Raw genomic sequence first — 55,407 nt, 5'->3', positions numbered from 1 at the left:
CGGGGGCAGGACGTGCAAAGTGGCGTGCCGTTCGTCCATGGCTGCCTCCTCCCCCTGGGCATGCGTCACGGTAGACGCGTCACAGGGGTAGGTCCCGCCCGCTCAAGTGGGTTCCGATCCGGCTCCGATCACGTCTCGCGTCCGGCCTGCCGAACGCGTTCGCCGGTCCACGGCACCGCTACAGGACCGATCGAGAATCGCATGACGGGTGCTGGAGTTGGTTCGGGTGGTCGGCCGATGGGCAGTCACCGGGTGCTTGAATGACGGCAGTCGGCACGCCTTTACGACCCAGGGAGCGAGCGCCGCGATGCGGAAGTCGTACTACGCAGCACACGTCTACATGATCGTGGGAGTGATTTCCGGGCTGTTCTACCGGGAATTCACCAAGGCCAACGACTTCACGGGGGACACCCAGCTGGCCCTGATGCACACCCATCTGCTGGCTCTGGGCATGCTGGGCTTCCTGATCGTGCTGGCCCTGGACAAGCAGTTCCAGCTGTCCGGGACGCGGTTGTTCAACTCGTTCTTCTGGTTCTACAACGTGGGCATCGCCATCTCCACGGCCATGATGGGCGTCCACGGCTGCCTGACCGTGCTCGGCGACCATGTCCCGGAGGCCGTGCCGCTGATCGCGGGGCTCGGGCACATCCTGCTCACCGTCGGGCTGATCCTGCTGTTCGTGCTGCTGGGCAAGCGGCTGAACGAGTCGGTGGCCAAGCCGCCGTCCGGGGAGCCCGAGCCGGCCAAGACCTCGGTCTGAGCCGAACGGACCTACCGAACGGACCTGCCGAACGAACCTGCCCAACGGGCCTATTGAGCGAGCCTGCCCAACGGCCTGCCAGCCCGCCGAGTTCAGGCGAGCTGTGCGGCGGGCCCGGTCAGCACCTCGGCCAGGACGGCCAGCCGCTCGGGTGTGGCCTCCGGGCCGAGCCGGCCGCCGTGGGTGAGCGTGGCCAGACCGTGCCAGGCACTCCAGACGACCTCCGCCAGGACGTGGGAGTCGCGGTCGCCGGCGAGGGGCCGGACCGCCTCCTCGATCTCGCCCAGGACCTCCAGCAGCGGCTGCGGGGTCGGTTCGCCGCCCGGGGGTGCGGCGCCCGCCTCGAGCACCAGCATGGCCTGATAGAGGACCGGCCCCCGGGCGGCGAAGTCGGCGTAGGCACGGGCGACCGCACGCAGCGCCCCGTGAGGGTCGGCCACGCCGAGGCGGGCGGCGCGCAGTGCCGCCGCGAGTTCGGCGAGCCCTTCCTGCGCCACCGCGTGGATGATGGCGTCCTTGTTCTTGAAGTGCTGGTAGAGCACGGGCTGGCTGTATTCGATACGGTCCGCGAGGCGCCGTGTGGTGACGTTGTCCCAGCCCTCCGCCTCGGCCATCTCGCGAGCCGTGGCAAGGATGAGCCGGTGCCGTTGGGCCTGCTCGCGAAGGCGGCGCTCTCGGGGGGTCATGACCCCACGTTAGCATTTCGGCGAAAATCTAGCTAGCGATGATAGGGTCCCTGCTTTTGGCAAGTTCCGTGCGTTCGGCGGGCTTTCTGCACGGATGCTCAAGCGGCCTTCGAGGTGCGGTCGGCACGATCGCGGCAAGACCGCCACAGAGAGGGCCAACAGAGAGGGCCATCCGATGCCGATGCGGACTTCCCTGGAGGCACTGCTCGACCTGGCTGCCGACGTGATGGGCCACGACCCGCGCACCCTGCCGGCCGAAGCCGCCGGCTCCCCCTTCATCACGCTGGGCGGCACCCTTGAGCAGGCGATGCGACTGCAGGCGCGCGCCGAAGAACAGCTGCGCTTCTCCCTGGACCTGGCGCTCCTGCTGGGCCCCGCCCCGCTCGCCGAGGTGCTGGCCCTGGCGGTGCCGGCAGCGGCCGTCTGCCCCGAGCGGCGACCGGGACCGTGGCAGGGTCCGGTGCTGCCGCAGCAGCGCACGGCACTCACGCCGGGCCGACCGGCCCGGGCGGCGTACCGCGTGCTGAGCGCGGAGCTCTCCGGCCCCTTCAAACCAGATGCGCTGCGTACGGCGCTGGACGCGCTCGGCGCCCGGCACGAGGGGCTGCGGACCGTGTTCACGCCGTCCGCCACGGGTCCGGTGCGCCGGGTGCTCGCCGACTGCCCGATACCGCTGGTCACGCTGGAGCGGGTGCTGCCCCGCCCGGGGCAGGACGCGGTGGCCGCCGTACACACGCGCCTCGCAGCGGACGTACAGAACCTGGCGGGCCGTCCGGGCCACCCCCCACTGGCATTCGTCCTGACCCCGCTCGGGTCCGGCCGCCGCCTGCTGTCCTTCCTCCACCACGAGGCCGTGGCAGACGCCTGGTCCGCGGCGCTGGTCTGGCAGGAACTGCTGGACGACTACGGCCGCACGTCCGCCGGCCGCTCACCGGCCCGTACGGTCGCGCCCGGCCCGGACCCGGTGGCCCGGCGCGCGGAGTCACTGCGCCGCTCGGGCGCGCTGCGGGCCCTGACGGCCGAACGCGCCGGACAACTGCGCGACGTACCGCCGGAGGCGACACCGACAACCGTCGGACGTCTTCCGGGCGACTTCGACTTCCGTGGTGAGCGGCTGTCGTTCGGGATCGACGAGGACCTGCGCGACGCGGTGGACGCGGCCGCCCGGCGGGCCGGTGTGCCGCACAGCACCGTCGTACTGGCCGCCTGGGTGCTGACCCTGGGCCGGCGGGCCGGGGTCGACCGGCTGCTGGTCGGCACGGAGATGCCGCTGCGGCCCACGGCCGCGCTGCTGCGCACCGTGGCGCCCTGCACGGCGACCCTGCCGGTGCGCTGCGAGGTGGAACCCACGACCGACTACTTCCTGCGGGGCCTGGCCTGCGCCTTCAGCGAGGCCCTCGCCTACGCCGAGGTCGACGCCGCCTGGCTGACGCGCGAACTCGGGCTGCCCGAGACCCCGTCCCGGCCGTCGGCACCGACCCGGGTGACGTTCGCGGCCCACGACGAGCTGCTGCCCGCGAGCGTGCGGGCCGGCGGCCTGACGGCCCGCTTCCACCACGGCCACCTGGGCGGCGCCACCGCCGACGCGGCCCTGACGGTGCTGCGCTGGCGCGAACGCCCGCTGCTGGCCCTGGACTTCGCCACCTCGGCACTGCACCGCTCCGACGCCGTCCGCCTCGCGGCCGAACTCCGCACCACCCTCCGCGCCCTGTCCCACTCCCACCCCTGGACCCCGGTCGACGACCTCTTGCCGCGGGCGGCGGTGAGGGGGGCGCGGGCGGCGGTGGTCGGGTAACGGCCGACGCCGGGTCACGCGAACGGGGTCCGCCGCCTTCGCCTACACCGACAACACCGTCTGGGAGCGGCTCGCTCCACCCACCCGCGCCCCGCTGCCCACGTCCGGCGTCGGCCGGCAGCCGGGCACGGACAGGCCCGCCGACGCCCTGGCCGACGACGAGCTCGCCCTCGCCCACCAGCTCCTGGCCCAGCTCAACCAGCGCGCAACCACCCTCCTCACGCCACGCATTCGCCACCGCTGTGGCCACTGGCCAGGGGCTGACCAGTACGCACACAACTACGGGCAGGCTCAGAGGGCGTCCGGGTTGATGTCCTGCGTACGGGCAAGGGCGAACAGGACTCGTTCGATCATGTCCAGACGCTGGGTGATCGACCGATCCCCCCGCGCGCCGATGGCCTTGGCAAGGGAGTCACGGGGCGGGACGGCCGTCAGGGCCTTCACGCATTGAGATCCAGCACGCGGACGGGCTCGCCGATCCAACGGTCGGGGGCGGTCGTGGCGATGATCGCCCCGTCAGGACGGTCCGGGGTGGGCTGAGCGGCGTACTGGCAGTGCGCGGCGGCCCAGGTGTTCTGCCGGGCCACCGCCAGGGCCGCAGGCAGGTCCAGGTCCAGAACGGTGATGGCCGGAAGAGCGGCAAGGTGCTCTGCGGTACCGGGCCGGGCACGATCGGCTTCGACGAGCGCGCAGGCCGGGGCGTAGAGGTACCAGCCGCTCTCCTCGTGGGCACGGTGGATCAACCGGGAGGCAAGGACATTGCCCTGGCCGGCTGCGGCCATCGCGGTGTCGTCCAGGACGATGTGCGTCGCGTCGCTCACCGGGCAGCTGCCTGGGCCAGCCGACGGTCCAGCTCGCTGTCGAGGTCCCGCTCCTCAGCCGGACTGGGTGCGTAGCCGGTCCACTCCTTCAACGCCGCGCGAGCCTGCTCGGCCCGCTCGGCCCGTTCAGCGGGGGTGAGCAGGGTTTCAGCGAGCCGGGCCAGGTAGGCGCGCAGCGACAAGCCCTCGGCTGCCGCTATGGCGGCCAGCCGGTCCCGGGCCTCCTCGGGGATACGGACATTGGCATCGGACATCATCGCGCTCCTCTCCACCCTCCAAGGGTACGGGTACGTACCCGTACCCGGTGCGGCGATCGCCTGAATTCTGCCAACGATCACGTCTCCCCCGTGGCGGATGGGCGGGGCCTCTCCGTCGCAGGCGGCCGGCTCCCGGCGGACCTCACCAGAGCTTGTCGATCTCCCCGGGATACAGCTCGATACGGCTGTCGCGGAACAGCGCCTCCGCCCGGCGGGCCTCGGGTGAGAAGAAGGCGGCCATGGTCACCTTGTCGAAGCCGGGGCGGTCGCTGGGGAACGGGGACTCGGGTGTTCCGCCGATCAGTACCGCTCCGGGGAGGACCGCCCAGCCCGCACTCTCGTAGAACGCCTGGAGCGGGCTGTCGCAGGTGAACAGCCCCAGGTCCAGCTTCCGCTCGACCATCGTCTCCCGGGCCGCCGCCACCAGACGGCGGCCGTGTCCGCGGCCACGGGTCTCGCGCCGCGTCACCACGGTGCTCAGTCCCCCGGCGGCATAGCGCCCGCCCGCGTGGACGATCTCCTTGGACAGGATGTCCAGCGCAGCCACCACCGTCCCGTCGGCCACGAGCAGCATCGACAGCGGCCGCAGCGCGGGATCGTGGGCCGGTGCGTCGGGCGGAGCCGCCGCGCCGGGCGGCGACGGCCACGCCTGCTCCTGGATCTCCCGTACCTGCGCACGCAGCTCGGAGGGAGTGGCTTCTTCGGGGAACGACAGGATGTGCACGCCCCGATTGTGGTCACCCACGACGCAGGCGCAAGGAGGTTTTCGCAGCTCCCGGCCCCGGACCGGGGCAGGAGCGACGCCGGTGCGCACGCCGCGGGGGAATCGGCGCGCGCACCGGGGCCGTTGGTCCCCCGGTGGCCCGAGGGGACCGGTCGGTGGCCGGGACCGGTGCGGGCCGGTCCCGGCGGGTTCAGCCGGCCAGTTCAGCTGCAGCCGGCCTGCCAGTTCGGCTTCAGCCGACCAATTCGGCTTCAGCCGGCCAGTTCGACGAGCTTGGTGACGTTCTCGGCCGGGTCGGGCATCGCGGCGATCTCCGCGGCGACCTTGCGGGCGGCGACCCGGTAGCCCTCCTCGGCGAGCAGGCGACGGGTGGCCTCGGTGACCGCCTCGGGCGACTGGTCCGCGGCGAGGACGACCTCGCCCGCGCCCGCGGCGGCGACTGCCTTCCCGTTGGCCGGGCCGTCGGCGCCCTGCGGCAGGACCAGCTGCGGCAGTCCGGCCGCGAGCGTCGCCAGCGTGGTGCCGGCGCCGCCGTGCTGCACGACCACCGACGCGTGCTTGAGCGCCTCCGGCTGTGCCACCCACGGCACGGCCACCACGCGCTCGGGCAGCTCGCCCAGTTCCTCGACCGGCACGACGGGCCCGGCCGCCACCAGCACCGGCACGTCCAGCGGCAGCAGCCCCTTCAGGACCGTACGCAGCACCTCGGGCGAGCCGAGCGCGGTGCCCAGGGTGAGGTAGACGAACGGCTTGCCCGACTCGCGGATCCGCTCGGGCAGTTCGCCCGGCTCGGAGTAGGCGACCGTGCGCTGCTCGATGCGGGGCAGCGGCGCGGCCAGGAAGCCCGGGTCCTGGATGGACGGCGGGACGATGTCGATGTAGCTGCGGGACAGGGCCAGCAGCTGGCCGAAGGGCACGTCCACGCCGAGGTCGCCTGCGGTGGCGAGCAGCTCCTGGCCGATGCGCTCCTCCTCCGGGCCCAGCGCCATCACACCGACGCCGTGCGCGACGGCAGGCACACCCGCGAGCGCGGCGGCGAAGGCGGCACCGGGGTTCAGCGCCTCGTAGACGACGAGGTCGGGCCGCAGCCGCTCCAGGGCGGTGGCCAGGTCGGCGGCCACCCAGCGCGGCAGCACGGAGCCGAACACCTGCACATGCAGGTCCGCCAGCACCTCCGGCGGCACGTCCTGGGCTCCGAGCTCGCCCGCTCCCGCGAGGTCGGCTCGAGAGCTGACTGCTTCCATGAACGCCTCGGGCACCGACCGGCCCGCGGCCACCGGCTCGAGGCCGGCCGTCACCACGGCGGGGTGCAACTGCTCACCCGTGGCGAAGGAGACCTCGTGGCCCGCAGCCCGGGCGGCCTTCGCCAACGGCAGGAGGGGATAGACGTGGCCGAAGTTACCGGCGCCGGCAAAGAGGATTCTCATACCGCCTCAGCGTAGGGACGCGAACAGCCGCTGTCTAGTGCTGACAGATTTCCTGCCATCGATAACCAACGTGCCGACTACCGCGCCGACTACCGCTGCTGGCAGGCCATTTGAAGGCCACTCGGACGTCGCTCGGCGGATCGAGCGGCCCTCTGGGACAGGTCGAGGCGCTCTCCAGGCACAGCCGATCGCGCCGCCCCATCGTCGTGGTGCGGCCGCCCGCCCCAGGGTGCGCGAGACAAGCCGAAGGAGCCCCTTGATGACCATCACCACCCAGGCAGTCGCGCCTCCGGGTGTATCGAGGAGTCATGTGCAGCGGTTCATGCTGTCCGCGCAGGCCCTCGACAGCGCGGTGACGCCCAACGAGGTGTTCCACGAGTGGTTCTCCGCCCAGCGCCGCACCAACCGCTACGACGTGCGCCGCATCCCGTTCTCCGAGCTCGTGGGCTGGCACTTCGAGGACGCCACCGGGAACCTGGTGCACGACAGCGGGCGGTTCTTCTCGGTCGAGGGCCTGAGCGTGCGCACCGAGTGGAACGGGCACGAGGCGTCGTGGGAGCAGCCGATCATCAACCAGCCCGAGATCGGCATCCTGGGCATCGTCGTCAAGGAGTTCGACGGCGTCCTGCACTGTCTGATGCAGGCCAAGATGGAACCCGGCAACGTCGACACCGTGCAGCTCTCCCCCACCGTGCAGGCCACCCGGAGCAACTACACCGGGGTGCACAAGGGCGCCGCGGTCCGCTACATCGACTACTTCAAGCCGCCGCGGATGCAGTCGCGGGTGCTGTACGACTCGCTCCAGTCCGAGCAGGGCTCCTGGTTCCTGCGCAAGCGCAACCGCAACATCGTGGTGGAGGCCGTCGGGGACGTCCCCGAGCACGAGGACTTCGTCTGGCTGACCCTCGGCCAGATCCACCAGCTGCTGCACGAGTCGAACGTCATCAACATGGACGCCCGTACGGTGCTGTCGCTGATCCCGGCCTTCGGCGAGAGCGGACTCCCGCTGCACCCGACCGAGCAGGTGCTGAGCCGGCTGACCGAGGTCAAGGCCCGGCGCGAGCTGGTGCAGCGCACCCTGCCGCTGAACCGGGTGGAGCGCTGGCGGCGCACCGACGAGGGCATCGAGCACGAGACGGGGCACCACTTCACCGTCATCGCCGCGTCCGTGGCGGCCGCCAACCGCGAGGTGAAGAGCTGGACCCAGCCCCTGCTGGCCCCCGCCGAACAGGGCCTGTCCGCCTTCCTGATCCGCCGTATCTGCGGGGTGCCGCACCTGCTGGCGCAGGCCAGGTCCGAGGCGGGCGTGCTGGACGTGGCCGAGCTCGGCCCGACCGTGCAGTGCCAGCCGGGCCGGGCCCTGACCCTGCCGCCCGAGCTGCGGCCGCGCTACTTGGACGTCGTCCTGCGCGCGACCCCCGACGAACTGCTGTACGACACCGTGCAGTCCGAGGAGGGCGGACGCTTCCACCACGCGGGCAACCGCTACGTCCTCATGGAGGTCGGGGACGAGTTCCCGGTGGACGTACCCGAAGAGTTCGTGTGGGTGACGGCCGAGCAGCTGAGCGCGCTGGTACGGCACAGCAACTACCTGAACATCGAGGCCCGGACGCTGCTGACCGGGCTGCGCGCGGTCTGGTCGCTGGGCGGGGTGTTCGCGCGGTGAGCGCCACGGCCGTACGACCCCTGCGCCTGGGCGTGCTGGGCTGCGCGGACATCGCCCGGCGGCGCATGCTCCCCTCGCTGGAACGGCAGCCGCTGGTCGAGGTGACCGCGGTGGCCAGCCGCACCTCGGAAAAGGCCCGGCAGTTCACCGACCTCTTCGGCGGCACGCCCGTCGAGGGCTACGAGCGGCTGCTGGAGCGCGACGACGTGGACGCGGTGTACATACCGCTGCCGCCCGAGATGCACGTGGAGTGGACCCTGCGGGCGCTGGCGGCCGGCAAGCACGTGCTGTGCGAGAAGCCGTTCGCCACCAGCCTGGCCGACGCCGAGAAGGCGGTGGCCTTCGCCAGGGAGCGCAAACTGCTGCTGATGGAGGGCTTCATGTTCCTCCACCACTCCCAGCACGCCCGGGTACGGGAGCTCGTCGCGGACGGGCTGATCGGTGAAGTCCAGCTGTTCTCCTCGGAGTTCGGCATCCCCCTCAGGCCGGCCCAGGAGCCCGGCGGCACACCCCGGCGGGCCAGCACCCTGCCGGAGGTGGCCGCCTATCCGATCCGCGCCGCCCAGCTCTTCCTGGGCCCCGGGCTCCGGGTGGCCGGGGCCCAGGAACGCCCGGCCAACGCCTACGGGCCGAGTCCCGCGGGCAGCGCGCTGCTGGTGTCGCCGTCCGGCGCCGCCGCGCAACTGGCCTACGGCGTCGAGCACGCCTACATCAGCGGGTACGGGCTGTGGGGCAGCCGGGGGCGGCTGCGGCTGGAGCGGGCCTTCAGCACCCCGGACGACTTCACCCCCGTACTCAAGGTGGAACGCGACGGCGAGGTGAGCGAAATGGCCCTGGACAAGGACCACCACTTCACCAACATCGCCGGTGTCTTCGCCCGTGCCGTACTGCACGGCGAGGACTTCGCCCCGCACGCGGAGGCGATCCTGGACCACGCCCGGCTCGTGGAGGAGGTCGAGCGGGCGGCCGGCCGCTGACGGAGCGCGGCCACAGGGAAAGCGGCCCGGCGCGGCGACGGAGAACCTCCCGTCACCGCGCCGGGCTGCCGGCGTTTCCGCGTGTGTTGCTCAGGCGCCCTGCATGGCGTAGAAGTCGACGCCGAGCTGGTGGAACATGCCGGCCATGTCCAGCTGGTCCCAGTGCTCGGCCAGCAGCCCGTTCTCCACGCGCCAGATGTCGATGGACTGGAAGCTCAGCGTGCGGCCGGTGCCCTCGACGCCGAAGAAGGTGCCACGGTGGGTACCGGAGTACTCGAACCGGCCCGCGATCCGGTCCCCGTCGACGATCACGTCGTGGGCGACGACGTGGACGTCCGGAAACGCGTCGAAGATCTGCTGGAAGAAGGCCGCGTTGGCCTCTATGCCGTCGGCGACGACCGGGTTGTGGTCGATGTGCCCGGGCGCGGTGTGCTCGCTCATCGTGCTCACATCATGACTGTTGATCATGTCGACGAAGGCCTGGATGAGTGCGCGGTGGGTGTCTGCCATGGGTGTGTGCCTCTCTCGGCTCGGGCTCGGGCTCGGCCTCGCCTCATGGAACTCGTGACGGAACTGCACCGAGGATCCGTACTCCCTCTTGAGCCGCCCTGGAGGGCCCCTGTGGGCGCGGCCGATCCCCCACCCCCGCTCAAGTACCCGCTCCTAGCCTCGACGCCATGAAGGCTCTCGTACTCTCCGGCGGGGCCGGAACCCGCCTGCGCCCCCTCACCCACACATCGGCCAAGCAACTGGTGCCCGTGGCCAACAAACCCGTGCTGTTCTACGGTCTGGAGGCGATCGCGGACGCCGGTGTCACGGAGGTCGGGATCGTCGTCGGGGACACGGCCGACGAGATCAGGGAGGCCGTCGGCGACGGCTCCAAGTTCGGTGTCTCCGTCACCTACATCCCGCAGGAGGCGCCGCTGGGCCTGGCCCATGCCGTAGTGATCGCCCGGGAGTTCCTCGGCGAGGACGACTTCGTGATGTACCTCGGTGACAACTTCATCGTGGGCGGCATCTCCTCCCTGGTCGACGCCTTCCGCACGGACCGTCCCGACGCCCAGATCCTGCTGACCCAGGTCTCCGACCCGCGGCAGTTCGGCGTGGCCGAACTCGGGGCCGACGGACGCGTGGTCAACCTGGAGGAGAAGCCCAAGTCGCCGAAGAGCGACCTGGCGCTGGTCGGCGTCTACCTCTTCACACCGGCCGTGCACGAGGCCGTACGCGCCATCGAGCCGTCCTGGCGCGGCGAGCTGGAGATCACCCACGCGCTGCAGTGGCTGATCGACGCCGGCCGCGACGTGCGCTCGACGACGATCTCCGGGTACTGGAAGGACACCGGGAACGTCGCCGACATGCTGGAGGTCAACCGGACGGTGCTGGAGCGTGCGGAGCCACGCCTGGACGGCACTGTCGACGAGGCCAGCGAGATCATCGGGCGGGTGCAGATCGACGAGACCGCGACGGTGACGGCGTCGCGCATCGTGGGCCCGGCCGTGATCGGTCCGGGCACGGTGGTCACCTCCTCCTACATCGGCCCGTTCACCTCGATCGCCGGCGACTGCGAAATCACCGACAGCGAGATCGAGTTCTCCATCGTCCTCGACCACTCCCTGGTGCACGGCGCCCGCCGCGTGGAGGCGTCGATCATCGGACGCAACGTGGAGGTGACGCCCGCTCCGCGGGTGCCCGCCGCGCACCGGCTCATCCTCGGCGACCACAGCAAGGTGCAGATATCGTCATGACGACCACCACACGCATCCTCGTCACCGGCGGCGCCGGCTTCATCGGCTCGCACTATGTCCGCACGCTTCTCGGCCCCGACGGACCGGACGACGTCTCGGTCACCGTGCTCGACAAGCTGACCTACGCAGGCAACCCGGCCAACCTCGACCCGGTCCGCGGCCACACCGGCTTCCATTTCATCCAGGGCGACATCTGCGACCGAGACCTGGTCGCCGAACTCGTCGCCGGGCACGACCAGATCGTGCATTTCGCGGCGGAATCCCACGTCGACCGCTCGATCCAAGGGGCGGCGGAGTTCGTCATCACCAACGTCCTGGGCACCCAGACCCTGCTGGACGCGGCCCTGCGCCGCCCCGGCGGCCCCGCCCGCTTCCTCCACGTATCCACGGACGAGGTGTACGGCTCATTGGCGGAGGGCTCCTGGCCGGAGACGGACCCGCTCAAGCCCAACTCCCCCTACGCCGCGTCCAAGGCATCCTCCGACCTGCTGGCACTGTCGTACCACCGCACCTTCGGCCTGGACGTACGGGTGACGCGCTGCTCCAACAACTACGGCCACCACCACTTCCCGGAGAAGGTCATCCCGCTGTTCGTCACCAACCTCCTCGACGGCCTGCGCGTGCCGCTGTACGGCGAGGGCCTGAACGTCCGCGACTGGCTGCACATCGACGACCACGTCCAGGGCCTGGAACTGGTCCGCACCGGCGGCCGCGCGGGCGAGGTCTACAACATCGGCGGCGGCACGGAACTGAGCAACAAGGAACTCACCCAGCTCCTCCTGGACCTGGCCGGCGCGACCTGGGACAGCGTCGAACACGTCCCCGACCGCCTGGGCCACGACCTGCGCTACTCGGTCGACTGCACCAAGATCACCACAGAACTCGGCTACCGCCCCCGCAAGGACTTCAACGAGGGCCTGGCGGAGACGTTCACGTGGTACCGCGAGAACCGCTCGTGGTGGGAACCGCTGAAGGAGCGGGCGGCGCTGTGAACTGACCCAGCAGCTCACGCCCGGTCAAACGCCTGCGGCGGCCCCACCGGTACGAGACCGGTGGGGCCGCCGCGGCTCAGGGACGCAGGGCTTCGCCGGAAACGTCCTCCTGCCCGTGCCAGCCTGTGTCTCGGTGGACCACAACGGTCTTGCACACGACGAACCCCTTACGAGTTCCGCCCGATGAGACCTCTAGGTTCACGAACCCGCGATCGTAGCGTTCAGGCATGTCCAGGAATTCATCCATCTCACTGACGTCGGCCGCGATGGCGACGGAAAGCCGCGGATAGCTGGACGCGAGCTTCATGCCGAGCACGTTGTTGAAGATGACGTCCACGAACTCGTCATATTCCTGACCGGGACGGCCACGCAGGACGAGTTTCCGGTGGGACTTGCTGTACGACCACACCTGGAAGACGTGGTCAAAGTGCAGCGGCAGACCCTCTGACACTCCAGGGATACCTTTCATTCTATTTTTCGGGACTTGGAAATGGGTTGTCGCCATTCACCCACACGACTCGCGCCTGCGCGGACGATGGGGCTGCTTTGATCATTGCCGGCTTCCCTATGCCCTGGAGGTTGAAGTAGATCTTCGTCTTGCTGTCTTCCTTCAGAGCGCCCCTGACCGCGGATTCGAAATCATCCCAGTGATCATAGTATTGAGCTCCATTGGCCTCGGCGAACTCCTGCAACGAGTATTCGTTTTCGTCGGTCACAGTAAGCCCCAAAGCGATTGCCTTTGGACAGCCGGTATTGTGCACCAGCACCGGCGTGCTGCCGACCAGCACATAGTACGTGTGCTACGCGGTACCCATCTACCTGCTTCTTCGCCGGTCAGCGGGTGATTTGCGTTCCGCTGGCGTCCGTGGTTGTGCGGGGAAATCCGTGGCTGTTGCCATCGCTACTGCCGTCAGGAGTCGGGCGGCGGTGCTGGTGCCATTTCTCGCTCCGCCGGTCACCGCGGAGTTTGTCGGGCCACCGTGTATGCGGTGGGGCCGGTAAGCCCTGTCCCTGTGCCGTCGAGCATGTCCAGGACCTCGAAGCCGGCGCCCTCCGCGTAGCGTTCGAGCTCCTGGGGGAACAGGACACGCCTGCGGATCTCGTCTCGGGCTTCGTCGCCCGAGGGGAGCATCCAGTGCCGGTGCATGGTGTTGATCTGGGTCCGCAGGTCCCACGTGTGGCGGATGGTGACGGTCGCGGATCCCGTCGGGGTGTCGACCGTGGCGGTGGTCGGCTCGATCCGGGTGATCGGGGCGACGGGGGAACACAGCACGAGCAGCGCTCCTGGCCGGGCGTGGGCGGCGAAGGTGGCGAAGACCTGGCTGATCGCCTCGTTGTCGTGCACGTAGGCGAGGCTGTTGCCCATGCAGGTCACCACGTCCGTGCGCCTATCGAGTCGTACGGTGCGCATGTCGCCGGTGCGGATGTCCAGCTCCGGCCGGGCCTGGTGGGCGTAGTCGACCAGGCCGGGCTGAAGGTCCACGCCGATGCACTCGAAGCGCTTGGCCAGAATCTCCAGGTCCCGGCCGGTACCGCATCCGAAGTCGACCAGGGTCCGGGCGTCCGGCCGGTGCAGCTCGATCAGGTTCCGGCACATCCCGGCGCCCGTGCTGTCGGACTGGACCATGTCGTAAAGTGCCGGATTGCGGTACAGGAGGTTGGTGGCTTCCACGTACTCGGCTTCCGTGTGGGGGCTGGTCACATGAGGCTTCGCAGTCCGATCTCCAGGGCGAGCACATCGCACAGCAGATCGGGGACGACCGGCGCGGAGTCGGCGTTCCTACCCGCCTTGGCGAGAGCCTTGCCGTTAACGTAGCCGAGGTCCACCAAAATGGACTCCTTCAGCATGTCGTCCAAGACCGGCAAGCCGTAAGACCGCAAACCCTTCTCCAGGACGGCCAGGAAGTTCTCCGGTTGGGTCGGCGCGGCCACCCACTCGGGCAGCCCGGCCCGCCTGATCCGCTCGCGGAACAGCGCCTTGCCGCGTTTGTGCTCGTGCGGCAGCTGTTCCATGAACCGCACGATCCGCGGGTGCGCAAGCGGGCTCACTGGCCAGACTCCGGCCCGGAGAAAACCGGGGTTGTGCATTCCGAACGCCATCAGGGTCGGTACGGGCAGCACCGGGATGGGGGCCAGGTGCTCGTTGACTTCGGCACGCGCTCGGATTGCTTTGTCGCCGAGCCACGGCACGGGTTCTGGGGTCGGTAGCTCAGCCTGCGTCCTGGAGTGGTGGGCGTTGATTTCGTCCCCGCCGCTGCCCGTGAAGATGATCTCGCAACACCGGGCGGCTGCCTGCTCGCGTACTACATCGAACGCCTCCTGATAGAAGGCTCCCGCCGGATCGTGTGGCTTGCACAGAGCGCGCACGCCTCCGGGGCCGAAAGGCGGGTGCTGCATGCCGGGGGTGGCCGTGTCCCGGAAGCCGCAGTGCTCCACAAGGGCCCGGCGTCGCTCACGCTGTTGCCTGCCCGTGCTCCCTCCCACCAGCAGACCGAAGCTGTGCGCCTCTGGGAAGCGGGCTGCCTTCACGGCCAGGGCAACGTTCCCGGAGTCCGCGCCACCGGACAGCTCAACTCCCACGCACCCCGTTGCCGTCGGCGCCTGGCGGATCACGTCGATCAGCAACCCGTCCAGAGTCGCGAGTGGGTCAATGCCGGGCCGCAGCGTGCGCGGCTCAAGTACGTGTTCGGCCGGCTCCGGGTAGTGGATGCTGAGTCCTGAGGAGGTGAACGTGGCCGATGCCCGCTCGGTGAGGCGGTAGACGCCTTCGAACAGCGTCTCGGACGTGTAGCGGTGCTGCCTCGTCAGCGTTCGGGCGACGACGCGTGGCACCAGGCAGTCGGCCCGTAAGTGCGGTCGCAGCGCTGTCAGGTCCCACGAGGCCTGCAGGTCGCCGGCCTTCTTTGTCAGGTAAATCGGGGCCGTGCCGAACACGCCTGCCGCCAAGCGGGCTTGTCCGGGCTCCATGGTGAGTTCGACGAACTCGGCCTCGTCCTGCTTGCACTCCTTCACGCGGACTTGTACGCGCGGCGCCTGATCGTCGTTGACCTCCAGGACCAACGTGGACACGTTCGCGGGTTCGATCCAGCTCTCGCCGCTGGTCCAACGGCCGCCTTCTGACTTCCACCGCGGCTCCTGGAGGTCGGCCAGGCGCAGACGCATCGACAGCATGTCGTTCCTTTCCGATGTCGTGCGGCGGGGCGGGACCGCGAACGACCCCGCCCCGCCTGGCGTCAGCCCTGGATCACTTGCTGCAGTGGTCGCCGTTGTTGTCGCCACCACCTGGCATCTTGTCGAGCAGTGCGGCCTCGATGGCCGGGGCGCCGGTGATCAGATCGCCGGTGAACAGCTCGTCCACGTTCATCGCTTTCTCCCTTACGGTTGAAGTGGACTCCGCGGCTGGTGCTGCGGAGTTGGACCCGTCCGGCTGCCGGACCCTTGCGAAGATGGCAACCGGACGGGGTGCCCACCGCTTGCGGCGGCAGGCCCTCCCTCGTCACAGGTGGGGAGCCTGGACGCATGACGGGGAGGAGTCAGGTGGGTGTGGAAGGGGCGGCCACGCCCGGGACGAAGCCGACCGATGCGGAAATGGTGATGATCAGGAACGGTCCGGCGTAGCGGCCGACGACAACGCCTGACCGCCTCACAGCCGCTCTCCGCGGCTGCGCTCGTTGACCTCGCGTACGGCAGCGCTCAGCTTCGCTGCCTCGACCTCAGACGCGGTACGGCGGTGCTGCGGGCAGAGACACGGTGAGAACCGATTCGAACCCGGCGGTAAGTCCGTGCCCTCGTAGGTGTCGATCCTCGACATCCCGTTCGTGCCCCGCGCCTCGGTCATCCGGGCCAGTCGGGCCCGCACTTCGCTTCTCATCATTCAGTCCCTCAGACGACGGCTGCGGCGAGGTTTCGCCGTTCCCTGCTGTCTCTACGCAACCGCCTGACCACGCACAGCGGTACCGTTGCCGCAGCGCCGGTGCTTGAAAGCCCTGAAAGTTCGCAGGGCACGGGGAGTTGAGGGCATGACCAAGCGTGAACCGAACGTGGCGCTCGGGCGCATGCTCGCCGAAAGCCGTTGGACTCACCGCCAGTTCGCCCGGGCGGTGAACCGTGTCGGGACCGAAACCGGCACACCCCTGCGCTACGACGAGTCGGCGGTGAGCCACTGGCTCAGTGGCACCGTCCCCCGAGGTGCGGTGCGCGCATGCATCCTCGAAGCCCTCTCGCGCCGCCTTGGCCGCCCCGTCACCCATGCCGAAGCCGGCCTGCCCGTTCCACGCGATCACTCCCCCGCGCCTGCGGATACCGTGGAAGGGGTAATCGACCTGGGGAGGCTGGATATGGACCCGTCCCGCCGCAGTGTCCTGGGTGCCGGCCTTTTCTCCGTGGCCCTCACGATTCCCGGCTGGCCTGATGTGGTCGGGCGTGCTGAGGCCGTCCAGTCCGGCCGCACGACCCGTATCGGGATGAACGAAGTGGACATGGTCGTTGCCATGACCGAGCGTGTCTCGGAGCTGGACGACGAGTTCGGCGGCCGTCACGCACGCCCTATGGCGGCCTCGTTCGTGGTCAACACCGTGGCCTCCTACCTGCGCGCCAACGCACCAGAGAACGTACGCAAGGCGATGCTGTCCGCCGCCTCGGACCTGCTCTACCTGACCGGCTACATGGCCGTGGACGAAGGGCTGCACGGTCTCGCACAGCGCTACTACGTCAAGGCTTTGGAACTGGCGGGCGCGGCTGAAGATCACCTGACGTACTGCACCACCCTGAGAGGGATGAGCGTCCAGGCGGTCGATCTCTGCCACGGAGCGAAAGCCATTGAACTGGCCGATGCCGCTGCTGCCGCCTCCCCGAAAGCCGGGCCCCGGATGCGGGCCTTCCTCGCCGGCCAGCAGGCGCATGCCGCCGCGCAGACGGGCGACCGATCGGGCGCGCTGCGCCACATCCGGGAGGCTGAGGCGGCCATGGATCGTGCCGAGTCACGCGGAAAGACGTTCGGCTCGTACGACCCCTCTTCGCTCAACTACCACGTCAGCCAGGTGCGTTACGAACTCGGTGACAAGGCAGGAGCCGTCGGAGCCATGGAGCAGGCGGACCGGCTCCGCCCCAGCGTGTACCAGCGCACACGAGTACACCGTCGTGGCCTGCTGGCCGAGCGGCAGCTGGAACTCGGCCACCTGGAAGCGGCCTGCACCACCTGGCACCAGGCCCTCGACGACTACCCCAAGGTGCAGTCCGGCCGCGCCGATGACCGCGTGAAGTCGATGTTCGGTCTCTTGCGCCCTCATCTGAAGAACGCGGCGGCCCGCGCCCTGTACGACCGAGCACGGACGATCGCGCCCCCATCGCTGGTCACCTGATCCCGTCACGCCTTCAAGCTGCCACTGAAAGGTCAGCCAAAGGGCCCGGCAGCGAGCTGACGGACCCTCATGAAGGATCGAGGCCAGCCTCCGGCGAATCCGCCCGACAAACAGAAGAAGGTTCGACCTTCGGATCGGCCGAACCACCCGGAGATCGAGATGCGAGCCGCTAGCAGCGGTGTCAAGAATCGTACTGAGCGCTACTGACGCCGACTACGGAAGGGTTGACGATCATGCGAGGCAGGATCGCACGCGCTCTGGTCGCCAGCGTCGCCGCAGGCATGCTGGTCGGCGGAGCAGCCGTGGCCTCTACCGGTTCCGCCGTCGCGGTACCGGCCAAGGCCAGTGTCGCCGACAGTCAGCACGCCGCCACACCCCACCCCACGCCGACCCACAAGAAGTGCCCCAACGGCGAGCACTACACCAAGGTCAACGGCAAGTGGGGCTGCCACAAGAAGTAGCAACCGTGCCGCCTGCACAGGGCTCGGCTACGGCCCATGGTCGTAGACCGTAGTGGGGTGCAGGCCGCCGGTCGTGGCGAACATCTGGGGGACGGCGACCAGGACATAACCGCGGGCCTTCAGCGCGTGAATGATGTGCGGGACGGCCGGTGGGTGGTCGCGTACCGGTCGTGCAGGACGATGATCGCGCCGGGGCGCGCCCGTGCCAGCACGCTCTGCTCGATGAGGTGGGGGTTGTGGTTCTTCCAGTCTTGGGGGCTGACGCTCCACATCACCACCGACAGACCTTCCGCACCGGCTGCCCCACGCACCCTGGCGTTCCACGCTCCGAAGGGCGGTCTGAACAGGGTCGGCCACTGCCCTGTGACGGAGGCTATCTCCCCCGCCGCGGTCTCCAGTTCGTGGTCGATCCGGGCGGGCGGGAGGCGGGTGAGGTTGGGGTGGGTGACCGTGTGGTCGCCGATCGCGTCGCCGTCCCGCAGCTGTCTCGGTACATCCTTCCGGTAGTGCAGAGCGTGCGGTCCGATCAGGAAGAACGTGGCCACGGTGTGCTGGCGCTCCAGTGTGCCGAGTATGGCCGCTGTGTACTGGGTCGGTCCGTCGTCGAAGGTCAGCGCCACACGCTTGGTGTCCCGGCAGTCGACGAAGGGAGCCGGTGCGCCGGACCGGGCGAGCCCGTGCGACAGCGCAGCGGCGGTCGATGATGGCAGGCCTGGCGCGGCTGCGAACGCGCCCAGCGTGGCTGCGACTGCTGTCGCCGTCATGCGCCGCCATCCTGCTCCGGAAGGCATCACGGGCCCTCGATCCCTGAGTTCAGGCTCGCCGATCCGATCCAAAAGGGCCGCTCACTTCTTACCGACTTCTAGCGCCGCGGTCGCCGGCGGGCGTCACATCCTTGTCCCATTTCATCTGCTCCCGGCCGCCGGCGCCGTGCGCCGTATCTGTCCGGCCGGCAAGCGCGGCACGCATCGCCTTCCAAGACCGGTTCCGTTTGAACGGCATCTCGAAGATTTCCGCGAACAGCCACGCCCCCAGCACCGAGGCCGGCGCGGCCAGCAGCAGGGTGAAACAGAACGTCGGCAGGCCGGGTGGGACGACGTGCGGGGCGAGCTTGCGGACGACGAGCATGACGATCGGGAGATGGATGAGGTAGAGGCTGTAGGAGAAGTTGCCGAGAGTGCGTATCGGCCGCGTGGCCAGGAGCCGGGTGAGGAAGACGGGCCTGCCGGTGACCACCGCCGCCAGGAACATCGTCATGGCGGGTACGACGGCCAGGTCCACCCAGAAGTAGTGGTCCACCGTCCACACAGATCCCTTGACGGCCACAAGTGCCAGGGCCGGAGCCGCCGTCAGCACCGCGAGCCAGTGCCACGGCAGGCGTCGTACCCGCTCGGGCGCGGTGACGATTCCCGCGCCGACCAGGCCGGCGACGAACACCGGCGCGAGATCCGGGGTCAGCCGGTTCATGCCCTCCACCGGTGTCCCGTTCGCCGCCGCCAGGCCGTGTGCGACCACCAGGAGCGTCACGCCCGCGACCAGGACCACCGCGCCCAGGCGGCGCCGGACGAGGAGGAAGAGCGGGAAGAGGAGGTAGAGCTCCGCCTCCACGCCTATCGACCAGAAGGCGCCGTTCGGCGTCGGGGCCGTGAACAGGTCCTGGAGTACGAGGCCGTACACCAGGAGCGTCCTGCCGGTCGGCGGGCCGTAGTGCGAGGCGGGCACCACGAACCAGGCGACCGCCAGGCTCAGTACGAGTGCCGCCCAGTACGGCGGCAGGATCCGCCAGGCCCGCCTGCGCAGGAACCGTGCGCCGCCGCCCAGCTGCCAGCCGCGGCGGGCCGGCGTGATGGCCAGGGAGAACCCGGACAGCACGAGGAAGAAGACGACGGCGAGACGCCCGTACATCAGCCAGCCGAGCCAGGAGGGGCCCGAGTTGTGGGGGAATCCCGGGAAGGTCAGCAGCCAGCAGTGGAACAGCAGCACGTACAGTGCGGCCAGGCCGCGGAGTCCGTCGAGGCCCTGCACATGGCTGCGGTCGTGCACTTCGTCCGTCCCGTCCCCTTGCCGCGCCCGGACGGCCAGGTCGATGTCGATGTCTCCTCCTGACGGGATGGTTCGATTGTATTGACTGCTCCCCCTCGTGAACGAGGGGGATTCCTGGCTCAGGCCGCCTCTTGGAGCAGCGCTCCAGGAGGTCTTGTGCCCTCGACACCAGCCGGGTTCAGACCTGCCCGGACGAGCATCACGCGGGCGGAGTTCTTGTCTCTGGGGGAGACGGCTCCGCAGGCGGTGCAGGTGTAGGTGCGCTCGGACAGCGGCAGTGCGTGCTTGGTTCTCGCTCCGCACGATGCACAGTCCATGGTGGTGTGCGCGGGATGCACGAGACGGATGTCCCGCCCGTGCTTGCGGCCCATCTCGATCAGGGCCTTCTTCGTGGCGCCGATCGCGGCGTCCGCCGCCTTGCGCGCCATCGAGGACTTGGCGAGGAACTTCGGGCGGAAGTCCTCCACGGCGATGGCGTCGTGGTCGGTCACGACCTTCTTCGCCCACTTGCGGGCGGTGTCCTGCCGCTGCCGGGCGATCTTCGCGTAGGTCTTCGCCCGCCACTTCTTCGCCTCCCGGTAGCCCTTCGAAGCCGCTTGTCCCTTTCTCGGTCTGCGGCGGGCCATCATCCGGTCATACCGGCTCAGCTTGACCTGAGCCCTCCTGCCGTGTTCGGCGTGCGGGAGGTCGTGGGCGTCGCTCGTGGTGGTTGCGGTCTCCTTCACACCCCAGTCGATCCCGATCAACGCGCCGGTCCCGGGCAGCGGCTGGTCTTCGGCGGGGACCACGAACGAGCAGTACCAGTCGCCGACACTGTCCCGGTACACACGCACGCTGGACGGGTCGGCAGGCAATTCCCGCGACCACACCACCGTCAGCACGATGTTCCCCGCCAGGTATAGGCGCCCTTCCTCCAACCGGAAACCGCGCCGCGTGTAGTTCAGGGTGGGGTCGGCCTCACGCTTCTTCTTGTGCTTCGGCATCCCGGCCCGCTGCCCCATCGGGAGCCGGTCCTTGATGTCCTTCACCGCCTTGGCGCGGGACCTGCCGAAGTCGCGGATGAGCTGCTGCTGCGGCACCGAGGATCCCCCGGCCAGCCACGGAGTCACGGCGCGGGCCCCGGTCAGCATCCTGTCCAGCCGGGCCGGGCCGCACTTCTCCCCATCGCGGTGGGCCTTCTTCGAGCGGGCGACGCACTCGTTCCAGATCCAGCGGCAACGATCCCACTCCGCCAGCAGCGCCGCACGGGCGGCGCACGACACGCGCAGCCGGTAGGTGAACCGGGCATGCCCGGCCCCGTCGGCCTCCCTCACCACCGCCACGCCTGTCACCCCGCTCTCACGATCGCCCCCGCGCCACCCGGCTCCCCCGGCTTCCACCACGAGACCGTACGTGCGCTGCCCGCACACCCGTACCCCTGTCCCGCCATCATCACCGTCATCAGCGAACAGCGGCACGCATGTTCGCTTCCCCGGCTTCGCCGGGCAAGCGGTGCGGGCGCTCCGCGCCCCGAAAGGGACAATCACTGCGACTCATACGTCGCGTGCAGCTACGTCGTTCAACACACGGCGTCGTTCAAGACGCGACCGCGCCCCCGGCGCAGACCGGGGGCGCGGTGGGGCGGGCCGGGGGACTGAAGGGCGCGCCCGGGGCGCGGCGGTGGCCCGGGGGGTGCCAAAGCCGCCGCGCGGGCTCAGCGGGCTATGCCCAGGCTGAAGGGGATCATGCCGTAGCGCATGACGAAGGGGCCCAGGAACAGGATCAGCCACTCCTGGGTGCGGGCGCTGTAGAGGCCGCCCAGGTCCAGGATCCAGTCGTCCTTCCAGCCCAGGTCGCGCAGCAGGCCGACGACGGTCTCCTTGGCCCCGGGGTCGTCGCCGGAGAGACACGCGGTCGGCGGCATCGACAGGATGGAGGGGTTGGTCATCACCCGGCTGTCCATCGAGTTCAGGGCCTTGACCACCCGGGTCCGCGGCAGCGCCTTCTGGAGTTCCTCCGCCAGGCTGGAGTCCGCGTAGACGGGTGCGGCGGGCAGTCCGTCCGGGCCGCGCACATACGCGTTGGAGACGTCCACCAGGACCCGGTCGCGCAACTGCGGTTCCAGCGTGCGCAGAAGGTCCAGGGACAGCTCGCCGGGGGTGGCGTTGAAGACGACCTCGGACGACTCGGCGGCCGACGCGTGTGTCCTGAGCCGTACACCTGCCTGCGTCAGTTCCTCGTCCGGTGCGCGCTCGGGCCGGCTGGAGCCGATCAGCACCGTGTGGCCGGCGCGGGCGAGGCCCAGGGCCAGGCCGCTGCCGACGGTGCCCGAGCCGAGGACCGCGATGGCCGTCATGACAGCACCGGCGTCCGGTACGACGCCTTCGCCTCCTCGTACGTCGGCAGCAGCCCGGCGGCGACGGCCTCGGCGAGGGTCGGTGCGGCCGCGTCCTTGTCCGAGCGGACGAACGGCTCGGAGGTGTCCCACGGGATGCCGATCGCGGGGTCCAGGGCCTGGATGTCGACCATGGTGCCGTGCACGTACTCCTCGGAGCACAGGTAGTTCATGCAGGTGTCGTCGGTCAGCGCGAGGAAGGCGTGGCCCAGGCCGTCGGCGAGGTAGACGCCGATGCCCGAACCGGCCTCCTGCAGCGTGGTGTCGAACATGCCGAAGGTGGGCGAGCCGACCCGCAGGTCGACCACCACGTCCAGGGCGGCCCCGCGCACACAGGTCACGAGCTTGGCCTGGCCCGGCGGCAGGGTCGTACCGTGGATGCCGCGCAGTGTGTTGCGGTGCGAGACCGAGTAGTTGACCTGCCGGACGGCGAACGTCTGGCCGCTCGCCTCGCTCAGCTCGCTCAGTCGCCACGCCTCGAAGAAGTGGCCGCGGTTGTCCGGGATCTGCGACGGCGTGATCCTGAAGGCGTCTTTGACCTTCATTTCTTCGATTGCCATGCTCCGCTTCCTCGGTTTCCTGTTCGGGCAACGGGGTTGAGCTGGTCGAGAACGCCCGGGCGCGGCGCGGGCCCCCCGCGGGCGTGGTCGGGTTGCCGGGGCCCGGTGCCCCGGAGCGGGGAGCCGGCGCCGCGCCACGGGGGTCAGCGGGCCGGGGCGGGTGCGGACTTGTCGTCCGTGGTGGCCGGGGACGACTTCGCCACCGGCGCGGACTGGGTCGAGTCCTGGGCACTGCGGCCCGGCACGATCAGCATGAACAGGGTGCCGAGGCCCACCGCGGCGGCGCCCACCCACATCGCGGGGACCAGGCCGTCGACGAAGTTCTGCGGTGAGGCGAAGCCGCCGTTGGCGCTGAAGATGGAGGCCAGGAGGGCGACGCCGAGCGCCGCGCCGACCTCACGGGTGGCGGCCGTGACACCGGAGGCGATGCCCTGCTCGTGCTCGGCGACCGAGCCCATGGTGAGGTTCATCAGCGGGGCGTAGAACATGGCCATGCCCGCGCCGCAGATCATCAGGGCCGGCAGCTGCTTGACGTAGGAGACGTCCGGGTCCATGACGAGCGCCCAGTAGGCCATGCCCGCCGTCATCAGCGCGAGGCCGACGGCGACCACCGGCTTGCCGCCGATCTTGTCGGAGACCATGCCGGCGATCGGTGCGACCACCATCGGCATCGCGGTCCAGGCGAGCAGCCGTACGCCGGCCTGCATCGCGGTGTAGCCCTGGATCAGCTGGAAGAACTGGGTCATCAGGAAGATGGCGCCGAACATGCCGACCGACATCAGCACACCGGCCAGGTTGATACCCGTGAACGCCCGGCCGCGGAACAGCCGCATCGGCACCATGGGCTTGTCGGTGCGGTTCTCCCACAGCACGAACAGACCCATCACGGCGGCGCCGCCGACCAGCCCGGTGAGCACCATCGGCGAGGTCCAGCCGTCCCCGTGACCCTTGATCAGGCCGAGCACGATGCCGAACAGGCCGACGCCGGACAGGATCGTGCCGACCGCGTCGAGGCGCGAGTCGGCGATGCTGCTCTCGGCGAGCTTGCGCCAGGACAGCGGGGCCAGGAGCAGACCGAGGGGCACGTTCAGCCAGAAGATCCACTGCCAGGACAGGTGCTCGACGATGACACCGCCGACCAGCGGACCCGCGGCGATCGACAGGCCGTTGATCGCGCCCCAGATACCGAGGGCCGAGCCGCGCTTCTCGGGCGGGACGGCGACCGTCAGCAAAGTGACCGACAGCGGCATCACGATGGCCGCGCCCGCGCCCTGGACGGCACGGGCAGCGATGAGTTCACCGACCCCCGGCGCCAGCGCCGCCGCCGCGGAGGCACCCGTGAACAGCAGCAGACCGAGGCAGAAGACCTTGCGCCGGCCGAACCGGTCACCGAGCGCGGCACCGAACATCATCAGGACCGCGAAGGACAGCGTGTAGGCGTTGACCGTCCATTCCAGGTCCGCGAGGCTGCCGCCGAGCTTCTCCCGGATCGTGGGCAGCGCCGTGATGATCACTAGGTTGTCCAGGCCCGCCATGAAGGAGGCGAGGCCGGTGGTGAGGATGGCCCAGAAGACCAGCCCCTTCGTTCCTCCGCCCGTAGCTGGGGGGTTGACGGTGCTCATTCGAGCATCCTTTCTGGAGGCGGTCAGTGCGAGATGCTCGTCGCGGAGACTTGTCCGACGTACGACAACGCGGACCGGGCGCACGGCCGGCCGGCGCGGACGACGCTACGGACGGGCACTCGACTTCCCCTTGAGCCTCACTCGGCGACCGCTGAACCCCCAGGTGTGCGGGTGCGCCACAGGGCCCCGGGCCGTCGGCGGCGCTGCCGGTGTCAGCAGCGTCCGTGGCCGGCCGGGGCCCCGCGGTGTCGCGGCCCGGGATCAGCCGAGCTGGCGCTTGAAGGTGTCGATGTCGAAGTAGAGGGTCTCGTCGATCAGCACGTCACCGTCGAAGTGGAAGATGACCAGGATCGGCGCGTCGATGGACTTGCCGCGGTTGGGTATGTCCCGCCAGTCGGCTTCCTGCTTGCCGCGAGCCCAGGCCTCGAGAATGATCGCGGTGGGGGTGTGGTGCAGGTGGAGCACGTCGTGCTCCAGGTTCGGGAAGGCCTTCTGCATGTCGTCGAAGTAGCCCTTGCGGATGGCCTCGGGGCCGACGAAGGACTCCTCCTCGAAGGCCTGGATGCGGTAGACGGGGCCGCGCGGGAACGTGGCGAAGACACCGTCGATGTCCCACTGGGTCTCGGCGATCGTGTGGGCGATGACCACCGCCTCGCGCCGGGCGCGCAGGTCGGCGTCGGGAGCGGGGAGATCCGCGCCCGGGAGAGTGAATCCGTTGTCGCTGGCCATGTTCCCGTTCCTCCACGCGTCGCGGTGAATCCGTTGGGGCCGACGCTAGGACGCAACGCTAGGCCGGCCCTCGCACGGAACTCGAAAACCGGCCGAGCGACCTGAACCGGCCGAGCGACCTGAACCGGCCGAGCAGCCTGCCTGAACGAATCAGGCCGTCTGCGGCTGGCCGGCCCGCTCCTGCGGCGGACGGTAGGTGGGGCGGTAGCCCATGGCCACGGACAGCGGCGCCAACGCGGTGCACAGTGCCATGTCGACCAGGAACGGGCGGCCGGTGACGACGCGGTACTCGTCGCGGAAGCCGAGCGCGAGCAGCGGCATCTGGAGCCTGGGGGTGCCGTCGGGCTTGAGGCGGCCCTCGTTGGTCAGGCCCCACAGGGTCTCGAAGACCTTCTCCGTCTTGTACGCGGGCGTGGTGCGCCAGGTGATCCGGGCCCGCTCAGGGCCGGGGTTCCAGATGGAGTGCACGGCGCCCGGCGGGATGTAGAACTCGTCGCCGGGACCGTACTCGTGCAGGGTGCCGTTGAGCAGCAGGTGCAGATGCCCGCGCTCCACCTGCATCCGCTCGGTCTGCCGCGGGTGGTAGTGCTGGGGCGGCTTGATGCTGGCCGGGGAGTACTCCACGGCCACCTCGACATAGGCGCCGTCGGTCTCGGCCGCCGTTTTCAGGAAGGTGAGCCGGTCCTCGCCGAGCCGCAGGACGTCTCCGGGGCTTGCCATGGGGGTCTCCCTCGTAAGGGTGGGGGGTCAGGTGGTCTGTGCCCGGGCCGTGCTGGTGGCGCGACGCCGGCCGGGCAGACCGACGACGGCGTTGATCAGGTTGAGCACCGCGATCCCGGCCGCGATCCAGAAGCCGAGGTGCAGTCCGTCGAGCCAGGCGACGGCCGGGGCGGTGCCGCCGGTGAGTTCCGAAGTGGTGCGGGTCAGGGCGCTGGTGGCGACGGTGGCCACGCCCAGCGAGGCGCCGACCTGGAACGCGGCGACGAGCACGCCGGAGGCGATGCCCTGCTGCTCCTGCGGTACGTCGGACACGCCGGCGACGTTGACCGGGATGGTGCAGCACTGCATGGCCGCGCCCAGGATGAGCAGCGCGGGCAGCACCTGGGTGACGTAGTCGCCGTCGTGCGGGGCCTGGGTGAGCAGGAACAGGCCGGCGACGGAGCCGACGGCGCCCGCGATGTAGACGGGGCGGGGGCCGAACTTGTGCATCACCCGGGTCGCCGGGGCGGTGATCACGATGGCGATGATGCCGAGCGGCAGGAACGCGAAGCCCGACTTCAGGGTGGACCAGCCGAGGGTGCGCTGCAGGTAGTAGCTGCTCAGGAACAGTACGGCCGCCTGCACGCCGCTGGTCAGGACGCGGCCGATGGAGGACGCGACCAGGGAGCGGGTGGCGAAGAGCCGCATCGGCATCAGCGGGTCGGCGACCCGCAGTTCGACGAGGACGAACGTGGTCAGCAGCACCACCGAGCCGACGAACGGCGTCACCACGTACAGTCCCGAACGCCAGCCGTGGTCCTGGATGTTGACGATGGCGTAGACGAGCGCGGCCAGGCCGCCCGTGACGGTGACCGCGCCGAGCAGGTCGGGGCTGGAGCCGGGGGTGAGGTCCTCGCGGCGGCTGCCGAGCAGCATGACTCCGGCGACCGCGACGACGCCGAAGGGGATGTTGATGTAGAAGATCCAGCGCCAGTCGAGGCTGTCGGTGATGACGCCGCCGAGGACGACGCCGAGGGTGCCGCCGAGTCCGGCGAGCGCCGCCCAGACGGCGAGGGCGGTGGTGCGTTCACGGCCCTTCGGGAAGGACGTGGTGACCAGGGACATGGCCGCGGGCGACAGGAAGGCCGCGCCGCAGCCCTGCAGGGCGCGGGCGGCGATCAGCACGGTGGTGCCGCCGGCCAGTCCGCACGCCAGGGAGGCGGCCGTGAACAGGACGGCGCCGACCAGGAAGGTGCGCCGCCTGCCCCAGCGGTCGGCGGTGCGCCCGCCGAGCAGCATCAGGCCGCCGAAGCAGAGGATGTAGCCGGTGAGGACCCACTCGGTGGCGGTGGCGCTCGCCTTCAGGTCGGACTGGATGGCGGGCAGGGCGAGGTTCACCACGGTGGTGTCGAGGAGCACCATGAACTGGGCTATGGCGACGAAGACGAGCAGGGTCCAGCGCCGTGGATCCGGCGGGGTGTGGTCCTCGGCCTCGACCACGGCGGTGTCGACCGGCTTGTCGGCGGGTGACGCGTGGCGTTCGGTGCCCATGGCTCCCTCTCGTGTGTCCATGGCTCCCCCTGTCTGTGAGTCCTGCGTGCCGGACGCGCCCCCGGCGGGGTGCGCGTCCGGCGGCCCGGCGCGTCAGGCGGCGGCGGGTACGGCGATGTAGCTGAGGGCGTTGTAGATGGTGCGGTCGGGGTCGGTGATGGCGCGACGGCCGTGCATGACCCGGGTGTTGTCGATGACGGCGACGTCGCCGTGCTGCCAGTCGAGGTTCTCGGTCAGGGCGGCGGTGACGGCCTCGACCTCGGCGAGCAGCTCCGGGGAGAACTCGGTGCCGTCCGCGAAGGTGATCTTCGGCTTCTCGTAGTTGAAGGAGGGGCCGAGGATGCTGTTGGCGAAGGACAGGCGCGTGCCGAAGACGGTGGAGTCGGCGGCCGGGGTGGTGTACGAGTAGCGGATGCCGCCGTCGGCCTCGGGCACGATCTCGGTGCCCTTCAGCGTGCCGGTCAGGGCGAGCAGTTCGGAGATCTGGATCTCCTCGGCGGGCTTGGTGCGGCCCATCAGGTGGTGGGCCATGCCGCGCCACTGGGGCTCGGAGACGTACCGGCTGTAGACGATGTCCTGCCCGGAGAACGCCTCGCGTGCGGCCGGGGACAGGGCCTCCCAGACGCGGTAGCCGTCGCAGACGGTGGTCTGGGAGCCGGAGGAGGCGGCCTTCTCGCAGAAGAACCAGGCCAGGTGGGAGCGGAAGGGGCTGTTGCCGTTCTCGGTGTGCAGGCCCACCTCGTCGAGGCCGGCGTCGACCTTCTGCGCGACGTCGGAGTAGAAGTCGCGGGCGGGGTCGAGGGTGGTGGAGGTGGAGGTGTTCTGCACCAGCGCGGTGAACGACGTCATGTCGGTGTCGAAGCCGCGCAGCAGCAGGAAGCCGGCCTCCCCCAGCAGTTCGAGCAGCTTCGCGGAGTCGATGGCGTCCAGGGCGGTGCCGGCGGCGGGTTCCACCAGCAGGCCGCTGCCGGTGCCGTAGGGACTGGTCTTCACGACGGTGTTCGAGGCGGTGGTCATGCCTTCTCCTTGATACGTGTGTCACCGGCGGCCGCACCGGGGGCCTCGCCGAGCACATGGGCGCGGATGACGTCCCGACGCGGGCGGCCGGTGACGGTGAAGCAGCGGGCGTAGTCGGGGTCGTCCTCGGACATCAGGCGGATCACCGCGGCGCGCTCGATGTCGGAGAGCCGCTCCCGGCCGAACTCCTCGATCCGGCGGCGGGCGGTGTCGTGGTCGAGTCCCGCCTCGACGACGAACAGGCCGTGCACCGCCTCCAGTCCGTCGGCGACGATCGCCGCCTCGCGGACGAAGCCCAGTTCGCGGTAGCGGGCCTCGACCCACTCGGGCGAGACGTTGCGCCCGCCGGCGGTGATCACCAGGCTCTTCTTGCGGCCGGTGATGCGCAGATAGCCGTCCTCGTCGAGCTCGGCGAGGTCGCCGGTGTGCAGCCAGCCCCGGTCGTCGACGACGACGCTGGAGGGGTCCTCGCGGGTGTAGCCGGCGAACAGCGAGCTGCTGCGGATGAGCAGTTCGCCGTCCTCGGCCAGCTCCACCTCGACATGGTCCAGGGGGCGGCCGACGGTGCCGAAGCGGACCTCGCCGGGGAAGTTCCAGGAGACCACCGAGGAGTTCTCGCTCAGCCCGTAGCCCTCGTGGACGGTGAGGCCGAAGTCGTGCAGGCGCTGGAGGATCTCGGCGGGCACCGGGGCGCCGCCGCAGGCGACGAAGACCGGGCCCTCGTGGCCGAAGATCCGCAGGTGCCGCTCGGTCACGTTCTCCTCGGGCTTCTGGTCGCACAGGGCGAGGAACAGCCCGGCCACGGTGGGCGGGATGACCAGGGCGGTGGGCCGGGCCCTGCGCAGCAGTTCGAGCATGCGGGGCGCGGCGTCGGCGGCGGTGCCGACCAGCGCGGTGCCGGGCGGCATGAAGGTGACCGAACCGCCCGCGAGGAAGGGCATGTAGAGCCCGGCGACCTGCTCGATGAGCAGGCTCAGCGGGACGATCGACAGATAGCGCTCGAACAGGGCGGTGCCGGTACGGGCGCGCAGCGAGGTCAGCAGGGCGTCCAGGCCGTGCCGGCGGATCTGTACGCCCTTGGGGGCGGAGGTGGTGCCGGAGGTGTGGATGACCTTGACGATCGCGTCCTCGGCGGGCACCGGCCACTTCGGCGCGGTGGCGGGCGCGGCTGCCCGCAGGGCGGGCAGGTCGATCTCGGTCACCGGGCAGCCCTCGGGCAGTACGCCGCCCTCGCGGTCCTTGGTCCAGCGCTCCAGGGCGCGGGCGCCACCGGCGTCGACCAGGCACAGGTCGGCCGTCTCGAAGAGGGAGGCGGCCTGCTCGGCGGCGAACGCGGTGGGGACCGGGATCTCCACGGCGGAGGCGAACAGCAGGGCGAGGTCGGCGGCGACCCACTCGGGCGAGTTCTCGGCGAGCAGCCCGACGCGGGCGGGGCGGCCGTGCTCCCGCTCCCACTCGCTCAGCCGGGCGGCGAGGACGAGGGCCGCGCCGATCAGGTCGCGGTAACCGAAGTCGGTGGCGGGGCCGCCGTCGGCGGACAGCACGCGCACCATGACGTCGTCGCTGTCCGCCCGCGCGAGCAGTCCGGCGGCAAGGCTCACGGTCTCGGTGTCACGCGGCACGGGTCAGCACCTTCTGCTCGGGGCGGTTGCCGACGAACCGCATGTCGACCGATTCGAAGCAGTAGCGGCCGATCGCGGCGAGCAGCAGGGTGCTCTGCGCGGCCGCCTCGGCCCAGCCGACGACCGGCCGGGTGTCGTAGTAGGAGCCCCACAGGGCCGCCTCCTCGGGCGAGAGGCGGTCGCGGGAGGCGTCGACGAGCGGGTGGAAGACCACGCCGAGGCGCTGCATCAGCATGGCCAGCCGGCCGGTCATGGTCATCACCGCGTACGGGCGTCCGAGGCAGGCCATGACCAGGGGCAGGGCCTTGATGATCTCGCCGCCGGCGCTGGCGCGCACGGAGGCGATGTTGCCTATCTGGAGGATCTGCTCGCGTGCCACCTCAGAGCCCAGTTCATCGGCGATGATCTGCTCGACAGGGGCGTCGAGGTAGCGCTCCAGCAGGATGCCCTCCTGCTCGGGGAAGGACAGTCCCGCGCAGGCGAGGGCGGATTCCGAGTCGTCCTCTGCGGTCTCGAAGTAGGCGAGGAACGCGTCCGGGTTGGGCCGGATGCGGGCGTCGTACTGGGCGGCGAACACGTCCTGGACGAGGTCGGCGGCGACCTGCCAGTCCGGGGTGTCGCGCATGGACAGCGTGATTCGCATGGGTGCACCCCCTCTTACGGGGTCGGGTGGGACAAGTAGTCGGATGTGAGGTCGGTTGTTGTGGTCGGGGTGGTCACATGCCGAGGACGGCGGGGCGCGGTGCGCTCACCGGCCGTGCCCGTACGGCGAGTTCGGCGGCCATCAGACCGCTGTTGATCGAGGTCTCGGCGAGGATGCCCGGGGCGGCGACGCTGTCGCCGATCAGGTACACGCCGTCGCCCTGGTCGATGGCGGGCCGGTCCCGCCAGGTGTGTCCGGGGTAGTCGACGGCTCCGGTGCGGCCGCGGGAGACGCCCTCGCGGCGCCACAGCATGCGGTCGCGCCAGCCGGGGGTGGTGAGGTCGAAGAGTCCCTCCAGCCGCTCGATGGCCTGGGCCTTGTTCTCGCCGGGGCGAAGCGGCATCGCGCCCTGGAAGAGCGCCTCGCCCTCGGGGGCGAGGGAGGGGTCGTGGTCGGAGTACTGGGAGGTGAAGCCGCCCTCGTCCATGTCGAAGGAGACGTTGCCGTCCTTCTTGGAGTGGGTGACGGCCATGTCCACCAGGGCGGCGGTGCCGCTCGGCCAGTCGAGCTGGCTGTCGCCGAGCAGTCCGCGGGCGGCGGCCAGCGAGGTCGCCACGATCACCGGGCCGTCCTTGACCGGCAGTTCGGTGATGCGGGAGTTGGTCTCGATGATCACGCCGTGCCGGCGGGCGACCCGCGCCATGCGGTCGACGACCGTGCCCCAGCCGCCGATGAAGTACCGGCTGGGCAGCGGGAACTTGGGGGTGCCCACGCGCAGCAGCCGCTCCCAGATGAACGCCGCGGACAGGGTGCCCGGGTCGCCGTGGAAGACGATCGGGCCGAGGAAGCCGAGGGCCTCGTCGACCGTCTGCTGCGGGAAGATCTTCGATGCCCAGTCCTGGAAGGACTGGTCGACGGGGACCGGCCGGTCGCGGTCGAGCAGGGTCATGCGCATATAGCCGGGCGGCAGCGTCATCCGCAGCCGGCCCTGGTGGCGAAAGCGCATCCGGGTCCACTCGTGGAAGGACAGGCGCACATAGCGGCCGGCCACACCGCGCGAGATGAGCCACTGCCAGGCCTCGCCGTTGTTCATGATGGTGTGCGGGCCGTCGTTGGTGATGTACGGCCCCTCGGCCGAGCGGGCGCGGCCGCCGAGGTGGGAGTGCGCCTCGTGGACGGTGACCCGGGCGCCCTGCTCGGCGGCGGCGATGGCCGCTGTCAGGCCGGCCATCCCGCCACCGATGATCGTTATGTTCACCATGGTTGCTCCTCAGTCACCTTCGCTTCCGCGGCCCGCGTCAGCGGTTGAGCGTGGCCATGGAGTTGGCGGGGTAGCGGTCCCCGACGGTGCTGCCGTACGGGGCGATCTCGTCCATTGCCGCGAGGTCGGCCGCGGTCAGGCGGACGTCCGAGGCGGCGACGTTCTCCTCCAGGTAGGCGACGCGCTTGGTACCCGGAATGGCGATGACCTCCTCGCCCTGGGCCAGGACCCAGGCGAGGGCGAGTTGTCCGGTGGTGACGCCCTTGTCCGCGGCCAGGGCGTCCAGGCGCTCGACCACGGTGAGGTTGGCCGCGAGGTTCTCCTCCTGGAAGCGGGGGACGATGCGGCGGAAGTCGTGGGCGGCCAGCGTGTCGAGGCTGCGGATGCGGCCGGTCAGCAGGCCGCGGCCGAGGGGGCTGTAGGCGACGAAGCCGATGCCCAGCTCGCGGACCGTCTCCAGCACGCCGTTGACCTCGACGTCGCGTGTGGACAGCGAGTACTCGGTCTGTACGGCGCTGAGGGGGTGGACGGCGTGGGCCCGGCGGATGGTGGCCGCGGAGGCCTCGGAGATGCCGATGTGGCGCACCTTGCCGGCGGCCACCAGCTCGGCGAGCGCGCCGATGCTCTCCTCGATGGGCACCTCGGGGTCGACGCGGTGCAGGTAGTACAGGTCGAGCCGGTCGGTGCCCAGACGGCGCAGGGTGCCCTCGACGGTGGCCCGGATGTACTCGGGGCGGCCGTTGATCTGTCCGGTGATGGTGCCCTCGGGGGAGACCTCGTTGCCGACCTTGGAGGAGACGACGACGTCGTCGCGCCGGCCGGCGATGATCCGGCCGACGAACTCCTCGTTGGTGTGCGGGCCGTAGAAGTCGGCGGTGTCCAGCAGGGTCACGCCGAGTTCGAGTGCCCGGTGGGCGGTGCGCAGGGCCTCGGCCTCGTCGGCCGGGCCGTACGCGAAGGTCATGCCCATGCACCCGAGGCCCTGCTCGGAGACCACGAGCCCCTGGCTGCCGAGCTTACGTTGCCGCATGAATCGGTTCCTTCCTGAGCCGTGCGGGCCTCGGAGGGCTGGCGGTTCGGGTCTTGCTCCCCCGGGCACTTACCATTGATAGAAATCCTAGCATTGATATAATCCGGGAAGCCAGCAGCCCAGCCCGGCAATGCGGGTCTTCGAAGTCGGGCGGTGGTCCACGGTCGGCAAGTGGCAGCTCTGGGCCACCGACGGCCCCAGTACGGCCTGGCAGACGACGTCGGTTCTGGCCCAGATCCGCCAGTCGACGACCGGCGTGACGGATGCGACTGGCCGCACCGGCCGCCGGCTTGACGGACGATCAGCGGGCGACGAGCTCGCTGGTGACGTTGGACCAGTGGTGGCCCTGCGCGGCGGCGCCGCCGTCGGCGAGCGCGGCCCACGGGTCGCTGCCGAACACCTCGACGGCCGCCTCGCGCAGCCAGACGTCGAACTCGTCCGCGGAGTCGCGCAGCTTGCGCCCCGACAGCGCCGGGTCACGGGACTCCACCTGGAGCACCACCACGTCCTGGCCGCCCACGTTCTGCACGGCGAAGGACTCCTGGACGATGCCGACGCGGCGCCGGGAGGCGTCGTAGGCCGTCCGGCGCAAGGTGTCGAGCTCCGCCTGGACCTCGGCCCAGCGCTCGCTCTTGCCGGGCAGCAGCGGCACCAGGACCGAGCCGGGCCTGGCGCTCCTGCGGGCCTCGGCCCGCGCGCCGCCGCGCGCCGCGGGGGCGAGCCGGCGCATGCCGAGCACCTCCAGCATGTTGGACTCCACGCCGATGCCCCAGCGCTCCGCGATCAGCCCGTTGTCCAGCAGACGCCACACCACGACGCCGATGAACTCGATGAACTGACCGGTGGGCGCGATACCGAGGAACTCGCCCTTGTGGGTGCCGCGCCAGGTGTTGTGGATGACCACGTAGTTGGCGTTGGCGCTCATGTCCTCGATGGTCACGTGCAGGTCGGGGAAGCCCTCCCGCAGAGCGGCGATGGTGTACTTGACGCCGTCCAGGTCCTCGGTGGCACCCGGCAGCGGCTGGTGGTCGATCATGTCGGGGCTGTAGATCTTGTCGACGATGGAGAAGTCGCCCTTGTTGACGAAGACGTCGAAGACCGAGCGGATGGTCTTCTTGTTGCGCTCCTCGACGCTCTCACCGGTCTGCACCGTCTGCTGTGTCGACACGTTCCGTCCTTAATGCTCGAAGGGTTTTCGGGATGTGACGGTCTACGGGATACGACGGGCCGTCACTTCCCGGGGAACGGCGCTTCCCAGGTGAGGGTGAGCCCCGCGTACAGGTAGCGGCTGGCCTCGATGGCGAGCAGCAGCACCTTGTGACCGGGGCGGATACGGCCCTCGGTCCAGCCGGCGTCCAGCGCGAGCGGCACCGCGGCGGAGCCGGTGGCGCCCACGTCGGTCAGGTTCTCGACGATGTTCTTGGAGAGGGTGGCCTGGTCCTCCTCGGACAGCCCGGCGGTGCCGTACTCGCTGGCGAAGTACTCGGCGTTGCCCTCGGGCAGCACGCACGCGTCGATGTCCGCGAGGGCGAGCCCGGAGCGCTCCAGCATGTCGTGGATGCCGCGCACGAAAACCCGGGGGCCGAACGTGGCGGTGCCGGGGATGTCGAGCTTGATGTCCATCAGCCGCTTGCGGCGCTGCTGTTCGGCCAGCGGGACGTCGGTGCCGCCGCCGACGATGAGCATGCCGGGCTTGCGCTTGCCGCCCATGGAGGCGGTGGCGAAGACCTGCTTGCTGCCCTCGTGCGCGGAGCCCTCCTCGCCGGCGCGCAGCACCACCGCGCCGGCGCCGTCGCCGAAGGTGTAGACGGTGAGCCGGTCACGCATCCGCACACGCTGCGGGTCCAGGCCCAGGAAGACGGGGGCGAGCAGCGGGGAGACGGCCTCCACACCGATCACCAGCGCCGTCCTGTACGTGCCGTCGGCGAGCTGGCGGCGCGCGATGTCCAGGGCCTGGACGGCGCCGACGCAGCCGGCCCGGACCTCGATCACCGCGACGCTCTCCAGGCCCAGCTGCTCCTGGACGTAGGTGCCGGCGACCGGCAGCAGATAGTCGGGGCTGGCCGTGGACACCACGATCAGATCGATCTCGTCGGCCTCGACACCGGCCCGCTCCAGGGCCTGGCGGGCCGCCGCCGTGGCCATCTGCGAGGTGCTGATGCGGTGTTCACCGGTGTCGGGGTCCACCATCCAGTGCCGGCGCTGGACCTGGATGCCCTCCAGGACGTCGTCGGGCAGCGGCCCGGTCACCCGGGCCAGGGCGTCGTTGTCGAGCGGCTCGCCCGGCAGATGGGCACCGGTGGCGAGGATCGACACGTGGCGGTCGGTGCTGGAGGGCATGTCACTTCTCCGTAGCGGGACGCAGGACGAGGCTGATGTGGGTGCCGCCGAGCGAGGAGCTGTTGATGAGCTGGGGCCCTTCGTCGACGCCGTGCTCCCAGCCGGTGACCGCGAGCAGGGCGGCCAACTGGGCACCCGCGCCGATGGGTTCGCCGACGATCCGCTTGGGGGTGTGCACGGTGGCCCGGGTGGACAGCCGGTCGGTGGCCAGTGCCTCGGGCGCGTCGGCCCGCTTGAGGCCGGCCGCGTTGGCCCAGATCCCGGTCAGTTCCCCGGCGCCGACCCCGGCGTGGTCGAGGGCCTGGCGCATGGCCCGCTCCACTCCCCCACCCTGTGGGTCCCAGCGGCCGACGCCCTGGGCGTCGGAGGCGGTGCCGTGCCCGGCGAACTCGGCCAGGATGCGCGCCCCGCGGGCCCGCGCGGTCGACTCGCGTTCCAGGACGAGGGTGATGCCGGCCTCGGCGAGGGTGTAGTCGGTGTCGTCGAACAGCGGCAGTCTGCGGTAGGCCTGAAGCACCCCCGGCGAGAGGTCCTCGACGGCGGGCACCAGCACGGCCTCCGCCCGGTGCTGCACCAGCAGATCGTGGGCGACGGTCAGGGCGGAGGCCCCGGCCGCGTGCCCCGTGGTGACGGTCGACGTCGGGCCCTTGGCGCCGACGTTCATGGCGACCTGCCCGGCGGCGGCGTTGAAGACGGTGTTCGGGAAGATCGCCGGGCTGCCGTGGTCGGGGCAGCCGGCCAGGACCGGCAGCAGGAACTCCTCGATGCTGCGCATCGGGCCGAGTCCGGTGCCGAGGACCACGCCGACCCGCTCGTCGGCAGTGATCCCGGCATGCTCCAGCGCACCGCGGCAGGTGGCCACGGCGAGCTGGCCGAGCCGGTCCATGCGGCGCCGCTCGCGCGGCGGGATCGCCTTCGGGTCGAAGTCGGCGCGGGCGACGCGCAGCCCGTCCTCCTCGGCGCCCAGGACCCGTCCGTCGCGCCAGGCCTGCCACAGCGCCTCGGCGCCCTCGCCGGCCGAGGTGACCGCCGCGTACCCGGTGATCACGACCTTGTCGTCGGCGGAGTCGGCCGGCGCCTGGACGGGGGTGCGCTCCTGGCCGGGACGGCCGAAGGCGACGCACGCGTTGGCGCCGGCGAAGGCGAAGTTGTTCGACAGCGCCGTGTGCATGGCCAGCGGGCGCGCGGTGGGCACCGCGTCCAGGCCGCACTTGGGGTCCACCTCGGTGAAGTTGGCGGTGGGCGGCGCGATCTGCTCGACCAGCGCCTGCACGGTGACGATGGCCTCGACCGCGCCGGCCGCCCCGAGCAGATGCCCGATCATGGACTTGGAGCTGCTCAGCGCGGTGTTCTCGGCAGCCTCGCCGAGCGCGGAGCGCACCGCGTTGCTCTCGGCCGAGTCGTTCTTCGGCGTACCGGTGCCATGGCCGTTGATGTAGGCCACGTCCTCGGGGTCGATGCCGGCCGACTCCAGCGCCGCGCGGATGGCACGGGCCGCGCCCTCGCCCTTGGGGTGCGGGGCGGTGGCGTGGTAGCCGTCGGCGGACAGGCCGTAGCCGAGGACCTCGGCGAGGATCGGCGCGCCCGCGGCACGGGCCACCGACTCCTCGGCGAGGACCAGCATGCCGGCGCCCTCGCCGAGCGAGAGGCCGTCGCGGTCCTTGGAGTAGGGCGCGGCGGGCTTGGTGGACAGCGACTGCAGGCTGGTGAACCCGGCGAACGCCGTCTCCGTGAACGCGTCGCTGCCGCCCACGAGCATGGCGTCGACACGGCCCGCGCTGATGGACTCGCTGGCGTGGGCGATGGCGTGCGCGCCGGAGGCGCAGGCGGTGTTCACCGACAGCGAGGGGCCCTTGAGCCCGAAGGCGCTGCTCACCGCCTCGGCGATGGCCTGCGGCGGGACCAGCAGATTGTGCCGGCCGTCGTCCTCGGGCGAGACGCCGTCGGCACCGCGCCGGGCCAGTTTCTCGGCGCTGCGCAGACCGCCCATGCAGGAGCCGAGGGCCACGCCCCAGCGCTCCGCGGGCACGTCGGCCAGGCCCGCCTGGTTCAGTGCCTCCTCGGCCGCCAGCAGGGCGAAGTCCACGGCCGGTTCGCGTTCGCGGCCGCCGAAGGAGGCCAGGTAGTCGTAGGTGGGACGGCGTTCGGTACGGACTTCGCCGCCGATCTCGGTGGCGCAGCCCTCCATGGGCATCCCGCGCACCGGGGTGATGGCCGCCTCGCCCGACCGTATGCCCTCCCACAGTGCCGTGGCGCCGTCGCCGTGGGCGGTCACCGCGCCCACACCGCAGACCACGACCCGCCGGGACCGAGCGCCGCGATCCGGCGAGATGTTGCCGTGCTCGCCGTGGCTCATGTCCGCGCTCCTTTCGGATGTGTCCTCGGATATGTCCGTCATGAGGTCCGCTCCAGGGCGATGGCCACCGCCTGGCCCTCCAGGCCACGGGCGACGGCCAGCGCATGGCCGGGCCGGGTCTCGCGCGGGGTGAGCGGGACGTAGTCCAGGTCGCACTCCTCGGCGGGGTTGTGGAGGTTCTGGGTGGCGGGTACGACACCGGAGTCGAGGGTCAGCGCGGCCACGGCGGCGTTCAGCGCCCCGGCGCCGCCGACCAGATGCCCGGTCTGCGGCTTGACGCTGCTGATCTGCGCGGCCTTGGCGGCCGTACCGAGCGCGTCGTGCAGGGCGATGGTCTCGCTGGCGTCGCCCTGTCGGGTGGCGCAGCCGTGCGCGGCGATGTAGCTGCCGTCGGGGAAGGAGCCGCCCGCGTCGCCGAGCGCGCGGGTGATCGCCCGGGACAGGCCGCGGGCGCGGGGCTGCGGGCTGGGCGGGCGGACGCAGTCGTTGCCGGAGCCGAAGCCGGTGACCTCGGCGTAGCAGCGGGCACCGCGGGCCAGGGCGTGCTCGCGCTCCTCCAGGATGAGGAAGGCCGCGCCCTCGCCGAAGACGGAGCCGCTGCGGTCGCGGTCGAACGGCCGGAAGGCCTCCTTGCCCAGGTCACTGCGGTCGCTGAGCACGCCGATCCCGTCCATCTTGGACATCGCCCACCAGCCGGTGGCGTCGTCGTAGCCGCCGGCCACGACCACGTCGGCCTCGCCGCGGCGCACCGTGCGCATGGCCCGGCCGACCGCCATCGCGCCGGAGTCGGCGGTCCCGGCGAAGTAGGCGTTGGCGCCGCGGATGCCGAACTTCTCGGAGATGTGGAAGCCGGCCGCGGGCTGCAGGCCCTCGACGAAGAACAGCGGGGCGATCACCGAGGAGGCGGTCTGGCCCAGCTTGTGCAGGTCCGGGGTGCCGTCCGGGGAGCGCACGGACTGGAGCTGGGAGATCAGCTCGTCCATGCGGGGCATTTCCTTGTTGCTGCCCAGGAACAGGCCCGTGCGGTGACCGAGGTCGCCCGCGTCCTCCAGGCCCGCGTCGCGCAGCGCCAGGATGGCCGCGGCCAGGGCCAGTTGGTCCCCGCGGCACAGCATGCGCAGGGTGCGCCGCTTCGCCCACTGGTTCGGGTCGAAGTCGTGGATCTCGGCGCCGATGCGGGTGTTCAGCGGCGTCGGGTCGTAGGACTGCAGCGGGCCGATGCCGATCCGGCCCTCCAGCAGGTTCTCCCAGGTCGGTGCGGCGCCCTGGCCGATCGCGGTCATCAGGCCGATGCCGGTCACCATCACGCGTCGCCTGTCGTGGCTCATGCTGTGCCCTCCCAGGGCTCGTCGGCGCTCACCAGCGCCAGGGAGCGAGCGGTGGCGACCACCCGGTCCCCGACCCGGGCGGTGGCCCGTACCTCGGTCGTCTGCTGGCTGCCTCCCGTCACCTCGGCGGTGATGTGCACCTGGTCTCCGGGGCCGACGAAGTGCTTGAAGCGCACGCCCCGGACGGATGCCAGGCGCCAGGCCCGCTCGCCCCCGACGGCGGCCTTCGCCAGGGCCGCCATGCTCTCCAGGAGCAGCACCCCGGGAAGGATCGGGAAGCGCGGGAAGTGGTGGTCGAAGTACGGGAGGGTGTTCGGGATGTTGCGCACGGCCACGGCCCGGCGGCCCGGTTCGAGTTCCACGATCCGGTCGAAGGCGGGGGCCACGGCGCTCGTACCGGCCGTCCGGGTCGTACTCATGTGTCCTCCCGCGGCGCACCGATGACGATGCTGGTGTTGCTGCCACCGAAGGCGAACGCGTTGATCAGGGCCGCGCCCACCGGCATCTTGCGCGCGGTGTGCGGCACGTAGTCGAGGTCGAGACCGGGAGCGGTGCGCTCCAGGTTGACGGTGGGCGGCACCAGTGAGTGCCGCATGGCGCCGATCGCGGCCAGCACGCCGAGCCCGAGGCTCGCCGAAGTCAGGTGCCCGGCCATGGACTTGGGGGCGCTGACCACCAGCTTCTGGGTGTCGGCGCCGAACACCTTCTTGATGGCGACCGTCTCGGACTGGTCGTTGCCGTGGGTGCTGGTGCCGTGCGCGACCACGTAGTCGATGTCGCCGGTGCCCAGGCCGGCGTCCAGCAGGGCCCCCTCCATCGCCTGGATCGCGCCGGAGCCGTCGGGCGGCGAGTCGGTGATGCGATAGGCGTTGAGCGTGGAGCCGTAGCCGAGGACCTCGGCGAGGATCTCGGCGCCGCGCTCGACGGCGGCCTCCCGCTCCTCCAGTACGACGGCGACGGCGCCCTCGCCGATCACGAAGCCGCTGCGGTCGGCGTCGAAGGGCCGCGAGGCGCGCTCGGGGTCGTCGTTGTGCTGGTCGGTCAGGGCGCCCAGGAGGCTGAAGCCGAGCAGGTCGAGCCAGGTGGTCAGGGAGTCGTACCCACCGGCGACCATCACCTTGGCGTCGCCCTCCTGGATGGCGCGGAAGGCCTCGCCGATGGCGTGCCCGGAGCCGGAGCAGGCGGTGCTGATGCCCAGCATCGGGCCGGTGCCGCCGATCATCCGGGTCATGGCGGCGAGCGGCACGTTCTGGTCGTCGGTCAGCGTCACGGCCGGCGGACGGCAGATGAACGCGTCCGGGTTGCCGGTACTGGCGCGCAGATGGCCGATGTCCAGCAGCACCTGCAGTTCGGGGCGGCCGACGCTGGCGCCCATGGCGACGCCGCGCTCGTCGGCGCCGTACACCTCCTCGGAGAGGGTGTCGAGCCCGGCCCCCCGCACCGCCTCCCAGGCGGCCGCGACGCCGAACTGGCCCACGCGCGAGAGGTGTTTGCGCCCGATGTGCTTCGGGATGGCCTTGGCCGCGTCGAAGTCCTTGACCTGTGCGGCGATGCGCACCGGGAACCCTTCGGCGTCGAAGGTGGTCAGCCGGCCCACGCCGTTGCGTCCGGTGGCCAGGCCCTCCCAGGTCGTCTCGGCGTCGTTGCCGAGCGGGGTGACCGCTCCCACCGCGGTGATCACTACACGTTTCATCCCACCGGCCCTCCGCCCTGCAGCTGGTGCGCCATGCGCCTGGTGTTGTCAGGGTCGTCGAGCCGCTCGGCGTCGATGAGCGCGCACAGGATGCCGGTGGCCTCCAGGACGCTCTCGCCGTCGACCGTGACGGTGCCGTCCAGGATGGCGGCCTCGTCGGTCATCGACTCGATCGTGGCGTGCATCTGAAGCACTTCTCCGGGGGCCACGTCCCGGTGGGCGGTGGCCTCGCCGACCGCGAGCAGCGCCGCACGCAGCCGGTGGTCGGTGCTGATCATGATCAGCCAGGTCGCCGCCTGGCACAGGGCCTCCAGAGCGAGGCCGAAGGGCAGCGCCGGCCCGTTCGGGGTGGCCTGCCAGTACGTCTCGTCGACCGAGGTGACCTTGCGCGCGGTGATGGTCTCGCGCGGGGTGAGCGTCTCGATCCTGTCGATCAGATGGAATCGCATCGTGGTCCCGTCTCCCGTCCCCCGCCGCCCTACGGGCGCCCGATGCCGAGCTGGGCGGTGAAGCCGCCGTCGACAGTGAGCAGTTCGCCGGTGGTGTAGGCGGAGTCGGGTCCGGCGAGGAACACCGCGGCCGCCGCCACCTGCTCGACGGTGGCGAACCGGCGCAGCGGGATCTGCCGCTTGATGCTCTTGCCGCCGTCGCGCTGGAAGACCTCCTCGACCAGTTCGGTCGGCGTGAAGCCGGCCAGCACCGCGTTGACCCGGACCCCGAAGCGGGCGAGCTCGATCGCGGCACAGCGGGTGAAGGAGTTCAGCGCGCCCTTGGAGGCCGAGTAGTTGGACTGGCCGATCCAGCCGCTCTCGCCCATGGCGGAGGAAATGTTGACGACGGACGCCTCGCCCTGCGCCATGAACTGGTCCATGACGGCGTGCGTGGTGTGGTACGCGCCACCGAAGTTGACCTTCATGACGTTCCACCAGGCGTCGGGCGCCGAGTCGTAGATCAGCCCGTCGTCGCTGATGCCGGCGTTGTTGACCAGGATGTTCAGCGAGCCCAGCTGGGCGGTGGCCTCGTCGACCAGGCGCCTGGCCTCCTGGGGGTCGGAGACGTCGGCCCCGACCGCGACGGCCCGGCCGCCCGCCGCTTCGATCTCCTTGACCACGGCCAGCGCCTCCTCCTGGCGCGAGCGGTAGTTCACTGCGACGGCCGCCCCCTGTTCGGCCAGGGCCAGGGCGATGGCCCGGCCGATGCCGCGGGAGGCGCCGGTGACCAAGGCGGTACGGTCCTTCAGCTTCATCTCTCTCTTCCCGTTTCTGCTACGAGGTGGGCGGCCTGGCTGCCGACGGGACGGGCCCGGGGCAGGGCGGGGCGGGTGCCGGGGCCCCACGGCCGGTGTCCGGGGCGTCGTTGACCCGGACACCGGCCGCGGAGGGCATGGGCACCGCTCAGGCGGACGCGGCGGCCTTGGCCCGCTCGGTCAGGAGGTCGGTGAGGTTCTGGACGGTGAACAGGCCCAGCACGCCCTCGGCCGTCAGCGGCTCGTCGAGCTGGCTGCGGTCGAACTGCGGCAGGACGCTCTCCAGGTGCGTCAGGCCGCGGTCGTTGACGACCTCGTTCTCGTCGCCGAACTCCTCGTCCGGGATGCCGCCCTGGAGCAGGTCGGCGATGTCGGAGACGGTGATCTTCACCTTGGTGGCGCGCTCCAGGCGGAAGAGGATGTCGAGCAGGTCGATCGACTCCGCGCCGAGCTCGCCCAGCAGGGTCGCCTCGGGAACGGCCTCGGACTCGTCGATGCCGAGGGCGTCGGCGACGGCCGCCTGCACCGCGGACAGGTAGTCGGTCGACGTGGGAATCAGGGTTTCGGACACCGTTGGCTGCCTTTCGGGTGGTGAGTACGCGCCGGGGGCTCAAAGCGCCCCCGCCACGCGGATGGTCGGGAGGTCGGGAGGTCGGGAGTCGGAGCGGACAGGGAAGGGACCGGGGCCGGCGTCCGGTGCGCCGACTGCCGCGGCCGGTTACGCGGCGACCGCGGAGGCGGCCGCGTCCTGGCGCAGGTCGCGCAGGAGCGTGGTGATGCGGCGCGCGTCGTTGGTGCTGCGCACCTGGGCGTCGGGCACGGTCCGCTTGGCGAAGCCGCTGAGCACCCGGCCCGGGCCGACCTCGAGGTAGCCGTCGACCCCGTAGGAGGCGGCGGCGTCCAGCACGTCCACCCAGCGCACGGGACCGGCCAGCTGACGCCGCAGCAGATCGCGGGCGTGCGCGCCGTCGCGCACCAGGGCACCGGTCACCGAGCTGAACACCGGCAGCCGGGGGGCACCGAACTCGACCCGCTCCAGCTCCGCGGCGAACTCGTCCTCGATGACCTGCATCAGCGAGCAGTGGAAGGGCGCGGAGACCTTCAGCGGTACGGTGCGCTCGGCACCGGCCCCGTTCGCCAGCCGCACGGCCTCGTCGACCGCGGCGCTCTGGCCGGAGATCACCGTCTGGCCCGCCTCGTTGTAGTTGGCCACCTCCACCACGCCGGATGCGGCGGTGGCCGCGCAGATCTCCTCGATCTTCGCGGGCGCGAGGCCGATGATCGCGGCCATCGCCCCCGAAACCCGGCGCGAGACACCGGCCATCAGCTCACCCCGGCGGCGCACCAGACGCAGCGCGTCGTCGGCGTCGAGGACACCGGCGACGACCAGGGCCGTGTACTCGCCGAGGCTGTGCCCCGCGGCCGCACCCGGGACGAAGCCCGTCTCCTGGTGCAGCACCTGGTACACGGCGAGGCTGGTGGCGACGATGGCGGGCTGGGCGATCTCGGTGGGCTCCAGCTCCGACTCCGCCGCCGTGCTGCACAGTTCGGTCAGCGGCAGGCCGGTCGCCTCCTGAGCCCGCTCCAGCACGCGTCCCGCCGTGCGGGGATGCTCGCGCAGCAGGTGCTCTGCCATGCCGGCGCGTTGCGATCCCTGTCCGGGAAACATCGTGAATTGGTTGTCGCTCATCCCCGTTCCTACCTCACTGAATTGTGGCGGCGTGGGTCATCGAGCCGTCGACGAGCGGTTCTCGACTCCGTGAATCTCGCACCCCGCTCTGGCGCATTCCTTGAATGTGTCTCGAAAACGGATTCGGCCGGTTTTCCTTGACGCGGCGGGCGGGCACACCCGAGCGTGTTGCCATGCCGAGGATGAGCGCGCAGGAGAGGCGGACGGCCGTGGTCGGCGCGGCGATGATCGAATTCGCCCGCCGCGGGTACGACGGCACCTCGACGCAGGACATCGCGCGGCGCGCGGGAGTCTCACAGCCGTACCTCTTCCGGCTGTTCCCCGGCAAGCGGGCGCTGTTCCTCGCCGCGGCGACACGCTGCGTGGCCGAGACCGCACGGCTGCTGACGGGCGCGGCCGAGGGCCTGGAGGGCGAGGAGGCGCGGCACGCGATGGCCATCGCGTACACCCGGGTCATCGTGAAGGAGCCGGAACGCCTCCTGATGCAGATGCAGGTGTACGCCGCGGTGGCGGGCGCGGAGGCCGCGGGCGACCACGAGTTCGGCGAGACGGTCCGGGCCGGCTGGCAGAGCCTGTGGCAGGAGGTCCACCTGGCCCTGGGCGCCGACCCCGACGACACGTCCTGGTTCATGTCCCGAGGCATGCTGGTCAACACCCTGGTGGCCCTGAACTTCCCACCGGAACACCGGGTCTGGGAGGCACTGGACCCGTCGATCGGCGTGGAGACGGCGAGCCGGCTCCCGCGCCGATGACGGGCGCAGCCCATCAGGGGCGCGGGGAACTGCGCGACCAGCCACAGACGACCCGCGCTTTCCGAACCGTCCGTACCTATTCCGCCGTAGTAGGAGCCGCAGCCCGCCGGGAGGCATCCCGCTTGGCCCACCGCATCCCATACGCGACCTGCCCCTGCTCAGCCGCCTGGAAGGCCTTCGTGTTCCAGTTCTTGCGCATGAAGGACTCCCGCATCCTGATCAGCAGCGAGTTCTCCACCGCGCCCATCTTCCCGATCCGCCAGGCGATCTTCTGCAGCGGAGCGGTCCGCGCCCGCCGCTCGGTCTCGTACCGGCGCAGCGCCGCGACCGGGTCGCCCGGCTGGTCGAGGTACTCGGCGAGCACCAGGGAGTCCTCCAGCGCCTGGCAGGCGCCCTGCCCGATGTTGAAGGTGATCGGGTGCGCGGCGTCGCCGAGCAGCGTGACCCGCCCCCGGCCCCACTCGCGCTCGGGCTTGCGGCCCTCGACGTCGCCACGCAGGATCCACTCCTCCGGCGTGGCCCGCAGGATGTCGGCCACCGGCCCGGCCCACCCCTCGTGCCGGCGCAGCAGCATCGCCCGCGCCGTACCGGGCTTGTCGCGCCCGCCGGGTGCCCCGTTGGCGACGCTCATCCAGTGCACCAGGCCGGGCGCGACGTCGTAGTACGTGAACCGGGTGCCCGGTCCGAAGATCGCGTTGAAGGTGCCGGGCGGGATGTCGGCGTGCTCCATCGGCGCCCGGCCGCGCCAGGCGATGTAGCCGCTGAAGCGGTTGCGGGCGGGCCCGAACAGGCAGTCGCGCACGGCACCGTGGATGCCGTCGGCGCCGATCAGCAGGTCGCCGCGCTCGCTGCCGCCGTCGGCGAAGTGCACCGTCACCCCGTCCGCGTCCTGGTCGAAGGACACGACGTGGGCACCGGTGCGCAGCGGCGAGCCCTGCAGGGCGTCGCGCAGCACACCGTGCAGCTCGGACCGCTCGACGGCGATGGTGGGTGCCCCGTACCGCTCGATGAAGTCACCGACCGGCCAGGCGCCCAGCACCTCGCCGCGCCAGGTGCTGAAGTGCGTGACGTGCTGGACGGGCGCGACCCGCAGGACCTGCTCGGCCACGCCCAGGTAGTCCAGCGCGAGGACGCCGTTGCTCCAGATGTGCAGGCCCGCGCCGCCGTCGCGCAGCGACTCGGCCCGCTCGAACACGACGGTCTCGAACCCCCTCTGCTGCAGTGCGAGGGCCGCGGCCAGGCCGCCGATCCCTCCGCCGGCGATGAGTATGCGACGGGCACGTCCTATGGCCATCTCTTGATCTCCTCGTGGCTCTGTCCGGGCGCAGGTCCGGTGCGAAGTCCCCGACGGAACAATGTTGTTGTCAACGCTAGCATTCAGAGCGGCGACCAATATAGTCTCGAAAGAGTATCTAGCATCGACATATCCGTGTGGCTCAGGACCACATGCCAACCGGCAGACCCACAAAGGTGGTTGTGTGTGATGGAAGCGCTCCTGCAAACGCTGGCCGTGATAGCCACCATGGCCAACGCGGTGGTCTACGGGACCGACGTCTTCTCCGCCCTGGTGCAGCGGCCCGCCATGGCCCACGTCGACGACGTGGTGCTCACCAGCGCCATGGGCCAGACCCACCGCTTCGGCGACCAGCGCATGCCGGTACCGGGCGTGTTCGGGCTGGTGGCGACGGTTGCCACGGTCGCCGTGGCCGCCGTCGACGGCAAGGCGGTGCCGGCCGTGGCCGCGGGCGTCGCGGCCGTGTCCCTGGTGGTGTGGCTGGCCATCTACAACAAGGTCAGCGCCCCGGTGAACAAGGAGCTCACCGGCGCGGCCCTGGACTGCCGGGTCGCCCCCGACGCCCGTGGGCTCCAGCGGACCTGGGACAGCGTCATCAACGCCCGCGTGGCCCTGCAGGCCCTGGCGCTGGGCGGGATGTGCGTGGCGCTCGTGAGCAGCTGAGCCGGCCCAACGGCCGGGCGAGCCAAGGAGGGAGGGGACACCCCGCCGGGTGTCCCCTCCCTCCTTGCCGTGCTGCGGTACGCCCTACTGCAGGGCGATGTTGCCGAGGACGGCCTCCGCGTCCACGTCCGCCAGGGCGTCGGTGACGGCCTCCGGCTCGCTGTTCGGCACGTTCTTGTTGTTGCTGGCCACGGCAGTGCCTCCTTCTCGAATTACCCGGAATCGAGGTTCGCCAGCGGCCGCCCGGGGGGTCAAGACAACTCCCCCGCATTCCGCCGGAATTCAAGACGCATTCCAGAATTTCGGCCCCTGTCCAGCGCCGCTCCGCGTGCATTCGAGCAAGCCTGAACAGGCTGTGTGGCAAACAGTTGCCAAACAGGCCGATGAAGGAGCAGGACATGCCCTCACCCCATTTCCTGGGCCGCGCGCTGCGCCACGTGCGGCTGCGGGCCGTAGGCGCGGTCGCGACCAGGATCATGCGGGACGCCCCGGCCCCCGCTCCGCGCCGGACCCCTCGGCTCACCCTCTTCCCGGGCCGCCCCTGAGCGGGGGCTCAGCCGCCGCCCCAGCACCGCCCGGCCGCCGCCCTGCAGCGGTCCTCGTACGCATCTCGTACGTTCTTCGAGCACTTCTCCAGCGGTTCCCGGCAGGCTCTCGAACTGCCCGGCTCCTGCCCGGGGGCCGGTTCCTGCCCTTTTTCCGTTTCCAGGGGGTCGATGATGATGCCGCGGGCGAGCACGCGTTCCGCAGCCGATACGGCGAAGGTGTCCCCCGGCGACGAGGAGGCCGCGCGGCTCACCGCGCCCCAGCCCGCCGAACCGGTCCAGGACCAGTCCGAGGACGACATCGGCTGGCCCAAGCAGTAGGCGCGACCAGTCGAAGAAACGATTCTGCCCAGCCTCGGCGAGGAGGCCGCCGCCCTGCACGCGCCCTGCAGCGCCGAACAGGGCCGCGGAACCCTCAGGCCGCCGTCAGGTACTGCCGCACCAGCATCCGCGGCACCGGCTTCACCCCGATCCTCCGGGGAAGCGCCTCGACCGCTTCGAGCCGCCGTATCTGCTCGCCGGGTCCCAGCTGGGCGTTGGCGCGTTCGGCGACGGCGTCGAGGATGTCCGGCGCGTCGCGGACCTCCTCCCGCAGCACGACCCCCGCCCACACCGACGAGCCGGTGACGGGATCGGGGTCGTCGGCGACGGCGCAGTCCGCCACGCGGGGGTCCTGGCGCAGCACGCGCTCGACCACTCCGGGCGCGACGACGGCGTCGCCGCAGGCGAAGGGGGAGCCGGACCGGCGCACCAGGTGCAGCTGGTCGTCCAGGTCGAGGTAGCCGACGTCGCCCGTGGCCAGCCAGCCGTCGGCACGGCCCGAGGGCACCTGCGGGCCGCGGATCTCCACCTCGCCGTCGGACCACACCGGCGCGGGCGCCCGGGTGACGGGGTCGACCACCCGGCACTCGGTCCCGGGCAACGGCACGCCCACCGCGCCCCGTTCGGGCCGTGCCCCGGGCGCCTGGACGTGGGAGAGCGCGCTGAGCCCGCCGACGCCGTAGCCCTGCAGCACGGGCACCCGCAGGGTGTCCCCGAGGCGGCGGGCGACGACCGGTTCCAGGGCCACGCCGGCGGACAGTACGGCCCTCAGACGGCCGCCGGGCAGGACCGTACGGTGGTCGGCGAGCCGCTCGTCCTCCGCGAGCCGGGCGAGCCGGGTCGACAGCCCGTAGTAGTGGGTGGCCTGCCGGCCGCGGCTCACGGTCATGCCCGCGCACGGGTCCGTATCGCTCACCAGCACCTGCTCGGCCCCGGCGTGCACGGCGGCGCCGAGCAGGGCGGGGTGGTAGGCAGGCATCTGGTTGACCACGACGCTCGCGGGGTCCAGCTGATGGGCCACGGCGATCTGCGCGGCGTTGGCGAGCAGATTGCGGTGGCTCAGGCGCACCTCGCGCAGCCCCGCGGCGGGATGCGGCACGAGCTGCACGCAGGCCACCGCGTCGAGGTCACCGACGGGAGTCCGGAACGGCGTACCGGGTACGGCGTTCAGGGCGTCCGCCAGCGGCACGGACAGCGCGGAGCCGGACCGCTCCTCGTCCGCTCCGGCGGAGCCTGGACCGTACCCAAAACGGCGAGCACCGCCCCCGGTCGCGCCCGCCGCGCCATCGTTGTCACCGTCGGTGACAACGATCGTATGCAGGGACGGCAGCCGCCCCTCCTCCGCCTCCGCGGTGAGCCGCTCGGCCAACGGGCCGGGCACGAAGGCGACTTCGGCCCCGGCCGCCGTGCACAGCTCGCGGGCGGCCGCGGATCCCGCCGCCGGGTCGAGCAGCGCCAGCAGCCGCCCGCTGCGCACCGCGCCGAAGTACAGCGCGGGAAAGGCGGCGTCCAGGGCGCAGGCGACCAGGACGGCGGAGTCCGCCCGCCGCAGGGCGCCGTGGATCCAGTGGGCGATGCGGTCGGCCTCCCGGTCGAGCGCCTCGAATGTCGTGGTGGCGCCCTCGGTGGGGTCCCTTTCGGTGGTGACGGCCGGCCGGTCGCCCGCACGGGCGGCGGCCCGCCGCAGCAGTCCGTCCAGGGGGCTGTCCAGCTGTCTCAGGATGCGCACGGCGAACTCCCCTCTCCGCAGCCGGGGCTCACGCCGCGAACAGGTCGAACGTGGAGGTGTGCCGGGGGCCCGCCAGGACGTCCAGCTGCGGGTCGACGGCCAGCATGGCCTGGTGCAGCCGCTGCAGCTGGGGCGAGGGCTCGACCCCGAGCTCGTCGATCAGCCGCATCCGCAGCCTGCGGTAGACCTCCAGTGCCGACGCCTGCCGCCCCGACCGGTACAGCGCCACCATCACCTGGGAGTGCAGGCCCTCGTGCTGGGGGTGGCGGGCGGTCAGTTCGGTGAGCTCGGCGATCAGTTCGGCGTGCCGGCCGAGCCTGAGCTCGGCGTCGATGCGCCGCTCCACGGTCACCAGCCGGCTCTCCTGCAGCCGCCGTACCTCGATGTCGAGGATCGGTCCGACCCGCACGTCCACGAGCGCCGGGCCCCGCCACAGGTTCAGCGCGGCCCCGAAGCGGGCGGCGGAGACCTCGCTGTCGCCCACGTCGAAGGCCGACTGTCCCTCGCGGATCAGGCGCTCGTAGTCGTGCACGTCCACCGATTCCTCGGGGATCTGCAGCAGATAGCCACCGTGCCGGGTGGCGAGGACTTCCTTGGCGCGGCCGGGCGCGCCGGGCCCCATCGCGGTGCCCAGGCGCCTGCGCAGCTGGAGGATGTAGGTCTGCAGGGTGGTCAGCGCGCTCTGCGGCGGCCGGGTAGACCAGATCTCCTCCATGAGCGTGGGTACGGGCATCACACGGCCCGGATAGAGGGCAAGCAGTGCCAGAATCTGCCGCGGCTTGCTCGCGGACGGAACGATGGATCCCCCGTCGACCTCGGCACTCAACGGACCCAGAACCTGAATCCTCACGGTCTCCTCCGTACTCGTCGAGTTCCTTGTCTCTTTCCTTCCAGTGGCCAGAATTGTGCCTCCACTTCAAGGCAAGCTAGCGGCATTCCCCTTCTTCCAGTCAATTCCTCTAGCGGTTCTCAAGCGAAGTCCCATGGGCGGTATTGCGCTTTCGATCAGGCCCTTTCAAGAGCAACTGTGCGAGTGTCACATACTTGCTCGTCAGACCGGCCAGGACGTGCGGAATTCAACATTCCGTCGAGCGTTGGCAAGGTCTTTCAGAATTTCGATCAACACGCCGGGTCAATAACTTGAGAATTTCCGCACAAGCCCCTACGGCAGACATCGAAATAGCGATGAAGTGCACGCGGAAGACGGGCGCCGAAGAACGTCACGCCCTTTCCTGGTGTCCTTCCGGAAACCGGCCCGTCACGCGGCAGCGGCGTACGTGTCTCCTCCCACGGGCTCGGGCAGCAGGAACCTCTGCGGTGCCGACCGGCTCCAGGGGAAGCCGTGGTTGAGGTGGACGACGGCCTCCTCGTTCCCGTCCGCGGGCACGGCCACGGCGACCAGCACCCCGGGCACCGGCTCCAGTTCGAGGAACCGCCAGGGGCGTCCGGTGTCGTCGGCGGGCGGTGCGAAGGCGCGTACTCCGCCCTCCTCGTCCAGGGTGAAGACGAAGCTGTCGAACGGGATGCCGAGGCCAAGGCCGCGCGCCTTGGAGTACGCCTCCTTCAGCACCCACACCCGCAGCGCGCGCCGGTCCCGCTCGGGCCCGGGGTCGGCCTCCCGCACCCAGTCGCGCTCCTGCGGCGAGATGGCGTTCACGATGGTGGCGACGGCGTTCTCGTCGCGTTCCGCGATCCGCTCGACGTCCACGCCGATACGGGCCTGACGCACGATGCCGAGGAAGTTGTAGCCGCCCGCGTGGGAGAGGTTGAAGTCGAGCACCCGCCCGCCGCGCGAAACCAGATCGGAGGTGGGCCGCAGGAAGGGCCGCCCCCGTGCCGAGCGCCAGATGACCAGTTCCGCCTCGGCCAGCCCCGCCTCCAGCGCCAGGGCGCGCCGTACGAGGGTGTGGGCGATCAGATACTGGAGACGGTCGCGCTCGAAGAGGAACTTCCCCGCGGTGCGCCGCTCCTGGGCGTCCAGCCAGTGCTCGGCGAGCAGCCGGGCGATCTCGGGGCTGAGCCCGTCGTTGGGACACAGCCAGAGGGTGACCTCGGCCGTGTCCGCCTCCTGTGCGGCACCCGTCACGTCTGCGCTCCTCGGGGCCATGCCGCGCTCGGGGGCAGTTCCGTCACCGGTCCCACGAGGTGGGTGCGGCCCGCGCCCAGGACGTCGACACCGGCCAGCCACAGCCGGATCAACTGCTCGAAGCGCCGCCCCTCCCACAGGGCGTCGACATAGGCGCGGGTCTCGGGAAGTCCGGCGAGCAGCAGCGGTTCGGCGGGCGGGTCCCGCAGATCCGCGCTGTGCACCGGCGGTCCGTCCGGCGGGTCCTCGGAGCCGCTCCGTGCCGCGAACGCGGCCAGTGCGGCGGCGAGTTGGGAGGTGTCGTACGCCACCAGCGCCAGACGGCACTCCAGCGCGGCCCGGCCCAGCCTCAGTTCACGGGCGACGGCGGCCAGGGCGGGCACGCCGGGCGTGCCGCGGCCGGTAACGCGTTCGCGGTCGGTGAGCCAGGCGGCGAGCCGTTCGGCGGTGGCGGCGAGGTGCCCGGGGGTGGCCGCCGACAGCAGCACGAGGTGCGGCCCGCCGTCGTCCTCCCCCGGTGCCCGCGCCACGGGCGACGGGTCCGGGTCCGGCTCGCGCAGCACCACCACGGCGTGCTGGGCGTCCGGCGCGTGCACGCCGACCAGGACCGTGCGCGGCAGGGTTCCCCCCTCGGGAGCGCGCCCGGCCTCCCAGACGGCGGGCCGCGGCCGGCCCGGCCCCGGAAGCAGGGTGGCGTGGCGCAGTTGGAGGACGGCGCGGGTCAGCGCGGTTGCCGCCGCCTGTCCCGCTCCCCCGGCCCCGGCGCCGTACCCGTCCTCCTCGACCTGCACCTGCGCGGCCGGTGTCCCGGCGGCCCGCAGGGCCCGGCGCCGCAGCCGGTCGCGCAGCGCGGGGTGCGCACCGCGCCCCGGATGCCCCACCGCGCTGGCCGGTACGACGGCGTGCACGACGTCACCGGCGGCGCGCGCGGCGCCAAGTGGCTTCAGCAGTACGGCGGTCGTACCACCGGCGCCCGGCTCGGTGGCCGCGACGAGGGCCGCCGCGCACTCGCCGGCACGCAGCGCGCCGAGGGCCAGGTGCAGGGCGGTGAGGAACGAGGAGGGCCCGGTGTCGATGTCCTGGCTGGGTCCGCGCAGATCCAGGATGCGCGAGAGGCGGGCGGCGCCGGCGGCCGTGAACACCCCAACACTGCGGCGCTCGCCGTCCGGGCCGGTCAGCGCGTCGAGGCGGGCACCGGCGTACCCGGCACCCTCCAGGACCTGCCGGGCGCCGGACAGCAGGAGCCGCTCACGGGAGTCCATGCGCGCCGCTTCACCGGGGTTGGCCCCGACCCGTTCGGGGCCGACAGCGTCCACGCCGCCCGGGACGCTCTCCCGCACGGCCGCACCACGGGCGCGCAGTTCCGCCTCCCAGAAGGCCTCCGGACCGTCGGCCCCGGGCCAGCGCCCCTGCAGTCCCACGACGGCACACCATCCGGCGCTCGGGGAGTCGGCGGGAGGGTCGGCGGAGGCGAGGGGCTCGGGCCGGACGGCCGGCGCGGCCGGCGCCACCGACGGCACGGGCAGCACACGCGGCACGGCGGGAGCGTCCGGTGCCTCCAGTGTGTCCGGTGCGCCCGCCAGCAGCTCCAGCGCCTGCCGGCGTTCCAGGGTGCCGTCCTTGAACCGTGTGAGTATCTCCAGGCTGTCCATGGATACGGAGCGCTCCGCGCCTCAGGCCGGCCGGGTGCCGAGCAGGGCGGCGGCCTCGTCGACGCTGAGCAGATCGTCACGGACCGCGTCCAGCAACGCCTCCAGGTCGACCTGCGCGCCCGAAGCGCCCGAAGCGCCCGATGCGGCCGACGCGGCCGACGAGGGCGACACCGACGCCTCCGCAGGCACCGGCGACACCACGTCCCCGGCCGCCGAATCACCCCCACCCGCACGGGAGTTGGCCGCGACATACGCCGCGACCGAGGCCAGGTCGGGTTGGTCGTAGAGCAGCGCGGTGGGTTCGCGCAGCCCCCAGATCCGGTTGACGCCTTCCACGAACTGCGCGGAGAGGATGGAGTCCAGGCCCAGCAGGACGAAGGGGACGTCGGCCTCGATGTCGTCCGGTGCGCAGCCGAGGATCCGCGCGAGCAGGCCGCGCAGTCGGTCGAGGACGTCGCCGTCGTGGTCCCCGGCCGGGACCGGTGCGGACACGGGCACGGCCGGGTCGGATGCGGCCGCGTCGGATGCGGCCGGGTCGGATGCGGCACCGCCGAGTTCGGCGGCCAGCCGGTCGGCCAGGGCCTTCGGCGTCGGGTACTGGTAGAGGGCGTCCGGCGGCACCGAGGTGCCGAAGCGAGTGTTGAGCACGCCCATGAACCCCACGCTCAGCAGGGAGTCCAGCCCCAGCACCGCGAAGCTCTCCTCGGCGTCGACGGCCTGGGCCTCGACAGCCACGAAACCCGCCAGCAGCGCGGTGAGTTCGGCCAGCACGTCGGCGGCCGGCATCTGCGGGACGGGGTGCCCCGGCGGGGGCGAGGCAGCGGTCATGGTGGCGTCTCCAAGGTCGGTTCCCGGGTGGCCGTCTGCGCATTGTGCAGGCGGGTTCATCGCGACCGCATCGCCGTCCGGGGTGATCCACGGGCCGCCGACTCGCTCCTGCGAGGGAGGTGGATCAGCTCGCCGCCAGGGCCGCCTCTCCCGGTACCTCGGCGGCCGAGACCTGGATGGAGTGCTGCAGCCGCTGCAGCCGGGGCGACGGCTCCAGCCCGAGCTCCCGTACGAGCGTGGTGCGCAGCTGCCGGTAGACGTGCAGGGACTCGCTGCGCCGGCCGGAGCGGGCGAGGGCCACCATGAACTGCGCGTGCAGGTTCTCGTGGGTGCGGTAACGGCTGGTCAGCACGATGAGTTCGGCGAGCAGTTCGCGGTGCCGGCCGAGGTGCAGGTCGGCCTCGATGCGCTGGTCGAGCGCGCACAGCCGGCTCTCCTCCAGCCGCTTGGCCTCGCGCGCCAGCAGCGTGCCCTGCTGGATGTCGGCGAACGCCGGCCCGGTCCACAGGTTCAGCGCCTCGGTCAGCCGGGCGGAGGCTTCGGCGTAGGAGGCCGCGTCCATGGCCCGGTAGCCCTCGCCCGCGAGCTTCTCGAACCGGCGCACATCGCTGCTGCCGCCGCCGGCGGCGAGCAGATAGGCACCGGGCAGGGTCACGAGGACGTCCTTGGCGCCGCGCGGGAGCCTGTCCCGCGCCCCCGGCTCCTCGGCGGCGAGGGCGAGCGCCCGGGCGATGTGGTCGCGCAGGTGCAGGACGTAGGTCTGCAGGGTGGTACGGGCGCTGCGCGGCGGCCGCCCCTCCCACAGCTCCTCGACCAGGTCCGTGACGGGCACGGCGTGGTCGGCGTTGAGCGCGAGCAGGGCCAGCATCTGACGCTGTTTCGGCGCGGTGGGAGTGACCGGCACTCCGCCCTCCCGCACCGCCAGGGCCCCCAGTACGTCGATGTCCAACGCCGTCTCCCTACGACAAGTACAGCCAAGAACAGCACGAACGGTCGGCCAATATCATACCGGTCGCGCGGCTTTAGGCCAGCGTCGGCCGGGCAAATTGGCTGGGAGCCCTCCCGTGGACCCCCCGCGAAGCCTCAACTCTGCCACATTCCCGACGAAAAAAAGTACCGTCCGGTCCTCTTCTTGAGGAGAACCGGACGGTGCGGTGTCTTTGTGGGACGGTTACTGCGGGTCGGCTACTGCGGGGGGTTGCCGTGCTTGCGGGAGGGCAGGTCGGCGTGCTTGGCGTGCAGCATCGCCAGTGACCTGATCAGCACCTGCCGGGTCTCGGCGGGGTCGATCACGTCGTCGACCAGGCCGCGCTCCGCCGCGTAGTACGGGTGCATCAGCTCGGCCTTGTACTCCTCGACCATCTGACGCCGCATCGCCTCGGAGTCCTCGGCCGCGGCGATCTGCCGCCGGAAGATGACGTTCGCGGCACCCTCGGCGCCCATGACGGCGATCTCGTTGGTCGGCCAGGCGTAGGTCACGTCCGCACCGATCGCCTGCGAGTCCATGACGATGTACGCGCCGCCGTACGCCTTGCGCAGGATCAGCGAGATCCGCGGCACGCTCGCGTTGCAGTAGGCGAACAGCAGCTTCGCCCCGCGCCGGATGATGCCTTCATGTTCCTGGCCGACGCCGGGCAGGAAGCCGGGCACGTCCACCAGGGTCGTGATCGGGATGTTGAAGGCGTCGCACATCGTCACGAACCGGGCCGCCTTCTCCGACGACTCGATGTCCAGGACACCGGCCAGGCTCTGCGGCTGGTTGGCGACGATGCCGACGACCTGGCCGTCCAGCCGGGCCAGCGCGCAGATCACATTGCGCGCCCAGCGCTCGTGGACCTCGAGGTACTCGCCGTCGTCGACGATCTCCTCGATCACCTTGGCCATGTCGTAGGGCCGGTTGCCGTCGATCGGCACCAGGTCGAGCAGCGCCTCGCAGCGCCGGTCGGCCGGGTCGGCGGTCGCGGCGTGCGGCGGGTTCTCGCGGTTGTTCTGCGGGAGCAGGGAGAGGAGGTAGCGCACCTCGTGGATGCAGGTCTCCTCGTCGTCGTAGGCGAAGTGGCAC

At 71.1% G+C, this 55,407-nt stretch carries 56 protein-coding genes (1 of these 56 only partly in view); 12 read left to right on the top strand and 44 right to left on the bottom strand.

Translation table 11 applies throughout. The features are described 5' to 3' along the window. Positions 1-39, bottom strand: the 5' end (the start) of a protein-coding gene (locus tag ACFY1J_RS43035; RefSeq protein WP_390713087.1) for a response regulator transcription factor. The gene continues 675 nt to the left of window position 1, outside the view; only the first 39 of its 714 coding nucleotides appear in the window; its start codon is at positions 37-39; its stop codon lies off the left edge, out of view. A 268-nt stretch (positions 40-307) separates the two neighbouring features. Here ACFY1J_RS43035 and ACFY1J_RS43030 point away from each other — a divergent pair, with 268 nt between their 5' ends. Beyond that, positions 308-760, top strand: a complete 453-nt coding sequence (locus ACFY1J_RS43030; RefSeq protein WP_390713086.1) for a DUF2871 domain-containing protein — start codon at positions 308-310, stop codon at positions 758-760. Between the two features lie 92 nt (positions 761-852). On the opposite strand, the gene ACFY1J_RS43025 is transcribed toward ACFY1J_RS43030, so the two are convergent. Next, positions 853-1,446 (bottom strand): TetR/AcrR family transcriptional regulator, encoded by a 594-nt coding sequence (locus ACFY1J_RS43025; RefSeq protein WP_390733117.1) that lies wholly within the window; start codon positions 1,444-1,446, stop codon positions 853-855. Between the two features lie 175 nt (positions 1,447-1,621). On the opposite strand from ACFY1J_RS43025, the gene ACFY1J_RS43020 reads away from it, so the two are divergent. Then, entirely contained in the window at positions 1,622-3,241 is a 1,620-nt protein-coding gene (locus ACFY1J_RS43020) for a condensation domain-containing protein (protein ID WP_390733116.1), read from the top strand. Between the two features lie 291 nt (positions 3,242-3,532). On the opposite strand, the gene ACFY1J_RS43015 is transcribed toward ACFY1J_RS43020, so the two are convergent. From ACFY1J_RS43015 to ACFY1J_RS42995, 5 genes are all read right to left on the bottom strand, one after another. Beyond that, positions 3,533-3,685 carry a hypothetical protein gene (locus tag ACFY1J_RS43015; RefSeq protein WP_390713083.1) on the bottom strand — a complete coding sequence of 51 codons (153 nt, stop codon included), beginning with the start codon at positions 3,683-3,685 and terminating at the stop codon, positions 3,533-3,535. Further along, positions 3,682-4,062: a hypothetical protein gene (locus tag ACFY1J_RS43010; protein WP_390713082.1), complete on the bottom strand. Its 381-nt coding sequence runs from the start codon at positions 4,060-4,062 to the stop codon at positions 3,682-3,684. Before ACFY1J_RS43010 ends, ACFY1J_RS43015 begins: the two co-directional genes overlap by 4 nt. Beyond that, positions 4,059-4,316 carry a hypothetical protein gene (locus tag ACFY1J_RS43005; protein WP_390713081.1) on the bottom strand — a complete coding sequence of 86 codons (258 nt, stop codon included), beginning with the start codon at positions 4,314-4,316 and terminating at the stop codon, positions 4,059-4,061. The genes ACFY1J_RS43010 and ACFY1J_RS43005 overlap by 4 nt, the downstream gene beginning before the upstream one ends. A gap of 145 nt (positions 4,317-4,461) precedes the next feature. Further along, positions 4,462-5,043, bottom strand: coding sequence for a GNAT family N-acetyltransferase (locus ACFY1J_RS43000; RefSeq protein WP_390713080.1), 582 nt, complete (start codon positions 5,041-5,043; stop codon positions 4,462-4,464). Between the two features lie 251 nt (positions 5,044-5,294). Further along, positions 5,295-6,470: a glycosyltransferase gene (locus ACFY1J_RS42995; RefSeq protein ID WP_390713079.1), complete on the bottom strand. Its 1,176-nt coding sequence runs from the start codon at positions 6,468-6,470 to the stop codon at positions 5,295-5,297. Between the two features lie 259 nt (positions 6,471-6,729). Between ACFY1J_RS42995 and ACFY1J_RS42990 the strand changes: the two genes are divergently transcribed. Both ACFY1J_RS42990 and ACFY1J_RS42985 read left to right on the top strand, forming a co-directional pair. Beyond that, entirely contained in the window at positions 6,730-8,136 is a 1,407-nt protein-coding gene (locus tag ACFY1J_RS42990; protein ID WP_390713078.1) for an NDP-hexose 2,3-dehydratase family protein, read from the top strand. Next, a complete protein-coding gene (locus ACFY1J_RS42985) occupies positions 8,133-9,113 on the top strand; it encodes a Gfo/Idh/MocA family protein (protein ID WP_390713077.1) in 981 nt (326 codons plus the stop codon). Before ACFY1J_RS42990 ends, ACFY1J_RS42985 begins: the two co-directional genes overlap by 4 nt. Positions 9,114-9,203: 90 nt before the next feature. Here ACFY1J_RS42985 and ACFY1J_RS42980 read toward each other — a convergent pair whose 3' ends face one another. Next, positions 9,204-9,623, bottom strand: coding sequence for an ester cyclase (locus tag ACFY1J_RS42980; protein ID WP_390733115.1), 420 nt, complete (start codon positions 9,621-9,623; stop codon positions 9,204-9,206). Between the two features lie 167 nt (positions 9,624-9,790). On the opposite strand from ACFY1J_RS42980, the gene ACFY1J_RS42975 reads away from it, so the two are divergent. Together ACFY1J_RS42975 and rfbB are read left to right on the top strand one after the other, a co-directional pair. Beyond that, positions 9,791-10,858 carry a glucose-1-phosphate thymidylyltransferase gene (locus tag ACFY1J_RS42975; protein ID WP_390713075.1) on the top strand — a complete coding sequence of 356 codons (1,068 nt, stop codon included), beginning with the start codon at positions 9,791-9,793 and terminating at the stop codon, positions 10,856-10,858. Then, entirely contained in the window at positions 10,855-11,850 is a 996-nt protein-coding gene (gene rfbB / locus ACFY1J_RS42970; protein ID WP_390713074.1) for a dTDP-glucose 4,6-dehydratase, read from the top strand. Before ACFY1J_RS42975 ends, rfbB begins: the two co-directional genes overlap by 4 nt. 76 nt (positions 11,851-11,926) lie before the next feature. Here the strand turns inward: rfbB and ACFY1J_RS42965 are convergent, their stop codons facing one another. The 4 genes from ACFY1J_RS42965 to ACFY1J_RS42950 form a co-directional block, all read right to left on the bottom strand. Beyond that, on the bottom strand, positions 11,927-12,301 hold the full coding sequence (locus tag ACFY1J_RS42965; RefSeq protein WP_390733114.1) for a hypothetical protein: 375 nt from the start codon (positions 12,299-12,301) through the stop codon (positions 11,927-11,929). A gap of 19 nt (positions 12,302-12,320) precedes the next feature. Next, positions 12,321-12,638, bottom strand: coding sequence for a hypothetical protein (locus tag ACFY1J_RS42960; RefSeq protein WP_390733113.1), 318 nt, complete (start codon positions 12,636-12,638; stop codon positions 12,321-12,323). A gap of 167 nt (positions 12,639-12,805) precedes the next feature. Further along, positions 12,806-13,552 carry a class I SAM-dependent methyltransferase gene (locus tag ACFY1J_RS42955; RefSeq protein WP_390733112.1) on the bottom strand — a complete coding sequence of 249 codons (747 nt, stop codon included), beginning with the start codon at positions 13,550-13,552 and terminating at the stop codon, positions 12,806-12,808. After that, on the bottom strand, positions 13,549-15,021 hold the full coding sequence (locus ACFY1J_RS42950) for an asparagine synthase (protein ID WP_390733111.1): 1,473 nt from the start codon (positions 15,019-15,021) through the stop codon (positions 13,549-13,551). Before ACFY1J_RS42950 ends, ACFY1J_RS42955 begins: the two co-directional genes overlap by 4 nt. Before the next feature lie 848 nt (positions 15,022-15,869). Between ACFY1J_RS42950 and ACFY1J_RS42945 the strand changes: the two genes are divergently transcribed. Then, complete coding sequence (locus ACFY1J_RS42945; protein WP_390733110.1) at positions 15,870-17,210, top strand: tol-pal system YbgF family protein; 1,341 nt, start codon at positions 15,870-15,872, stop codon at positions 17,208-17,210. A gap of 233 nt (positions 17,211-17,443) precedes the next feature. Further along, positions 17,444-17,671 carry a hypothetical protein gene (locus tag ACFY1J_RS42940; RefSeq protein ID WP_390733109.1) on the top strand — a complete coding sequence of 76 codons (228 nt, stop codon included), beginning with the start codon at positions 17,444-17,446 and terminating at the stop codon, positions 17,669-17,671. 119 nt (positions 17,672-17,790) lie between these two features. Here ACFY1J_RS42940 and ACFY1J_RS42935 read toward each other — a convergent pair whose 3' ends face one another. From ACFY1J_RS42935 to fabD, 24 genes are all read right to left on the bottom strand, one after another. After that, complete coding sequence (locus tag ACFY1J_RS42935) at positions 17,791-18,435, bottom strand: polysaccharide deacetylase family protein (protein WP_390733108.1); 645 nt, start codon at positions 18,433-18,435, stop codon at positions 17,791-17,793. An 88-nt stretch (positions 18,436-18,523) separates the two neighbouring features. Continuing rightward, the gene (locus tag ACFY1J_RS42930) at positions 18,524-19,714 is read right to left on the bottom strand and encodes an acyltransferase family protein (RefSeq protein ID WP_390733107.1); all 1,191 of its coding nucleotides are present in this window, start codon (positions 19,712-19,714) and stop codon (positions 18,524-18,526) included. 119 nt (positions 19,715-19,833) lie between these two features. Beyond that, positions 19,834-21,036: an RNA-guided endonuclease InsQ/TnpB family protein gene (locus ACFY1J_RS42925; protein ID WP_390712953.1), complete on the bottom strand. Its 1,203-nt coding sequence runs from the start codon at positions 21,034-21,036 to the stop codon at positions 19,834-19,836. Between the two features lie 371 nt (positions 21,037-21,407). Then, positions 21,408-22,049: an NADPH-dependent F420 reductase gene (locus ACFY1J_RS42920; protein ID WP_390712952.1), complete on the bottom strand. Its 642-nt coding sequence runs from the start codon at positions 22,047-22,049 to the stop codon at positions 21,408-21,410. After that, positions 22,046-22,648, bottom strand: coding sequence for a dTDP-4-dehydrorhamnose 3,5-epimerase (locus ACFY1J_RS42915; protein WP_363301380.1), 603 nt, complete (start codon positions 22,646-22,648; stop codon positions 22,046-22,048). Before ACFY1J_RS42915 ends, ACFY1J_RS42920 begins: the two co-directional genes overlap by 4 nt. 143 nt (positions 22,649-22,791) lie before the next feature. Then, positions 22,792-24,270: an MFS transporter gene (locus tag ACFY1J_RS42910; protein ID WP_390733106.1), complete on the bottom strand. Its 1,479-nt coding sequence runs from the start codon at positions 24,268-24,270 to the stop codon at positions 22,792-22,794. Between the two features lie 261 nt (positions 24,271-24,531). After that, positions 24,532-24,999, bottom strand: coding sequence for an ester cyclase (locus tag ACFY1J_RS42905; protein WP_363301378.1), 468 nt, complete (start codon positions 24,997-24,999; stop codon positions 24,532-24,534). A 150-nt stretch (positions 25,000-25,149) separates the two neighbouring features. Beyond that, a complete protein-coding gene (locus ACFY1J_RS42900) occupies positions 25,150-25,719 on the bottom strand; it encodes a cupin domain-containing protein (RefSeq protein ID WP_390712950.1) in 570 nt (189 codons plus the stop codon). A gap of 27 nt (positions 25,720-25,746) precedes the next feature. Further along, positions 25,747-27,270, bottom strand: a complete 1,524-nt coding sequence (locus ACFY1J_RS42895) for an MFS transporter (RefSeq protein ID WP_390712949.1) — start codon at positions 27,268-27,270, stop codon at positions 25,747-25,749. A 72-nt stretch (positions 27,271-27,342) separates the two neighbouring features. Further along, positions 27,343-28,266: a TauD/TfdA family dioxygenase gene (locus tag ACFY1J_RS42890; RefSeq protein WP_390712948.1), complete on the bottom strand. Its 924-nt coding sequence runs from the start codon at positions 28,264-28,266 to the stop codon at positions 27,343-27,345. After that, positions 28,263-29,888 (bottom strand): AMP-binding protein, encoded by a 1,626-nt coding sequence (locus tag ACFY1J_RS42885; protein ID WP_390733105.1) that lies wholly within the window; start codon positions 29,886-29,888, stop codon positions 28,263-28,265. The genes ACFY1J_RS42890 and ACFY1J_RS42885 overlap by 4 nt, the downstream gene beginning before the upstream one ends. Next, a complete protein-coding gene (locus ACFY1J_RS42880) occupies positions 29,878-30,531 on the bottom strand; it encodes a thermostable hemolysin (RefSeq protein WP_390733104.1) in 654 nt (217 codons plus the stop codon). Before ACFY1J_RS42880 ends, ACFY1J_RS42885 begins: the two co-directional genes overlap by 11 nt. 73 nt (positions 30,532-30,604) lie before the next feature. Beyond that, positions 30,605-31,792 carry an FAD-dependent oxidoreductase gene (locus ACFY1J_RS42875; protein ID WP_390712945.1) on the bottom strand — a complete coding sequence of 396 codons (1,188 nt, stop codon included), beginning with the start codon at positions 31,790-31,792 and terminating at the stop codon, positions 30,605-30,607. A gap of 37 nt (positions 31,793-31,829) precedes the next feature. After that, entirely contained in the window at positions 31,830-32,822 is a 993-nt protein-coding gene (locus ACFY1J_RS42870) for an aldo/keto reductase (protein ID WP_390733103.1), read from the bottom strand. Between the two features lie 301 nt (positions 32,823-33,123). Next, a complete protein-coding gene (locus tag ACFY1J_RS42865; RefSeq protein ID WP_390712943.1) occupies positions 33,124-33,990 on the bottom strand; it encodes an ester cyclase in 867 nt (288 codons plus the stop codon). A 62-nt stretch (positions 33,991-34,052) separates the two neighbouring features. Then, a complete protein-coding gene (locus ACFY1J_RS42860) occupies positions 34,053-35,162 on the bottom strand; it encodes a 3-oxoacyl-ACP synthase III family protein (RefSeq protein WP_390712942.1) in 1,110 nt (369 codons plus the stop codon). A gap of 1 nt (position 35,163) precedes the next feature. After that, positions 35,164-37,518, bottom strand: coding sequence for a beta-ketoacyl synthase N-terminal-like domain-containing protein (locus tag ACFY1J_RS42855; protein WP_390712941.1), 2,355 nt, complete (start codon positions 37,516-37,518; stop codon positions 35,164-35,166). A 38-nt stretch (positions 37,519-37,556) separates the two neighbouring features. Then, on the bottom strand, positions 37,557-38,846 hold the full coding sequence (locus ACFY1J_RS42850) for a beta-ketoacyl-[acyl-carrier-protein] synthase family protein (RefSeq protein WP_390712940.1): 1,290 nt from the start codon (positions 38,844-38,846) through the stop codon (positions 37,557-37,559). Continuing rightward, positions 38,843-39,265: a 3-hydroxyacyl-ACP dehydratase FabZ family protein gene (locus ACFY1J_RS42845; RefSeq protein ID WP_390712939.1), complete on the bottom strand. Its 423-nt coding sequence runs from the start codon at positions 39,263-39,265 to the stop codon at positions 38,843-38,845. The genes ACFY1J_RS42850 and ACFY1J_RS42845 overlap by 4 nt, the downstream gene beginning before the upstream one ends. Next, a complete protein-coding gene (locus tag ACFY1J_RS42840; protein WP_390712938.1) occupies positions 39,262-40,539 on the bottom strand; it encodes a beta-ketoacyl-[acyl-carrier-protein] synthase family protein in 1,278 nt (425 codons plus the stop codon). Before ACFY1J_RS42840 ends, ACFY1J_RS42845 begins: the two co-directional genes overlap by 4 nt. Continuing rightward, positions 40,536-40,988 (bottom strand): 3-hydroxylacyl-ACP dehydratase, encoded by a 453-nt coding sequence (locus ACFY1J_RS42835; protein WP_263217268.1) that lies wholly within the window; start codon positions 40,986-40,988, stop codon positions 40,536-40,538. Before ACFY1J_RS42835 ends, ACFY1J_RS42840 begins: the two co-directional genes overlap by 4 nt. Before the next feature lie 29 nt (positions 40,989-41,017). Next, positions 41,018-41,785 carry an SDR family NAD(P)-dependent oxidoreductase gene (locus ACFY1J_RS42830; protein WP_390712937.1) on the bottom strand — a complete coding sequence of 256 codons (768 nt, stop codon included), beginning with the start codon at positions 41,783-41,785 and terminating at the stop codon, positions 41,018-41,020. Positions 41,786-41,933: 148 nt separating this feature from the next. Further along, entirely contained in the window at positions 41,934-42,356 is a 423-nt protein-coding gene (locus tag ACFY1J_RS42825) for an acyl carrier protein (RefSeq protein ID WP_316762619.1), read from the bottom strand. A 147-nt stretch (positions 42,357-42,503) separates the two neighbouring features. Continuing rightward, positions 42,504-43,454 (bottom strand): ACP S-malonyltransferase, encoded by a 951-nt coding sequence (gene fabD, locus ACFY1J_RS42820; RefSeq protein ID WP_390733125.1) that lies wholly within the window; start codon positions 43,452-43,454, stop codon positions 42,504-42,506. A gap of 194 nt (positions 43,455-43,648) precedes the next feature. Here fabD and ACFY1J_RS42815 point away from each other — a divergent pair, with 194 nt between their 5' ends. Then, on the top strand, positions 43,649-44,227 hold the full coding sequence (locus tag ACFY1J_RS42815) for a TetR/AcrR family transcriptional regulator (RefSeq protein ID WP_390712936.1): 579 nt from the start codon (positions 43,649-43,651) through the stop codon (positions 44,225-44,227). Between the two features lie 76 nt (positions 44,228-44,303). Here the strand turns inward: ACFY1J_RS42815 and ACFY1J_RS42810 are convergent, their stop codons facing one another. Continuing rightward, positions 44,304-45,521: an FAD-dependent monooxygenase gene (locus ACFY1J_RS42810; RefSeq protein ID WP_390712935.1), complete on the bottom strand. Its 1,218-nt coding sequence runs from the start codon at positions 45,519-45,521 to the stop codon at positions 44,304-44,306. A 189-nt stretch (positions 45,522-45,710) separates the two neighbouring features. Between ACFY1J_RS42810 and ACFY1J_RS42805 the strand changes: the two genes are divergently transcribed. From ACFY1J_RS42805 to ACFY1J_RS42795, 3 genes are all read left to right on the top strand, one after another. Further along, positions 45,711-46,184, top strand: a complete 474-nt coding sequence (locus ACFY1J_RS42805; protein WP_390712934.1) for a DUF1772 domain-containing protein — start codon at positions 45,711-45,713, stop codon at positions 46,182-46,184. Positions 46,185-46,582: 398 nt separating this feature from the next. Beyond that, positions 46,583-46,729, top strand: a complete 147-nt coding sequence (locus tag ACFY1J_RS42800) for a hypothetical protein (RefSeq protein WP_390712933.1) — start codon at positions 46,583-46,585, stop codon at positions 46,727-46,729. A 171-nt stretch (positions 46,730-46,900) separates the two neighbouring features. Then, a complete protein-coding gene (locus ACFY1J_RS42795) occupies positions 46,901-47,050 on the top strand; it encodes a hypothetical protein (RefSeq protein WP_390712932.1) in 150 nt (49 codons plus the stop codon). A gap of 94 nt (positions 47,051-47,144) precedes the next feature. On the opposite strand, the gene ACFY1J_RS42790 is transcribed toward ACFY1J_RS42795, so the two are convergent. The 7 genes from ACFY1J_RS42790 to ACFY1J_RS42760 all read right to left on the bottom strand — a co-directional run. After that, positions 47,145-48,779: a class I adenylate-forming enzyme family protein gene (locus tag ACFY1J_RS42790; RefSeq protein ID WP_390733102.1), complete on the bottom strand. Its 1,635-nt coding sequence runs from the start codon at positions 48,777-48,779 to the stop codon at positions 47,145-47,147. Between the two features lie 28 nt (positions 48,780-48,807). Next, positions 48,808-49,629 carry an AfsR/SARP family transcriptional regulator gene (locus tag ACFY1J_RS42785; protein ID WP_363301356.1) on the bottom strand — a complete coding sequence of 274 codons (822 nt, stop codon included), beginning with the start codon at positions 49,627-49,629 and terminating at the stop codon, positions 48,808-48,810. Positions 49,630-50,037: 408 nt separating this feature from the next. Next, on the bottom strand, positions 50,038-50,865 hold the full coding sequence (locus tag ACFY1J_RS42780) for a 4'-phosphopantetheinyl transferase family protein (RefSeq protein ID WP_390733101.1): 828 nt from the start codon (positions 50,863-50,865) through the stop codon (positions 50,038-50,040). After that, positions 50,862-52,517: a beta-ketoacyl synthase N-terminal-like domain-containing protein gene (locus ACFY1J_RS42775; protein ID WP_390733100.1), complete on the bottom strand. Its 1,656-nt coding sequence runs from the start codon at positions 52,515-52,517 to the stop codon at positions 50,862-50,864. Before ACFY1J_RS42775 ends, ACFY1J_RS42780 begins: the two co-directional genes overlap by 4 nt. 21 nt (positions 52,518-52,538) lie before the next feature. Next, positions 52,539-53,345 (bottom strand): phosphopantetheine-binding protein, encoded by an 807-nt coding sequence (locus ACFY1J_RS42770; RefSeq protein WP_390733099.1) that lies wholly within the window; start codon positions 53,343-53,345, stop codon positions 52,539-52,541. Positions 53,346-53,469: 124 nt separating this feature from the next. Continuing rightward, complete coding sequence (locus tag ACFY1J_RS42765) at positions 53,470-54,294, bottom strand: BTAD domain-containing putative transcriptional regulator (protein ID WP_390733098.1); 825 nt, start codon at positions 54,292-54,294, stop codon at positions 53,470-53,472. A gap of 236 nt (positions 54,295-54,530) precedes the next feature. Further along, positions 54,531-55,407: acyl-CoA carboxylase subunit beta (locus ACFY1J_RS42760; protein WP_390733097.1), on the bottom strand; the 877-nt coding region annotated here is incomplete at its 5' end.

Source organism: Streptomyces sp. NPDC001406 (assembly GCF_042895285.1).
Taxonomy (GTDB): Bacteria; Actinomycetota; Actinomycetes; order Streptomycetales; family Streptomycetaceae; genus Streptomyces.
The sequence above is the reverse complement of the archived record's forward strand: the minus strand, read 5'-3'. Positions and strand labels throughout refer to the sequence as shown.

Bases quoted from the DNA above. Each gene is read 5' to 3' on its own strand.
- ACFY1J_RS43030 (WP_390713086.1), top strand. From the start codon at position 308: ATGCGGAAGTCGTACTACGCAGCACACGTCTACATGATCGTGGGAGTG.
- ACFY1J_RS43025 (WP_390733117.1), bottom strand. From the start codon at position 1,446: ATGACCCCCCGAGAGCGCCGCCTTCGCGAGCAGGCCCAACGGCACCGG.
- ACFY1J_RS43020 (WP_390733116.1), top strand. From the start codon at position 1,622: ATGCCGATGCGGACTTCCCTGGAGGCACTGCTCGACCTGGCTGCCGAC.
- ACFY1J_RS43005 (WP_390713081.1), bottom strand. From the start codon at position 4,316: ATGTCCGATGCCAATGTCCGTATCCCCGAGGAGGCCCGGGACCGGCTG.
- ACFY1J_RS42995 (WP_390713079.1), bottom strand. From the start codon at position 6,470: ATGAGAATCCTCTTTGCCGGCGCCGGTAACTTCGGCCACGTCTATCCC.
- ACFY1J_RS42990 (WP_390713078.1), top strand. From the start codon at position 6,730: ATGACCATCACCACCCAGGCAGTCGCGCCTCCGGGTGTATCGAGGAGT.
- ACFY1J_RS42980 (WP_390733115.1), bottom strand. From the start codon at position 9,623: ATGGCAGACACCCACCGCGCACTCATCCAGGCCTTCGTCGACATGATC.
- ACFY1J_RS42975 (WP_390713075.1), top strand. From the start codon at position 9,791: ATGAAGGCTCTCGTACTCTCCGGCGGGGCCGGAACCCGCCTGCGCCCC.
- rfbB (WP_390713074.1), top strand. From the start codon at position 10,855: ATGACGACCACCACACGCATCCTCGTCACCGGCGGCGCCGGCTTCATC.
- ACFY1J_RS42950 (WP_390733111.1), bottom strand. From the start codon at position 15,021: ATGCTGTCGATGCGTCTGCGCCTGGCCGACCTCCAGGAGCCGCGGTGG.
- ACFY1J_RS42945 (WP_390733110.1), top strand. From the start codon at position 15,870: ATGACCAAGCGTGAACCGAACGTGGCGCTCGGGCGCATGCTCGCCGAA.
- ACFY1J_RS42940 (WP_390733109.1), top strand. From the start codon at position 17,444: ATGCGAGGCAGGATCGCACGCGCTCTGGTCGCCAGCGTCGCCGCAGGC.
- ACFY1J_RS42935 (WP_390733108.1), bottom strand. From the start codon at position 18,435: ATGACGGCGACAGCAGTCGCAGCCACGCTGGGCGCGTTCGCAGCCGCG.
- ACFY1J_RS42920 (WP_390712952.1), bottom strand. From the start codon at position 22,049: ATGACGGCCATCGCGGTCCTCGGCTCGGGCACCGTCGGCAGCGGCCTG.
- ACFY1J_RS42915 (WP_363301380.1), bottom strand. From the start codon at position 22,648: ATGGCAATCGAAGAAATGAAGGTCAAAGACGCCTTCAGGATCACGCCG.
- ACFY1J_RS42910 (WP_390733106.1), bottom strand. From the start codon at position 24,270: ATGAGCACCGTCAACCCCCCAGCTACGGGCGGAGGAACGAAGGGGCTG.
- ACFY1J_RS42905 (WP_363301378.1), bottom strand. From the start codon at position 24,999: ATGGCCAGCGACAACGGATTCACTCTCCCGGGCGCGGATCTCCCCGCT.
- ACFY1J_RS42900 (WP_390712950.1), bottom strand. From the start codon at position 25,719: ATGGCAAGCCCCGGAGACGTCCTGCGGCTCGGCGAGGACCGGCTCACC.
- ACFY1J_RS42895 (WP_390712949.1), bottom strand. From the start codon at position 27,270: ATGGACACACGAGAGGGAGCCATGGGCACCGAACGCCACGCGTCACCC.
- ACFY1J_RS42890 (WP_390712948.1), bottom strand. From the start codon at position 28,266: ATGACCACCGCCTCGAACACCGTCGTGAAGACCAGTCCCTACGGCACC.
- ACFY1J_RS42880 (WP_390733104.1), bottom strand. From the start codon at position 30,531: ATGCGAATCACGCTGTCCATGCGCGACACCCCGGACTGGCAGGTCGCC.
- ACFY1J_RS42875 (WP_390712945.1), bottom strand. From the start codon at position 31,792: ATGGTGAACATAACGATCATCGGTGGCGGGATGGCCGGCCTGACAGCG.
- ACFY1J_RS42870 (WP_390733103.1), bottom strand. From the start codon at position 32,822: ATGCGGCAACGTAAGCTCGGCAGCCAGGGGCTCGTGGTCTCCGAGCAG.
- ACFY1J_RS42860 (WP_390712942.1), bottom strand. From the start codon at position 35,162: ATGCCCTCCAGCACCGACCGCCACGTGTCGATCCTCGCCACCGGTGCC.
- ACFY1J_RS42855 (WP_390712941.1), bottom strand. From the start codon at position 37,518: ATGAGCCACGGCGAGCACGGCAACATCTCGCCGGATCGCGGCGCTCGG.
- ACFY1J_RS42850 (WP_390712940.1), bottom strand. From the start codon at position 38,846: ATGAGCCACGACAGGCGACGCGTGATGGTGACCGGCATCGGCCTGATG.
- ACFY1J_RS42845 (WP_390712939.1), bottom strand. From the start codon at position 39,265: ATGAGTACGACCCGGACGGCCGGTACGAGCGCCGTGGCCCCCGCCTTC.
- ACFY1J_RS42840 (WP_390712938.1), bottom strand. From the start codon at position 40,539: ATGAAACGTGTAGTGATCACCGCGGTGGGAGCGGTCACCCCGCTCGGC.
- ACFY1J_RS42835 (WP_263217268.1), bottom strand. From the start codon at position 40,988: ATGCGATTCCATCTGATCGACAGGATCGAGACGCTCACCCCGCGCGAG.
- ACFY1J_RS42830 (WP_390712937.1), bottom strand. From the start codon at position 41,785: ATGAAGCTGAAGGACCGTACCGCCTTGGTCACCGGCGCCTCCCGCGGC.
- fabD (WP_390733125.1), bottom strand. From the start codon at position 43,454: ATGTTTCCCGGACAGGGATCGCAACGCGCCGGCATGGCAGAGCACCTG.
- ACFY1J_RS42815 (WP_390712936.1), top strand. From the start codon at position 43,649: ATGCCGAGGATGAGCGCGCAGGAGAGGCGGACGGCCGTGGTCGGCGCG.
- ACFY1J_RS42810 (WP_390712935.1), bottom strand. From the start codon at position 45,521: ATGGCCATAGGACGTGCCCGTCGCATACTCATCGCCGGCGGAGGGATC.
- ACFY1J_RS42805 (WP_390712934.1), top strand. From the start codon at position 45,711: ATGGAAGCGCTCCTGCAAACGCTGGCCGTGATAGCCACCATGGCCAAC.
- ACFY1J_RS42800 (WP_390712933.1), top strand. From the start codon at position 46,583: ATGCCCTCACCCCATTTCCTGGGCCGCGCGCTGCGCCACGTGCGGCTG.
- ACFY1J_RS42795 (WP_390712932.1), top strand. From the start codon at position 46,901: ATGATGATGCCGCGGGCGAGCACGCGTTCCGCAGCCGATACGGCGAAG.
- ACFY1J_RS42775 (WP_390733100.1), bottom strand. From the start codon at position 52,517: ATGGACAGCCTGGAGATACTCACACGGTTCAAGGACGGCACCCTGGAA.
- ACFY1J_RS42770 (WP_390733099.1), bottom strand. From the start codon at position 53,345: ATGACCGCTGCCTCGCCCCCGCCGGGGCACCCCGTCCCGCAGATGCCG.